This is a genomic window from Pantoea sp. MQR6, assembly GCF_022761075.1.
Taxonomy (GTDB): Bacteria; Pseudomonadota; Gammaproteobacteria; order Enterobacterales; family Enterobacteriaceae; genus Pantoea; species Pantoea phytostimulans.
Map to the genome: position 1 here is coordinate 461,370 of NZ_JAKYXB010000002.1, position 57,671 is coordinate 519,040.

General features: G+C 53.1%; 42 protein-coding genes (2 of these 42 cut by a window edge). 17 read left to right on the forward strand and 25 right to left on the reverse strand.

Annotated elements, in window-relative coordinates:
• The 4 genes from MUG06_RS12235 to MUG06_RS12250 all read right to left on the reverse strand — a co-directional run.
• A protein-coding gene (locus MUG06_RS12235; RefSeq protein ID WP_243078755.1) for a glycoside hydrolase family 28 protein crosses the window boundary here: on the reverse strand, positions 1–1,069 show its 5' portion. Its footprint begins 263 nt before the window's first position; only the first 1,069 of its 1,332 coding nucleotides appear in the window; its start codon is at positions 1,067–1,069; its stop codon lies beyond the left edge, outside the window.
• 124 nt (positions 1,070–1,193) lie between these two features.
• Positions 1,194–2,009 carry a carbohydrate ABC transporter permease gene (locus MUG06_RS12240; protein WP_215847847.1) on the reverse strand — a complete coding sequence of 272 codons (816 nt, stop codon included), beginning with the start codon at positions 2,007–2,009 and terminating at the stop codon, positions 1,194–1,196.
• The gene (locus MUG06_RS12245; RefSeq protein ID WP_243078756.1) at positions 2,009–2,881 is read right to left on the reverse strand and encodes a sugar ABC transporter permease; all 873 of its coding nucleotides are present in this window, start codon (positions 2,879–2,881) and stop codon (positions 2,009–2,011) included. The genes MUG06_RS12240 and MUG06_RS12245 overlap by 1 nt, the downstream gene beginning before the upstream one ends.
• A gap of 57 nt (positions 2,882–2,938) precedes the next feature.
• Positions 2,939–4,276, reverse strand: a complete 1,338-nt coding sequence (locus MUG06_RS12250; protein ID WP_243078757.1) for an extracellular solute-binding protein — start codon at positions 4,274–4,276, stop codon at positions 2,939–2,941.
• 529 nt (positions 4,277–4,805) lie between these two features.
• On the opposite strand from MUG06_RS12250, the gene MUG06_RS12255 reads away from it, so the two are divergent.
• Complete coding sequence (locus MUG06_RS12255; protein WP_243078825.1) at positions 4,806–5,405, forward strand: GNAT family N-acetyltransferase; 600 nt, start codon at positions 4,806–4,808, stop codon at positions 5,403–5,405.
• 12 nt (positions 5,406–5,417) lie between these two features.
• Positions 5,418–6,509, forward strand: coding sequence for a sn-glycerol-3-phosphate ABC transporter ATP-binding protein UgpC (gene ugpC, locus MUG06_RS12260; RefSeq protein ID WP_243078758.1), 1,092 nt, complete (start codon positions 5,418–5,420; stop codon positions 6,507–6,509).
• A gap of 61 nt (positions 6,510–6,570) precedes the next feature.
• Here ugpC and MUG06_RS12265 read toward each other — a convergent pair whose 3' ends face one another.
• Entirely contained in the window at positions 6,571–7,689 is a 1,119-nt protein-coding gene (locus MUG06_RS12265) for an ROK family transcriptional regulator (RefSeq protein ID WP_215847851.1), read from the reverse strand.
• 12 nt (positions 7,690–7,701) lie between these two features.
• A complete protein-coding gene (locus tag MUG06_RS12270) occupies positions 7,702–8,568 on the reverse strand; it encodes a BadF/BadG/BcrA/BcrD ATPase family protein (RefSeq protein WP_243078759.1) in 867 nt (288 codons plus the stop codon).
• Positions 8,569–8,855: 287 nt separating this feature from the next.
• Between MUG06_RS12270 and MUG06_RS12275 the strand changes: the two genes are divergently transcribed.
• Positions 8,856–10,004 (forward strand): Gfo/Idh/MocA family oxidoreductase, encoded by a 1,149-nt coding sequence (locus tag MUG06_RS12275; protein ID WP_243078760.1) that lies wholly within the window; start codon positions 8,856–8,858, stop codon positions 10,002–10,004.
• Positions 10,005–10,099: 95 nt separating this feature from the next.
• Here MUG06_RS12275 and MUG06_RS12280 read toward each other — a convergent pair whose 3' ends face one another.
• Positions 10,100–11,338, reverse strand: coding sequence for an MFS transporter (locus MUG06_RS12280; protein WP_243078761.1), 1,239 nt, complete (start codon positions 11,336–11,338; stop codon positions 10,100–10,102).
• A 414-nt stretch (positions 11,339–11,752) separates the two neighbouring features.
• Between MUG06_RS12280 and MUG06_RS12285 the strand changes: the two genes are divergently transcribed.
• Together MUG06_RS12285 and MUG06_RS12290 are read left to right on the forward strand one after the other, a co-directional pair.
• Positions 11,753–12,361, forward strand: a complete 609-nt coding sequence (locus MUG06_RS12285; RefSeq protein WP_243078762.1) for a hypothetical protein — start codon at positions 11,753–11,755, stop codon at positions 12,359–12,361.
• 272 nt (positions 12,362–12,633) lie between these two features.
• Positions 12,634–15,024, forward strand: coding sequence for a glucose/quinate/shikimate family membrane-bound PQQ-dependent dehydrogenase (locus MUG06_RS12290; protein WP_215847856.1), 2,391 nt, complete (start codon positions 12,634–12,636; stop codon positions 15,022–15,024).
• A 195-nt stretch (positions 15,025–15,219) separates the two neighbouring features.
• Here MUG06_RS12290 and MUG06_RS12295 read toward each other — a convergent pair whose 3' ends face one another.
• The 3 genes from MUG06_RS12295 to MUG06_RS12305 all read right to left on the reverse strand — a co-directional run bounded on the left by MUG06_RS12295 (position 15,220) and on the right by MUG06_RS12305 (position 18,527).
• Positions 15,220–16,422 (reverse strand): MFS transporter, encoded by a 1,203-nt coding sequence (locus MUG06_RS12295; protein ID WP_243078763.1) that lies wholly within the window; start codon positions 16,420–16,422, stop codon positions 15,220–15,222.
• 110 nt (positions 16,423–16,532) lie between these two features.
• A complete protein-coding gene (locus MUG06_RS12300) occupies positions 16,533–17,429 on the reverse strand; it encodes a LysR family transcriptional regulator (protein ID WP_215847858.1) in 897 nt (298 codons plus the stop codon).
• A 729-nt stretch (positions 17,430–18,158) separates the two neighbouring features.
• A complete protein-coding gene (locus MUG06_RS12305; RefSeq protein ID WP_215847859.1) occupies positions 18,159–18,527 on the reverse strand; it encodes a helix-turn-helix domain-containing protein in 369 nt (122 codons plus the stop codon).
• Positions 18,528–18,772: 245 nt separating this feature from the next.
• On the opposite strand from MUG06_RS12305, the gene MUG06_RS12310 reads away from it, so the two are divergent.
• From MUG06_RS12310 to MUG06_RS12320, 3 genes are all read left to right on the forward strand, one after another.
• Complete coding sequence (locus MUG06_RS12310) at positions 18,773–19,432, forward strand: response regulator (RefSeq protein ID WP_215847860.1); 660 nt, start codon at positions 18,773–18,775, stop codon at positions 19,430–19,432.
• Positions 19,429–20,784, forward strand: a complete 1,356-nt coding sequence (locus MUG06_RS12315; RefSeq protein ID WP_243078764.1) for an ATP-binding protein — start codon at positions 19,429–19,431, stop codon at positions 20,782–20,784. The genes MUG06_RS12310 and MUG06_RS12315 overlap by 4 nt, the downstream gene beginning before the upstream one ends.
• Before the next feature lie 278 nt (positions 20,785–21,062).
• Positions 21,063–21,929 carry a nucleoside-specific channel-forming protein Tsx gene (locus MUG06_RS12320; protein ID WP_243078765.1) on the forward strand — a complete coding sequence of 289 codons (867 nt, stop codon included), beginning with the start codon at positions 21,063–21,065 and terminating at the stop codon, positions 21,927–21,929.
• A gap of 62 nt (positions 21,930–21,991) precedes the next feature.
• On the opposite strand, the gene yjdN is transcribed toward MUG06_RS12320, so the two are convergent.
• Both yjdN and MUG06_RS12330 read right to left on the reverse strand, forming a co-directional pair.
• Positions 21,992–22,429 (reverse strand): VOC family metalloprotein YjdN, encoded by a 438-nt coding sequence (yjdN, locus tag MUG06_RS12325; protein ID WP_243078766.1) that lies wholly within the window; start codon positions 22,427–22,429, stop codon positions 21,992–21,994.
• 75 nt (positions 22,430–22,504) lie between these two features.
• On the reverse strand, positions 22,505–23,404 hold the full coding sequence (locus tag MUG06_RS12330; protein ID WP_243078767.1) for a LysR family transcriptional regulator: 900 nt from the start codon (positions 23,402–23,404) through the stop codon (positions 22,505–22,507).
• A gap of 114 nt (positions 23,405–23,518) precedes the next feature.
• Between MUG06_RS12330 and MUG06_RS12335 the strand changes: the two genes are divergently transcribed.
• The 4 genes from MUG06_RS12335 (at position 23,519) to MUG06_RS12350 (ending at position 29,461) form a co-directional block, all read left to right on the forward strand.
• Entirely contained in the window at positions 23,519–24,832 is a 1,314-nt protein-coding gene (locus MUG06_RS12335) for an amidohydrolase (protein ID WP_243078768.1), read from the forward strand.
• Entirely contained in the window at positions 24,829–26,271 is a 1,443-nt protein-coding gene (locus tag MUG06_RS12340) for a M20 family metallopeptidase (protein ID WP_243078769.1), read from the forward strand. The genes MUG06_RS12335 and MUG06_RS12340 overlap by 4 nt, the downstream gene beginning before the upstream one ends.
• Positions 26,272–26,338: 67 nt before the next feature.
• Positions 26,339–27,859, forward strand: coding sequence for a p-aminobenzoyl-glutamate transporter (gene abgT, locus MUG06_RS12345; protein ID WP_215847863.1), 1,521 nt, complete (start codon positions 26,339–26,341; stop codon positions 27,857–27,859).
• Between the two features lie 189 nt (positions 27,860–28,048).
• On the forward strand, positions 28,049–29,461 hold the full coding sequence (locus MUG06_RS12350; protein ID WP_243078770.1) for an MFS transporter: 1,413 nt from the start codon (positions 28,049–28,051) through the stop codon (positions 29,459–29,461).
• Positions 29,462–29,694: 233 nt separating this feature from the next.
• Here MUG06_RS12350 and MUG06_RS12355 read toward each other — a convergent pair whose 3' ends face one another.
• The 3 genes from MUG06_RS12355 to MUG06_RS12365 are packed head-to-tail and all read right to left on the reverse strand — an operon-like array spanning position 29,695 to position 33,541.
• Entirely contained in the window at positions 29,695–31,005 is a 1,311-nt protein-coding gene (locus MUG06_RS12355; protein ID WP_243078771.1) for a cytochrome c, read from the reverse strand.
• An 11-nt stretch (positions 31,006–31,016) separates the two neighbouring features.
• Positions 31,017–32,801 carry a GMC family oxidoreductase gene (locus tag MUG06_RS12360; protein WP_215847865.1) on the reverse strand — a complete coding sequence of 595 codons (1,785 nt, stop codon included), beginning with the start codon at positions 32,799–32,801 and terminating at the stop codon, positions 31,017–31,019.
• 2 nt (positions 32,802–32,803) lie between these two features.
• Complete coding sequence (locus MUG06_RS12365; RefSeq protein WP_243078772.1) at positions 32,804–33,541, reverse strand: gluconate 2-dehydrogenase subunit 3 family protein; 738 nt, start codon at positions 33,539–33,541, stop codon at positions 32,804–32,806.
• 275 nt (positions 33,542–33,816) lie between these two features.
• Here MUG06_RS12365 and sbmA point away from each other — a divergent pair, with 275 nt between their 5' ends.
• Entirely contained in the window at positions 33,817–35,058 is a 1,242-nt protein-coding gene (sbmA, locus tag MUG06_RS12370) for a peptide antibiotic transporter SbmA (protein ID WP_243078773.1), read from the forward strand.
• Between the two features lie 441 nt (positions 35,059–35,499).
• On the opposite strand, the gene MUG06_RS12375 is transcribed toward sbmA, so the two are convergent.
• From MUG06_RS12375 to MUG06_RS12385, 3 genes are all read right to left on the reverse strand, one after another.
• Positions 35,500–36,552: a YncE family protein gene (locus MUG06_RS12375; protein ID WP_243078774.1), complete on the reverse strand. Its 1,053-nt coding sequence runs from the start codon at positions 36,550–36,552 to the stop codon at positions 35,500–35,502.
• 333 nt (positions 36,553–36,885) lie between these two features.
• Positions 36,886–37,095: a DUF1471 domain-containing protein gene (locus MUG06_RS12380; protein WP_215847867.1), complete on the reverse strand. Its 210-nt coding sequence runs from the start codon at positions 37,093–37,095 to the stop codon at positions 36,886–36,888.
• Positions 37,096–37,310: 215 nt separating this feature from the next.
• Complete coding sequence (locus MUG06_RS12385; RefSeq protein WP_215847868.1) at positions 37,311–38,498, reverse strand: MFS transporter; 1,188 nt, start codon at positions 38,496–38,498, stop codon at positions 37,311–37,313.
• Between the two features lie 105 nt (positions 38,499–38,603).
• Between MUG06_RS12385 and MUG06_RS12390 the strand changes: the two genes are divergently transcribed.
• Positions 38,604–39,569 carry an AraC family transcriptional regulator gene (locus tag MUG06_RS12390; RefSeq protein WP_215847869.1) on the forward strand — a complete coding sequence of 322 codons (966 nt, stop codon included), beginning with the start codon at positions 38,604–38,606 and terminating at the stop codon, positions 39,567–39,569.
• On the opposite strand, the gene MUG06_RS12395 is transcribed toward MUG06_RS12390, so the two are convergent.
• The 5 genes from MUG06_RS12395 to gltP all read right to left on the reverse strand — a co-directional run bounded on the left by MUG06_RS12395 (position 39,566) and on the right by gltP (position 52,053).
• Complete coding sequence (locus tag MUG06_RS12395; RefSeq protein ID WP_215847870.1) at positions 39,566–41,110, reverse strand: PAS domain-containing methyl-accepting chemotaxis protein; 1,545 nt, start codon at positions 41,108–41,110, stop codon at positions 39,566–39,568. The genes MUG06_RS12390 and MUG06_RS12395 overlap by 4 nt on opposite strands.
• A 343-nt stretch (positions 41,111–41,453) precedes the next feature.
• The gene (locus MUG06_RS12400; protein WP_243078775.1) at positions 41,454–47,534 is read right to left on the reverse strand and encodes an autotransporter outer membrane beta-barrel domain-containing protein; all 6,081 of its coding nucleotides are present in this window, start codon (positions 47,532–47,534) and stop codon (positions 41,454–41,456) included.
• Positions 47,535–48,017: 483 nt separating this feature from the next.
• Positions 48,018–49,451 carry a PTS N-acetylmuramic acid transporter subunit IIBC gene (murP, locus tag MUG06_RS12405; RefSeq protein WP_243078776.1) on the reverse strand — a complete coding sequence of 478 codons (1,434 nt, stop codon included), beginning with the start codon at positions 49,449–49,451 and terminating at the stop codon, positions 48,018–48,020.
• Positions 49,451–50,362 carry an N-acetylmuramic acid 6-phosphate etherase gene (gene murQ / locus MUG06_RS12410; RefSeq protein ID WP_243078777.1) on the reverse strand — a complete coding sequence of 304 codons (912 nt, stop codon included), beginning with the start codon at positions 50,360–50,362 and terminating at the stop codon, positions 49,451–49,453. Before murQ ends, murP begins: the two co-directional genes overlap by 1 nt.
• A 389-nt stretch (positions 50,363–50,751) precedes the next feature.
• Positions 50,752–52,053: a glutamate/aspartate:proton symporter GltP gene (gene gltP, locus MUG06_RS12415; protein WP_215847873.1), complete on the reverse strand. Its 1,302-nt coding sequence runs from the start codon at positions 52,051–52,053 to the stop codon at positions 50,752–50,754.
• Positions 52,054–52,639: 586 nt separating this feature from the next.
• Here gltP and acs point away from each other — a divergent pair.
• The 3 genes from acs (at position 52,640) to actP (ending at position 56,710) form a co-directional block, all read left to right on the forward strand.
• Positions 52,640–54,595, forward strand: coding sequence for an acetate--CoA ligase (acs, locus tag MUG06_RS12420; protein WP_243078778.1), 1,956 nt, complete (start codon positions 52,640–52,642; stop codon positions 54,593–54,595).
• 133 nt (positions 54,596–54,728) lie between these two features.
• Complete coding sequence (locus MUG06_RS12425; RefSeq protein WP_215848356.1) at positions 54,729–55,058, forward strand: DUF485 domain-containing protein; 330 nt, start codon at positions 54,729–54,731, stop codon at positions 55,056–55,058.
• A complete protein-coding gene (gene actP, locus MUG06_RS12430) occupies positions 55,055–56,710 on the forward strand; it encodes a cation/acetate symporter ActP (RefSeq protein ID WP_215847875.1) in 1,656 nt (551 codons plus the stop codon). Before MUG06_RS12425 ends, actP begins: the two co-directional genes overlap by 4 nt.
• Before the next feature lie 45 nt (positions 56,711–56,755).
• On the opposite strand, the gene MUG06_RS12435 is transcribed toward actP, so the two are convergent.
• Positions 56,756–57,301 carry a YfaZ family outer membrane protein gene (locus MUG06_RS12435; protein WP_243078779.1) on the reverse strand — a complete coding sequence of 182 codons (546 nt, stop codon included), beginning with the start codon at positions 57,299–57,301 and terminating at the stop codon, positions 56,756–56,758.
• A gap of 141 nt (positions 57,302–57,442) precedes the next feature.
• Positions 57,443–57,671, reverse strand: partial view of a YfaZ family outer membrane protein gene (locus tag MUG06_RS12440; protein ID WP_243078780.1) — the 3' portion only. It continues 44 nt past the right edge of the window; the window shows 229 of its 273 coding nt (coding positions 45–273); its start codon lies off the right edge, out of view; the stop codon is at positions 57,443–57,445.

A 57,671-nucleotide genomic window follows, 5' to 3' on the forward strand; every position in this document is an offset into this window, starting at 1 on the left:
TTTGCCTTAACTGAACCTGGGTAATCAACACATCACGGATCCAACCCGGCTGCGCGGCGTGCAGATTGATCGCGCCTTCAGCGACGCCGCTGACGTTAGCAAATTGCAGTTGCTCAACGATCCCGGGTTGAATCAGGGGATCGCGCGAGCGCACCGAAACAAACAGCGGATCTGCTTTGCCCCAGTGACACGGCGGTGCGTAATGGCAAGCAAAAGTGAGATTGCTGAACAGCAGACGTCGCATCGCGCCGCCGTCACGCGACAAAATACCAATGCCGCGATTCGAGTCAAAAATAGTGCAGCCGGTCACGGTGACATCTTCAATATCATCCCAGGTTTCGGTGCCAATTTTGAAAGCGCAACTGTAGGAGCGCAGCAAACAGTTCGTGATCATGATTTGCCGCGCGGGACGACGCAGCGATGCCGGTTTGTGGGTAGTTTTAATGCAGATTGCGTCATCGGCTGCGCTTAAATAACTGTTGCTGACGAAGACGGCTTCACAGCTGTCGATATCCAGCGCATCAGTATTTGGCATGGTCATGCTGTTATCGATGGTTAAGTGATCGATATGTACGTGGCGGCAGCTGACTAAATGCACGGTCCACATCGGTGCCTGTACAATGCTGAACGCCTCGAGCGTGACCTGCTCACAGGCTTCAAACACGATAATGCGCGGACGATCGGCTAAGGGCAGACGATAGCCCTGATCGTCGCGTTCCGCAGCAAACCAGGCTTCACCATCACCATCAATGCAGCCTTTGCCACTGATAGTGATGTTGCGGCGGTTCAGCGCGTAGAGCAACACGTTATGTGACTTCTCAGCGCTGCTTTGTGCTTGAATGCCTTGATAATCTGCAACGTCGCGGCTGGCGATTAACACCGCGCCCGCCTCTAAATGCAGCTCGAAATTTGAGGGTAAGGTTAGCGTGCCGCTGCGATAGCGACCTGGTGGAATCGTCAGGCATCCACCGCCAGCGGCCATAACGTGATCGATAGCGCGTTGCAGCACTGCGGTGTCGAGGGTTTCACCATCAGCGGCGGGATGAAAATCTGCCAAAGAAAGGGGCATCGTGCGTCTCCCGAAAGGTTAAAGAAGAGGAATTGCAACACGCTTCGGCGCAGCGCACCTTTGTCTGGTCGCCACCGCACCGATTTGGGTGACTTAATGGCTGTTTTGTGCGATGTCTCGCAAATTACTTCACCGCGCCCTCGGTCACGCCACTGATAAATTTGCGCTGGAAGATCAGGAATACCGCCACCAACGGCAAAATCACAATCATCGCGCCCGCCATCAGCACGGGAATATCGATGGTGTTTTTGTTCTGAAAGAACATCATGCCGATCGGCAGCGTACGCAACTCATCTTTGTTGACCAGAATCAGCGGGATGAGGAACTCATTCCACGTCCAGATAAACAGCAGCAGCGCCAGCGTCGACAACGTCGGCCAAATGGCTGGCACCAGAATGCCCCACAGAATTTTCACTCGCGATGCACCATCCATAACCGCAGCTTCAACCAGCTCCTTCGGTACCTGCTGAAAGGCGCTGGCAATCATCAACGTGGTAAAGGGCAGCGACAGCGCGATTTGCGGCAGGATCAGCGCCAGATAGGTATTGGTTAGCCCCATCCAACGCAGCTCATGATAGAGCGGAATAATAAAGGCTTCACTCGGCAGCACCATGCCCAACGCCAGCATTGCAGCGATCAGTTTTTTGCCGGGGATTTTTAGCCAGGCAAAACCAAATCCAGCCAAAATGCCCAGCAGAATGCTGCACAGCACGACCGGGATCACCACCAGCACCGAGTTAAAAAAGTAGATGTTAAAATGGCCTTGCTGCCAGGCGGTGACATAATTTTTGAAGTTGATGGAAGCGGGCAGCGTGAACACGCCCTGAAACAGTTCCATCTGCGTTTTGAATGAGGTCATTAATGCCATGATAAAAGGCAGAATGGTCATCAGCGCCACAATCCAGATCAGCGTGCGGGAGATTACCGGTGTGCTGCGCATCAGTAACGCTCCTTTAAAGCCAGATGAATAAGGTAGTTAATGATCAACACAATCATCATGCTAAACACGGCCACCGATGAGGCGTAACCGAAATAGTGCAGATCGAAACCCTGCTTATACATAAAGATATTGGTGACCATGGTTGACGTTCCCGGCCCGCCTTGCGTCATCACATAAACCAGATCGAAGGCTTTTAGGCTGGCGATCACGGTCAACAGCAGTGCAATACGCAGCTCAGGACGTAGGCCTGGCAAGGTGATGCGCAAGAATTTTTGCCGACGGGATGATCCATCTAAATCGGCCGCTTCCAACAATGAGGGATCCATACGCTGCAAGCCCGCCATAAACAGCACCAGACAAAAACCAAAGAAATACCAGGTAGCGACCATGCCAACGGCGGGCAGTGCCCAGGTAAAATCACCCAACCACGAGAGGGCTAATTGTGGCAAGCCTATGGCGCGTAACACCTGATCGATGGGGCCAAAAGCCGGATTGTAGAGCCAGCGCCACACCACGCCCAACACCGCCATCGGCATGATATAAGGCAGGAAAAACAGGATACGCAGCACGCTGCGCTCTTTGTTATTGCGGGTGTCGTAGAGAAAGCTGCACAGCAACAAGCCAATGCTGATGGGCAGCAGCGTGTAAAACAGCATTAATACCGCATTGTTGCCCAACGCCACCCAAAATATCGGATCGCTGAACATGCGCATATAGTTGCTGATACCGGTAAAAATCGGCAGCGACGTGCCATCCCATTCGGTAAAACTCACACCCAACGACGCCAGCAGCGGTAATAACAAAAACACCGCATAAACCAGCACCGCCGGCAGAAAATAGAGAAAATTACGCCAACCGCTTTGATTCAACATAACCGTACTCGTGGTCAGAACAACGATCTGGCCCGACGCAGAGCCGGGCCGCTCAGCTTACTTTTTCAGAGTTTGCAGGTAACGCTGATAGTTGTTATCGAAATTGTTCACCATCTGATCGGCAGTTTGACGCCCGCCCAGCAGCAGTTGCACATTCTGATTCAACTCGGCGTTCATGGTTGGCGTAGCCCAGTCCACGTAATGCCCTAAACCATCATGGGCGTTAAGCGTTAACCAAACCTGATAAGCTTCAGCCAACAGCGCATTATCCGCTGGCATTTTGGCCTCTTTGTTGGTGCTGGCGGGCAGGAAGCCCACGCTTAACCAGCGGTTTGCCATGGTGTCTGAAACCATGTAATCGATGAATTTCGCGGCCGCATCTTGCTGCTCTTTGCTTTTAGCCGTGCTGGTAACAGAGAAAGCTAAATCGGTGCCGCCCACCATTAAGGCATGCTGCACGCCCTCGCCCGCTGGCATGGCAGCAAAATGAATATCTTTGTTGTCTTTAAACTGGCCGAGATACCAGGTCCCGCTGATCAGAAAAGCTGACTGTCCATTTTGGAACAGCGTAGCGGCATCATCATGACCAATGCCTTGAAAACCCGGGAAAAGATAGCCTTTCTCATTCCAGCTTTTCATCATATTGGCGGCTTTGACCAGCTTGTCATCTTTAAAGGTGCCGCCCACGTCGTAGATCAGATCATCCAGTTTTTTACGATCGCTGCTTTCAATTTGCGCCTGCCAAATCGTGCTGAGCAGCTGCTGACCCATGTTGCCATCCAGCAAGCCCAGCATCATCGGTGGAACGCCCTGCTCTTTAAGCTTCGCCATCGCGCTTTCCAGCTCAGGCAACGTTTTTGGCACTGCAATGCCCGCTTTATCCAGCAGCGCTTTGTTGTAATAGAGGCCGACCATTTCACCGAGGCTCGCCACGCCATACAGTTTGCCGCTGCCGAAGTCGCCGCTGTCGGACCAACGGTTACGTTTGAGAATGGAATCGGGGAAGCGCGTGGTCCAGCCGTCGCTGCTGGCATAGCTGTCGAGTGGCACCAGCAGTTTATCTTTCACCAGCGAACCCATATCGCCACCGCCTTGATTGACCTGCGCGATCTGCGGGCCGTCACCGGCCGTTAATGCCAGCTTGAGCGGGATGCGCGTATCTTCAAACGAGTGAACCGAGCGATTGATCACAATGCCAGGATTCTGCTGCGAAAACGCTTTAATGCCCTGATCCACCGCTTCGGTCTGCTGCGGATAGTTGTAGATATCCCATTCATTCAGGGTGACGGCGGGTGCAGCATATGAAACGCTGCTCACCAGCAGGCCCGCCGCTATCAGGCGCGACAGCGCACGCACATTACGGATTCGGAACGAACGAACTGAGGAACTAGACATAATGCTCGGTTTCTCCATCACAGAACGGGCATCCCTTCATTTCACCGTCTGCCAATCCCGCAGACTGAAGCCGCACAGAAATTGCACTCCCACATACTTACTTTAATAAAAAAATAAAGTAAAACAGACGATACGGAGATACGTTGAGTTGTGAACTTGCGCAAATAAACACCATCACGTCGCCCTTACACGTCGTGTGTACTGGTTAACGGCAACACAACCGATGAAAAAGCAACCATCCGCGTCAATTATCAGCATCTTATCTCGTACTTATCACATCAAAATAACCCCATGATAAAACATATGAAAATCCTATCACGCTCACATTTCCGACGTTTAATCACGCCTTAAATGCGCCACAGACGGCGCAGCATGGGCGTGTCAGCGATCACAGATGTACTCGCCGTTGCGCTATAAACATTGCTTCCGGTCCCACTCCTGTGCGACAAGGTAATTATTCCATCTTGAAAACTAAGTCAGCTTTCATTAACGTAAAAACTGTTCATCTCCTGACCAACGAGAAACGATGATGGCGAATCAACCTGTTATTCGTCCGGCAACCCCAGCGGACTTCCCGGCGCTTTACCGCATCTGCCTGCAAACAGCGAATGCGGGAACCGATGCCAGCGCGCTTTATGCCGATCCTGAATACCCTGGCCAGCGCTTTGCAGTGCCTTATGCACGCTTCGCGCCTGACTTTGCTTTTGTATTAGAGAGTGAAAATGAAGTGATGGGCTATGTGGTGGCTGCGCCAGACACACGCGCTTTTGAAGCGCAGTTAGCGGCTGAATGGTGGCCGGTCTTGCAGCAAAAATACCAGCATCGCCAGCCGGTTGCGGCATTCGATAGCAAAATACTCGACAGCATTAACCATCCCGACGCAGCTGCCGAACAACTGGTAAAACACTGGCCCGCGCATCTGCATATCAACCTGTTACCGCCGGTGCAAAAAGGCGGCTGGGGACGCAAATTAATCGAGCATGAACTGGCGGCGCTGCGCGCTGCGGGCGTCAACGGCGTGCATCTTGGCGTGAGCCTGCAAAATGAGCAGGTTTGCGCTTTCTATCAGCGCCTGGGGTTCAGTCACATCGTGCGCAACAACGCCATTTATATGGGCCAGTTACTCTGAGTGAGGTAGTTCATGACCAGCCTGCGCTTGCAGAATGTTAAAAAGTCGTATGAGCACGTTAACGTCATTCATGGCATCGATCTCACGATCAACAGCGGCGAATTTGTGGTCTTTGTCGGCCCTTCAGGCTGTGGTAAATCTACCTTGCTCCGTATGATCGCCGGGTTAGAAGAGATCAGCAGCGGGCAGTTATTGATTGAAGAAAAAGAGATGACGCACCAGCCTGCAACCGAACGCGGAATTGCGATGGTGTTCCAGTCTTACGCGCTCTACCCGAATATGACAGTGCGCGGTAACCTGGCCTATCCGCTTGAGGTGATGAAAAAGCCGAAAGCGGAGATCGCCAAAGCGATTGAACAGACGGCGGCGCGTCTGCATCTGACCGAATTACTTGATCGTCTGCCGCGCGCCTTATCGGGCGGGCAGCGGCAGCGTGTGGCTATTGGGCGCGCCATCATTCGTCATCCACGCATCTTCCTGTTTGATGAGCCGCTCTCCAATCTGGATGCTGAGCTACGTTTGCAAATGCGTATTGAAATTGCGCGTCTGCATACCTCGCTGGGCAACACCATGATTTACGTGACGCACGATCAGCTGGAAGCGATGACGCTGGCGGATCGCATCGTAGTGCTGCGTCAGGGACGCATTGAGCAAGTCGGCGCACCGCTGACGCTGTACAAAGATCCCGACAACCTGTTTGTCGCCGGGTTTATTGGCTCGCCAAGAATGAACTTTCTGGCGGCTGAAATCAGTGCGGTAGGTGATGGTGAATTGCAGTTACGCGTGCCGGAGCTGAATATCAGCGATTTGGTGCTAAAGATTACGGCGCCGTGTCGTGAAGGGCAGCAGCTCAAGCTGGGTATTCGTCCCGAACACTTTCAGCCCGTTGAACAAACCGCACCAGCATTGCAGTTTGAAAGCGAGTTGTCCTTTAGCGAGCTGCTCGGCCACACCAACTATCTCTACCTCGATATTGGTCGCGAGCAGATGTTAGTGGTGGAAGAGCGAGAAACGCATCAGCGTGAACTGGGTGCACGGGTGCGGCTGGGCATTTCAGCAGTGCATTGCCTGCTGTTTGATGAACAAGGCCAGCGTCTGCGTTAAACCGCAGCCTGAAAACATGACGTAAAAAAGGGCGCCGGGGCGCCCTTTTACCTTCTGAGATTCAGGTGACGGGCTCTTCATCGGCCTCGGCAGCCAGCAGATCAAGCAGCTTATTGATGGCGAAGCCTGCCGCACCCAACGCCCACATGCGATTTGATTCGGTCAGGAACTGCAATGGCGTCATTTGCGGCGTCAACTTTAAGCGATAGGCCTGAAAACTTTGGGTAATGTGATCAAGCAGAATACGTGATGCCATGTGCGGCTCCATCGCCAGATAAACCACGTCGGGATCGTAAGCCACAGAGAGGTTTGCCAGCGAAATGCCCAGTTCACGCCCTGCTTCTTCGAGCGCCGCTAAAACATCAGGCGTAGGCCGTAGATCTAATGCCTGTAACGTCAGCGCCTCGTCCTGCTCGTCGCGGGCCACACGCTGCAAAATGGCTTTAGAAGAGGCAACCTCCTCCAGCAGACGCATCGAGCCATCCCCGAGCAGCGCGTTACCAATCTCACCCGCTTTGCCGTGGCGTCCGCGATAAAGCTGACGATTCAAGACAATCCCCGCACCAATCCCTTTGCCATAAGTCGCGATAATCGCGGATTGTGCCGTGCCCAGCTGACCAAACACCAGCGCCGCCATCGCCATCGCGTTAGCGTCGTTTTCAATGAAAACCGGCAGAGAAAAACGCTCTTCTAAAAGCCGTGCGATGGGAACGTTATCCCAGTCCAACACTTTGGAGCGAATACAGTAGCCGTTTTCGGCATCCACCAGCCCCGATAACGCCAGGCCAATGGCACCAACGCGTTTCCCTTCTACACTGCGCAGGAATTTTGCCAGCGCATCACCGAGTTGGCGTGGCGTCATAGCACCCGACGGCATTTGCTGTTCACCCAGCAGATTGCCGTTGAGGTCGGTCGTCACGATCAGGTTGCGTTCGGCGTTGAGCTGAATTCCAATTACGCTGGCGCGATCGGGATTAAGACCCAGCAGAGTTTTAGGACGGCCCATGGAGACGCGGCGTAAACCCAGCTCCTGCACCACTTCCTGAGCCAGTAAGCGATTAGTGGCTTGTGATACCGTTGACATGCTGAGTCCGCTGCGCACTTTCAGATCGGATTGACTAATAGGAGCATTTTCAACAATCAGACGCAGGATGCGTGCGGTAACGTTCGGCGCGGTCATAAATCCCTTATGTTATCGATTAACGCGTTGAGCCAGGCTTATAGCACCTGCTAGCGCATCGCATTGCGGGGCCACCAACAGCGCCTGAATGTCTTCAGCAAGCCAGGTTTGAATCGGCTCGGCGAGTCCGCCCATCAGCGCTAAGCGCCCGGCGCTCAAGGTGGTTAGGCGGCGCACCATCAAGCCGATATCGTCAGCGGTCTGTTGCAATAACGAACGCGCATGCGCATCACCCGCGTCAGCCGCTGCGAAGACAGGCGGCACAACGCGAGCCCAGTCAGCGGGAACAGCATTACGCGTCCACAGCAGCATGGTTTCCGGGCTGCGATCAAACTGCGCCATCAGGCTGTCGGTAAAATCGGTTTTTGGAATAATGTCTTCGTGGGCCAGCAGCGCCAGTCGCAACGCACGGCGTCCTAACTCGGCACCAGAACCTTGATCGGAAAGCGCAAAACCCCAGCCGCCAAGCAGTGTGAAGTGTTCACCATCCCAGGCGGCACCCTGGCTGCCGGTGCCGATGATAAATACCGCACCCGGCTCTCCCGCGTGTGCACCCGCACAGGCAATTTCTACATCACTTACTACCTGCAACGCGGCACACGGCGGTTGCCAACTCGCTAGCCGTGCTTTAACCGACGCGACATTCGCACCCGCCAAGCCTGCGACAACGGTGGTTTGTGTCAGCGCCTGCGAAGGTAATCCAGCTTGAGCAATAACCTGGGCAATAAGCTGTTCGGCGCTTTTCAACGCCGCATCATAATCTGACCAAACGTTGGCGGGGCCGCCAATGGCTTCTGCTAACACCGTGCCGTTCGAGGTGAGTCGTGCACGGCATCGTGTACCGCCGCCATCAATGCCAAGGAGATAGTGTGATTGCACGCGCTTCCTCCCGCCTCCACCGTTTTTAGGGTTGTTTCATTAATGACCGAACGATAGGGGAAAAAAACTTAAATCGCAATAACAAATAAATATGGCAAAGAAAAAATACAGATTAATCATTATAAAACAGTATATTATCAAAAATCACTCTTGTAACGCTCGCAGCAAGTTATTGACATTAGTTTTTCTATCGTAATAAGTTGATGGTCAGATTATCAGCAGCTGCGATGATTCAGCGGCGAGCTTCCACTCTTCAATGTTCAAGAATTTTCCGTCAGGGGTTTAACATGAAAGTAGGCATTATCGGTCTTGGCTTTCGCTTGTCCCATGTAGTGAAAGAGTTCAATAAAGCCGATTCATCATTTTCGGTTGTCGGCTACTGCGATCCAGCCCCCGCCGGGCTACCCAATCTGCACAGTTTTGGCATCGATCCTGGTAAAGCATTTGATTCTATTGAAGCGCTATTGCAGCACGGCGGTTTTGATCTGCTGTTGGTGGGTTCGCCCAATTTCCTCCACCTTGAGCATGTCGGCAAAGCGCTGGCTGCCGGTTTTACCGTGTTTACCGAAAAGCCTGTGGTAATCAATGAAGAACAGACCATGGCGATGGCGAAGCTGGTTAATCAGTATGGCGAGAATAAAATTTTGGTCGGTTTGGTGCTGCGCTATTCGCCGCTGTATCACGATTTGCTGGCGGCGCGCGATGACCGTCGATTAGGTGAAATTACCTCCATTGAAGCGACCGAGCATATCAAGCCTTATCACGGTGCGTTCTTCCAGCGCGACTGGCGTCGTCTGGAGAAATACGCCGGCCCGTATATCCTGGAAAAGTGCTGTCACGATATCGATCTCTACCAAGGCCTCATGGGTGAACGCCCGGTACGCGTAGCCAGCTTTGGTGGACGCAAATCGTTTACGCCGCAACACGCCCCACAAGGTGCGGTGACTGCAGATTCAGAGGTTTATCACGTGAAACCCAGCGGTTGGTCCAGCACCGATGCCGTGTTTGATAGCGATGCCGATATCGTCGATTACCAAACGGCGATCATTGAGTATGCCAGCGGCGCAACGCTGGCTTTTCACGCCAACCTCAACGTACCGGACGAGTTTCGTCGGTTCTGTGTAATGGGAACGGATGGCATGGCGGAAGGCGACTTTGTACGTAACTATTTCCGCGTACACAATGCCCGAACCGGCGAAAAGGAAGTGGAAACCGCTTACAGCGGCAATGCCTACGACGGACACTACGGTGCCGACGCCTTAATGGCTGAAGAGATTGTGAAACACATTAAACAGGGAACGCCACTGAAAGTTTCGGTGGTGGACGCGCTGGAAGCGGGACTCACCGCCATTAAAATCGATGAGGCTCGCAAAACCCGCAGCGTAGTGGATATGACAACAAGCTGGAATACTTTTGACGCCAACCTGGGAAAATAGGCGGCATGTTTTGCCTCCCCTGACGCACGCTTTTCTCCGCGCACGTCAGGCTGCAGTTACTGGACTCTCACTCAACCGGCCTTAAGGCCGGTTTTTCATGGCACCGTTTCATTTTCCAGCTTTTGTCGTTTACGCAAATGTGGGAATAACTTCATCCACAATGCCACCACAATCAGCGTACCGATGCCGCCAATCGCAGCGGCGGGCGCAGCACCCAACCAGGCGGCCAATAAGCCCGACTCAAACTCACCCAGCTGGTTAGAGGTGTTAATAAAGATAGCGTTGACGGCGTTGACTCGGCCGCGCATATCGTCTGGTGTATCAAGTTGCACCAGCGATCCGCGAATCACCATGCTGACCATATCGAAGCCGCCGAGCGCCGCTAATGCAATCAACGACAACCAGAGCTGGCTCGAGAGCGCAAATACCAACGTCGCCACGCCGAAACCCGCCACCGATCCAAACATAATCATGCCGACGTTCTTTTCCAGCTTGTTACGGCTCAGCCATAAACCGACTAATAGTGCACCGATGGAAGGCGCACCGCGCAACATGCCTAATCCCCAAGGTCCGGTATGCAGGATATCTTTGGCAAAAATCGGCAGTAGCGCAGTGGCACCGCCCAACAGCACGGCAAACAGATCGAGCGAAATCACACCCAATACATCTTTGCGCTCACGGATAAAGTGAATACCAGCAAACAGGTTTTTCATGTTCATCGGCAGCCGAACTTGCGGTGGACGCTCGTAGCGCAAACGGCTCACCAGAATCAATGAGATCAGATAAAACAAGCCTGAGACGCCATACACCACATCGGGACCCGCAACGTAAAGCAAGCCGCCCAAAGTCGGCCCGACGATGACCGCTGCCTGGCCGCCAACCGCATTAGAAGCCATGGCACGCGCTAACATCGACGGTGGCACCAGCGCTGGCAGCATGGATGACATAGCCGGCCACTCCAGAGCTTTCGCTACCGAAATCATAAAGACCAATCCCCACAATGCGGTTTTATCCGCCCAGTGGAACAGCGTTAGCATCACCAGCGCCGCTAATGCCGCGAACTCAATCAGCTGACCACAGAGCACAATTCGGCGGCGATCAAACTGATCGGCTAAATGTCCGGCAGGCAAGGCCAATAATACCGAGGGCAAAAACTGCATGAGTCCAATCATACCCAACGCTAACGCGCTGTTGGTGAGCGCGTAAATCTGCCAGCTGATCGCCACCGAAAACATCTGAAAACCAAACGACGAGCAGGTTCGAGCCAGCCAGAAAGCCACAAACGCGCGATGTCGCAGCAGCGAATCTTCCGCTGCCGATGCCATAAATCCCATTTTTCCATCCCATTTTTAAGTGGCCTAAAACGGCCTGTCCCGCGTCGTTGCACGGTGTTCTGTGTGGCGCAGCCGCACCTTGTCATGCTTTTACTCAGCTTTAGGGTGCGTGAAAATAGCCTGCCAGGCAACGGCATCCCGTGCGAACGATCGTTGACGTTCATTCACTTACGCGATGTTATTTTGATAATTCAATTAACGTTCTACTTGTTCCGCTTGTTGAATATATTTGTCGTAATTATTGGAAGCCAAGCGGTAATTTCCCGGTTTAATACCAGATATAAATTAAATAACACAATAAAAAGGGTGATTTGACTTACAAAATTGTTTTATATTTAGCCGCGTTTTTAACGTAAAAATGTTTATATCAATAATTAATATCCAATTAATTTTTATAATTTTTTAATAGAGATAATGGAAAACAGTTTATACAATCCTTATGTTACTGAACAAATTCATCACGTGAATAGTAATGTCGCTGGCATTTGCTATAGCGTGCCTTATCTCCATTCAACCCGTTCAACCCAGGACAATCCAAACATACTTAATACGCGCAACATAATTTCATTACATAACCAACTCGCTAATGAAGCAACATTAATGATTATCCCGTTTGAAGAAATTAGATTACAGGGAATGATTAAGGTGCCTCAGGCTTATTCTCATTTGAAAAACAGCCGCGTTAGGCTTGGTATCAATTATTCCAGTTTAAAAGCGCATTACGCGGCACTGCTTGAATTATCAAACGATTTTAGTTTCTGGCTCTATGACTTTGCACCGCCTGGCGCAGACTGGCGCGTGATGGATTCTTTTCCCCTCTCTGGCATTGTGCTGAATGAAAGTTTCTTTAATGAAAATTATCAAAAATTCACCTTTCCTTTTTTTATGGCGTCATTTCGTGAAAGAGACGCTGAGGTGATTGTCCGCAGTCATGAACCGCGATTATCGACTGAACAATTGGCGGCGTTGAATATTACTGGTTGGCAGCAACAGCGCTCTGAAGGTGAACTGCTGGAGATATAACGCTAAATATGGCTTCGTTGTCTTAAGGGCGCATACTCGCGCCCTTACCTCGCATATAACCCCATAAAATGTCGCATTATTCATTACGTTAAGAGCATTAAGCTAAAAAAATCAAACCTCTTAACGATTTTGCTATAACATTTACTTCACAGGGATCTAAAGACTTATTGGAAGAGTCAGATAAGAACACCTTTTCCATCAGTATCTTATAACTGAAAACAGCTTATACGGTTGTTTTCTCATGTTTATGGCAACGAAACGAGGTCGATATTATGGGGAAAAACTCCTCATCTTTTGGCGTAATTCGTCTCCTGACAGTGCTGTTCGCAGTGCTGACGGGTGCGTTTATGTTGATTGGCGGTATTTGGTTAGCCGCCATTGGTGGTTCCTGGTATTACATCATCGGCGGTGCAGCGATGCTGCTTACCGCTTTCCTGATTTGGCGTCGCAACAGTGCCGCGCTGATCGTTTACGCTTTGCTGCTGCTCGCCACATTGGTGTGGGGTGTCTGGGAAGTCGGCACTGACTTCTGGGCGCTGGCACCGCGTACCGACGTACTGGTGATCTTCGGCATTTGGCTGATTCTGCCGTTTGTTTATCGCGGCTTTAACAGCGTCGGCAAAGGTGCGTTAGGCGCAATGGGCGTGGCGTTGGTTGCCAGCGTTCTGGTTCTCGCCTATGCCGTCTTCAACGATCCGCAGGTTATTGAGGGTTCAGTGCCGGCGACTGCCGACAATGCTCCTCAAGCCCAGCCGCTAAGCAACATCGCTGACGCTGACTGGCCAGCTTATGCCCGCGACCAGCAGGGTACGCGTTTTTCTCCGCTGAAGCAGATCAACAATCAGAACGTCAAAGAGCTGCAGGTTGCCTGGCAGTTCCAGACCGGCGATTTGAAAACCGCGAACGATCCGGGTGAAATCACCGATGAAGTCACGCCGATTAAAATCCGCGACACGCTTTATCTCTGTTCCCCGCATCAGATTCTGTTTGCGCTGGATGCAACAACCGGTAAGCAAAAATGGAAATTTGATCCCGGCTTGAAGCCGAACCCAACATTCCAGCATATTACCTGTCGTGGCGTCTCTTACCATGAAGTTCCGGCCGCAGCGGATGCAGCAAACAGCCAGCCTGCGCTGTGCTCGCGTCGTGTCTATCTGCCAGTGAACGATGGTCGTCTGTTTGCGTTGGATGCAGAAACCGGTGAGCGTTGCCCAGCATTCGGCAATAACGGCGAGCTGGATCTGCAGCACAAGCAGCCGGTTACTACGCCGGGCCAGTATGAGCCTACTTCTCCGCCAATCATCACCGATACCACTATCGTGATGGCAGGTGCCGTAACAGATAACTACTCTACCCGTGAACCTTCAGGTGCTATTCGTGGCTTTGATGTGAACACCGGTAAACTGTTGTGGGTGTTTGATCCAGGCGCGAAAGATCCTAACGCGATTCCGGCTGATGAACACACCTTCACCATGAACTCGCCGAACTCGTGGGCCCCTGCGGTTTACGATCCAAAACTGGATACCGTTTACCTGCCGATGGGCGTTACCACGCCAGATATCTGGGGCGGTAATCGCACGCCAGAGCAGGAGCGTTACGCGAGCAGCGTGCTGGCTCTGAACGCCACTACCGGTAAACTGGTATGGTCGTATCAGACTGTTCACCACGATTTGTGGGATATGGACTTGCCTTCACAGCCAACGCTGGCTGATATCACCGACAAAGATGGCAACACCGTTCCGGTGATTTATGCTCCGGCTAAAACCGGTAACATCTTCGTGTTGGATCGTCGTACGGGTAAGCCAGTGGTTCCTGCGCCAGAAACGCCGGTTCCACAGGGTGCCGCCAAAGGCGATCATGTCTCTGCCACGCAACCGTACTCTGAACTGACCTTCCGTCCTAAACAGAATCTGACAGACAAGGACATGTGGGGCGCGACGATGTATGACCAGCTGGTGTGCCGCGTGATCTTCAAGCGTCTGCGCTATGAAGGTCCGTTCACGCCGCCGTCAGAGCAAGGTACGTTGGTGTTCCCAGGTAACCTCGGCATGTTCGAATGGGGCGGTATTGCGGTCGATCCACATCGTCAGATCGCGATTGCTAACCCAATGGCGCTGCCGTTTGTGTCGAAGCTGATCCCGCGTGGTCCCGGCAACCCAATTGAGCCACCGAAAGGTGCTGAAGGCGGTTCCGGTACAGAAACCGGTATTCAGCCACAGTACGGCGTGCCTTACGGCGTTGAGCTGAATCCGTTCCTTTCTCCGTTCGGTCTGCCGTGTAAGCAACCAGCATGGGGTTACGTTTCTGCTGTTGACCTGAAAACCAACGACGTAGTGTGGAAAAAACGTATCGGTACCGTCCGCGACAGCGCACCGGTTCCAGTACCGTTCAAAATGGGCATGCCAATGTTGGGCGGCCCAATCACTACCGCCGGTAAAGTCTTCTTCATTGGTGCAACCGCAGATAACTATCTGCGCGCTTTCAGCACCGATACCGGTGAAATGTTGTGGCAGGCACGTCTGCCAGCAGGCGGCCAGGCAACGCCGATGACCTATGAAGTAAATGGCAAGCAGTATGTTGTCATTGCTGCTGGCGGCCACGGTTCGTTTGGTACCAAGCTGGGTGATTATGTGATTGCCTATGCATTGCCAGACAGCAAGTAATACGCGTTAAGCGAATGACACAAGGCGGACTTCGGTCCGCCTTTTTTTATGGCTAATGCTTTCCGCATGCGGCAGCGTCTCCTTCTTCAAATACGGCAGCGTCTCCTTCCCCAAATATGGCAGCGCCTCCTCCCCCCGCTTCGCGGGGGAAGGCCGGGATGGGGGACAGCGAGCTCTGAGCGAACGCCAACCCCATTAACCTCGGCTACGCCGCCAGTTCAGCCAGCTACACATTGCCATCACTACGCAGGTGGCTAAAAATACCGGCCTCATTCCAAAAGCGCCGCCGACAAATCCACCAAACAGTGGCCCGCTGACCTGACCGATATACTGCGCCGAAGTCGAATAGCCCAGCATCCGTCCGACCTGCGTTTCCGGCGCGTTGTGGCGGATAATCGCGGTGATGCAGGGCATTAATCCGCCCAGCGCCATTCCCATCAGGAATCGCAAAACCACTAATTGCCATGCCGCCGTGATAAATGCCTGCGGGATTAATAACAGCGCACACACCAGCAAACCTGCGGTTAACACACGCCAGTGGCCAATACGATCCGCCAGCTTACCCAGCCTCGGTGCAGAGAGAATGCTGCCCAACGCGGCGGCAGACATTACCAAGCCCGCCATGAATGTCACTGCCTGATCACCCTGCACAAACTGACCGATATAAAGAGTAATAATCGGTTCAATCGACATATTGGCGAAAATCAGCAGCATGCCCGAAAGCCACATTAACCGCACCAGTGAACGATTCACAGGCTGTTCCGCTTCGTGCTCTGTCGTGCTGGTTTTTTCTCTCGTTTTTGGTTTAGGGACTTCTTTTAATAAAAAGGTCGTCGCCAGGAAAGCGAGGAAAATCACCGCACCGGTCAGCCAGAAAGTTTGTCGAATGCCAATCAACGGCGGCAACGCACCGCCCAGCAACGGACCCACGACGTTACCGGCCATAATCCCTGAGGCCAATATTCCCAGTGCCCAGCCGGTCTGCGATTTGGGTGTTTGCGAGGCCACTAAGATGGTCGAGCCAGAGGCATAACCGCCTAATAATCCCGCCAGTAAACGTAGCGCAACCAGTTGCCACGGCGCGGTTGCCATACCAATCAGCGACATCGCCACCGCCATGCCGAGGCTGGCGCGGATCAGCATCAGTTTTCGTCCGTAGCGATCGGCCAGTTTTCCCCAGAGCGGCGCGGTCAGGGCAGCTGTAAAAAACGTGGCGCCATAAGCGATGCCTGACCAACGAGCAATTGCAGCCGGTTCACTTACGCCTAATTGCTGAACATAAAGCGGCAAGAACGGCAACAGCAGTGTCATCGCTACAATGGTGCTGAACGATCCCAATACGCAAACCCATAAGTTGCGCCGCCAGTGTTGAAACTCCACAACTGCACTCTGTTCCATAGCAAATTCCCGATAATGATCAGGGAGTCAGGCTACCAATGGTGCATATCAAACAACAGTCGCGGCGTGATATTTACTCTGTAGCCCTTTCTGTTGCTACTTAACAACAATCACGCCGATGCTAATGCGTTAATTAGCGTGTCGCAGAGTAAGCTGATGGGCGAAGTCGGCTGTTCTGCATCGTGTAATAGCAGATAGCTTTGCAGGCGATCCATTTGCCATTCCGGCAATAGCTGCTGAATTTCTCCCCGCGCCACTGCTTCCTGCGCCATATAGGAAGGCAGATAAGCAATACCGCTACCGGCGAGTGCGGCGTTTAATAGCGCCATGCTGTTGTTAGCACGAAAACGGCTGCGAACTTCCACCACCAGTCGCTGCTTATCTCGGCGAAACGGCAGTGCCGCCGTGTGCGCAGGGCCATGAAACATCAGCAAATCATGGCGTGGCAACATATCAGGATGGCTAATAGCAGGATGCTGCATCAGATAACCTGGCGCGGCGTACAATCCCCAATCGATATCGCTGAGGACGCGAAAATTGCCCTGCTGAGGTGCACGGGCGCGGATAACAATCGCCACATCAACCTGATCGCTGATTTCATCACTGTTGCGATCGGTTAAATCAAGATCAATATTGATATGCAGGTGGCGGCGAAGAAAGCGATTAAGCAGCGGCACAATACATTGGCAGCCATACGTTACCGGTGCTTGCAACCGCACATTGCCTGTAAGTTCCTGATGCATCTGCTGCACGAAGGCATCCGCACGATGCATCTCAGCTAGCATCCGCATGCAGAAAGGATAATAGGCCTGCCCCAGTTCAGTGAGCGCCATTTTGCGGGTGGTGCGTTGTAAAAGTTTGATACCAAGCCGCACTTCCAGCCGGGCAATTTCGCGACTGACGTGAGATTTAGATAATCCCAGTGCGCGTGCCGCCTCGGTGAAACTTTTTAACTCTACGACACGCGCAAACAACAGCATGGCGGTCAGGTTATCACTGTTATCCATTACTCATCCCTGGCTGATCTCTTTCGCATCATTTGAAATAAAAATATCATACGTTACGCTCAGGGCGTTAATTCGCGTTTATCGTGAGTTTATATTTAAATCAATGTCGTTTCACACGCTGAACTAACCAAGAAGGAAAATAAGAGAGTGGAGTTTTAAAGCGGTATTTTTTTGATCTGCTATCGGTAATTATGTCGATAAACCTGCCCAGAAACTAATAACGGACATTAGCGTATAAGGTTTAATTGAAGGCGATAAAAATGGCATTATCAATGCGGCAACAGGCGACGAAACCAGCAGAACCTCACCCGGTTAAAAATGCCAAAAAGTAGGCACAGCGGTGCTTAGGATGGTGCTATCTTCAGTGAAGCCTTCAACAGTGACTTCAACAGCAATGCCAATGCAGGAGGTCATTCAGAGGGAAACTGCAACCGAGCGAAAATATCCTCATCGCGGAAAAAAACAATAAAACTAACCAATGAGAAACAGCCTTTACTTTATTTTTTCATGCTCGCCGTTCTGTTATTTTCTCTTGCTCTGTCTAATACAAACGAATTTCATCTTGGCTGATATGTCTTACTCTCGTCAGTATCCCGCCTGTTTATTATTATTCGGGTACATGCCGAATTCGTACACCTGCCAATACCATCATTTGGCCAAAGGCGATCATTCCGACGTTCTCGATCAACAGCGTTTGCAACGCATGCCATGGCAAGAACGTCGGAATTTTCAGCTTGCCATAGCCAGCGGGAATAAAAGACGATCGGGTTCGACGCGTCTTTGACGACGCAGTTGCCCTGGCGTCACCATAAAATAGTTTTTAAAGGTACGCGTATACGCCTGCTGCGTATCGAAACCATAACTCATCGCCACCTGTAAAATGGCTTCATTGCTACTGAGCAAGGTCAACGCAGACTCGGTTAAACGCCGCTGACGAATATATTCAGCCAGTGAGAAACCGGTGTGCTGCCGGAATAATCGTTGCAGGTGCCAACGGGAATAGCCGGAGCGACGTGCTACCTCGTCCAGATGCAAATCGTGTCCTAAATTGCCTTCAATCCACTCCAGCAAACTACGAATAAACTCGCGCTGATTCATGGGTTCCTCCTGATATCGCCTGATGTGCAGTGAACCCACTTTAACGCGTTAAATTTATCCCTTAATTAGCAGAAAATTAGCGCAGAATTAGCATCTGCGCTTTTCGGGTCTTAAACCTGACCTAAAACGTGCTGCGGCCACCTGTCTACCGCGTGAAGGTTAACGGATATAATTCTGCGCTAACTATCCAGCGCTAAACTGCTGCCAGCGCTACACTGCCAGCAACTTTTTAGAGGACATCATCCATGCGTGTGTTGTTAGTCGAAGATGATGAAATGATTGGCGCAAATTTACAGCAGGCGCTGGAAGCAGCGGGCTGGTCAGTTGACTGGGTTCGTGACGGTGTTTTTGCCCATAATGCCTGGGCTGAGGGCGGCTACAGCTGCGTATTGCTCGATCTCGGTTTACCGCGTGATGACGGTTTGCAGGTGTTACGCCGGGCGCGCAGCCGTGGCGATGCGACGCCAGTGCTGATTCTCACCGCACGCGATACCGTGGCACAGCGCGTACAAGGGCTGGACACCGGCGCAGATGATTACCTGCTTAAACCTTTTGATCTGCAAGAAGTGCTGGCAAGAATGCGTGCCATTACCCGACGTCGTCACGGCGCGGCAGATTCGGTGTTAGGCAGCGGCGATGTGCAGCTAGACATGTTGACGCGTGAAGTGATGTACAAAGGCCAGCGCGAGCAGCTTACCGCGCGTGAATATGCGCTTTTGTATGCCTTGCTGGAGCGTCCGGGCGCCATTTTGTCTCGTGAGCAGTTGGAAAATCGCATTTACGGTTGGGGCGAAGAGGTCACCAGCAACGCGGTGGATGTGTTGATTCACGGTATGCGCCGCAAATTAGACAACGATGCAATCCGCAATGTGCGCGGGTTAGGCTGGCGAGTACCGGCAATATGAAACCTTTCACTTTTATGCGATCCCTGCGTAATAAATTATTGAGCACGCTACTGATTATCCATTTATTGATGATTGGCGGCGTGAGCTGGTATTTCTTCAGCTGCTATGGCGACATGATTGGCACTATGAAGGATGATCAGCTCTCTAAAATCGCCGATGCCTGGGCAACCAACAAACAAATTCCTGCGTTAATGCCCCTTATGGTGCCAGCCGACAAGCTGAAAAGCGCGTTTGTGGTTCAGCTCTGGGATGCCGATGGTCAACTGCGCGCCAGCTCCTGGCCAGAACTGCACGCCCCGCTGCAAGCGAAAAAAGGCTATCACGATGCCGATGTCGGCGGTTGCCATGATTGCGAATGGCGTATTTATACGCGACCCGGCCAACCCGGCAGCGATATCAAAACCATTCAGGTGATGCATAACCTGAGCTATATGAAAGAGTTGATGGTGAAGCGGGCACTCTCAGCGATCGTACCATTGATCCTAATGATGCCGCTTTCGCTGCTGGTGATCTGGTTGGTAGTGCGTAAGATCACCCGCGATCTCCGCGTCGCATCGCGCCAGATCGCCGCCCAGGAAACTCATCATCCCCACAATGTTTCGCCCGATGGCTTACCGGATGAGATCCTGCCGCTGGTTGCGGCTTACAACTCGCTGCTCGATAAACTGCGCGCAGCCTGGTCGGCCCAGCGTCAATTTTTGGAAGATGCTGCTCATGAACTGCGAACGCCTGTCACCGCTGTTACCTTACAGCTAGAAAATTTACGCCAACATATTCAACAAGGTGAAGCCAGCCGCCAGTTTGATCAGCTTGAAGCGGGCGTGACGCGCACACGTCATTTGGTCACACAGTTACTGAATATTTCACGTCAGGAAGATCAAACCGTGGTCGCCAGCATCGAGAATATTGAACTGGACGATCTGCTGAAAGAGAGCATTGAGCAGCTCATGGTTGTGGCAGATAAGCGTGGTATCGACATCGGTTTCAACGGCTCTACCCATTATCGTTTGCAAGCGAGCCGCTCCGAACTACGTAGCCTGTTCGACAACCTGATTGGTAACGCCATGTTACATACGCCAGAAGGCAGTTTGGTGGATGTTTTACTGCATCGCGTTGCGGGACAAACAGTGGTTGATATTGTTGATAACGGGCCGGGTATACCGGAATCGTTTATTGAGCGTGCTTTTGATCGCTTTGCCCGTTCGCCAGATGTGAAAGCCCAAGGCAGCGGTCTGGGTTTATCGATTGTGCGTAGCGTGGCGGAGAAGAACAGCATTCACGTCGCACTTTCCAACTGTTTCAATCCACAAGGCGCCATTTGCGGCTTGCAGGTTCGCGTTACCCTTCCCTGATCTCACCTGTTCAAAACGGAACCCGACAACGTAAACGGTTGCCTGGTTCCGTTCGCTACCCGCTATTAATGTGATCATCATCACATTTCAGCTGAATTATCATGCAACACATTTTGACAAACGTGAGCAAAATCTATTTTCTATCCCCTTGTTGCAGGCACGCTACGCGAGCTTAAAAACGCCTTTGGCTGATTAAAACAATTCACTGCCCATCAAGGGATCGATTTCACTCTGATCGCGCCAGTCGTGCAGCGGTCAAAAGCATGTGGTTAATGATAATGAAATTTAAAACGTTGGTAGCAGGTGCCTTGCTGGCATGTTCCATGAGCGGCGCTGCGCAAGCGGCTGAAAGCGATCCGCAGTATGTTTCTGACTGGTGGCACCAGAGCGTCAACGTGGTGGGCAGCTACCACACGCGTTTCGGACCCCAGTTCAACAACGATGTTTATCTGGAATATGAAGCTTTCGCCAAGAAAGATTGGTTCGATTTTTATGGCTACCTCGACCTGACAAACTTCTTCGGCGTGGGCAACAGCAATGCCAACGGCATTTTTGACCACGGCTCACCCATGTTCATGGAGATCGAACCGCGCTTCTCTATCGACAAACTGACCGGCACCAGCCTGGCGTTCGGTCCATTCAAAGAGTGGTATTTCGCCAATAACTACATCTACGACATGGGTCGTAACAGCGATAATCGCCAAAATACCTGGTACATGGGTTTAGGAACCGACATCGATACGCACAGCGACGTTGGCCTTTCATTGAACGTTTATGCGAAATACCAGTGGGAAAACTACGGCGCGGCGAACGAAAATAGCTGGGATGGCTATCGCTTCAAAGTGAAATACTTTGTACCGATCACCACGCTGTGGGGGGGGAATCTGGGTTACGTGGGCTTCACTAACTTCGATTGGGGTTCAGACCTGGCCGAAAAAGGCGGCTCTTCACGTACCAGCAACTCTATCGCCTCTAGCCACATCCTCTCTTTGGGTTACGATCACTGGCATTTCTCTGCCGTGGCGCGTTATTTCCACAATGGCGGACAGTGGGCTGATGGCCGTGAGCTGAACTTTGGTAACGGTGATTTTGAAGTGAAATCTACCGGTTGGGGTTATTACCTGGTTGCAGGTTATAACTTCTAATGCCACAGGCGGCATTCGCCGCCTGCCTCGCTCTTCCCCACTTGGGGAAGAGCGCTTTGCCTTTATTCATGCGGCTTCAAGACATTGATGCGCCATGGAATTCCGAACTTATCGATGAACATACCAAACCCTTTGGCCCAGAATGTTTCCTGCCAAGGCGTTGTGATTTTCCCCCCGGCTGATAACTTTTCAAACCAGGCTTCACCTTGCGCCGTATCGGTTGTCGCCAGGCTGACCGCGTAACCTGCGTGCTCAGAAGCGGGCGGCTGATTAGGGTTGCCGTCACTTAACATCAGCTCCCCTTGCCCGATACGCAAATGCGCATGCATGATTTTTTCAGGGGGTAGTGGCGGCGCTGATTTATCGCCGACCTGCTCGCCCTGCTCCGGCATATCGCCAAAAGTCACCTTATAGAGCAGCTCGCCACCCGTCGCATTCAAGTAAAACTCGATCGCCTCTTCACAACGGCCGTAGAGAAACAGGTAAGGACTCACTTGCATCGTAACCTCCATTGGTGGGTTGGATGGATTAATTCACCACACTCCAAAGTGTAGACGATGAGAGCCGGTCACTTGTCACTGCTGGCAATTTCTACGGAATAACTGCGCCATGTAGCTGCTCATCGGCGTTAGCGCAGCGTCTTTTCGTTGAATCAAATAAAAGGTCGCTTTCGGCAGCGGTTCATCCAGCTCTAACGCCACCAACTGTCGGCCTAAAATAGGATCATCAATCACATCCACCGACAAGATAGAGACGAAATCGCTCTGCGCCACCAGGCTGGTGCAGGCCATAAAGGTTTCGCAGGTAACGACAATTTTCGGTGCCATGCCGCGATCGCCAAACAGATCATGCAGCAAGCGATAATAGCTGCCTTTGGGCGTTGGCATGGTCCAGTCACATTGCTGCAACTCTGCCAGTGAGCGCGCTTTCTCTAGCGGATGCCCTTTCCGCACGACCACTTTGTATTCGCGCTCCATCATGCGCTCGTACATCAACTCCTGATCGAGATGGCTTTGATCATAGGTATTGATGGTGAAATCCAGCGCGCCCTGGCGCAATTCATGCACCATCGACACCAACTGGCCTTCAACAATGCGTACTTTGACCAGCGGATATTCACGGTGAAACTGATTAATTACCTGCGGCATGATGGTGCGCGCAACGCTGCCGCCTACACCAATATTCACTTGCCCACCGCCCAACCCCAGGCGCTGCTGAATATCTTCTTGCGCTACCCGCAACTCCTCTAACACCAGACTGGCGTGACGAAAAAAGTTATCACCGATGTCGGTCAACACCACACCTTGCTGGCGGCGAACAAACAGCCGTGCGCCAAGAACCGACTCCAGTTCCTGAATCGCTTTCGTCAACGCGGGCTGTGAAAGGCCCGATAAACGGCTAGCCGCGCGAATACTGCCCTGACGCGCTACGTCAACAAACGCGCGTAATTGATGAAGTTTGAGATTAGCAGGCATGATTTTTGTGATAACCGCTGTTTATCAGACACAAGATATTCGCATCTTATGTGGGTGTTTACCATTGTGTAGATTCAGAACAATGCATAAAAAACCAACACCAGGAGATTGCCGATGAACACCCTTTCCGACCACGTCAGCGCATTGATTCCGCAGATGAAAAGCTGGCGCCGCGACTTCCATCAATTTGCAGAGTCAGGCTGGCTAGAGTTCCGCACCGCTACATTGGTCGCCGAAGCGCTACACAATCTCGGTTATCAACTGCAACTGGGTCGTGAAGTGATTAATGCGGATGCACGCATGGGCTTGCCCTCTGCTGAAGTGCTACAGCTTCAGGAAGCCCGTGCGTTGCAACAAGGTGCGCTCCCGCAGTGGTTATCTTACTTCTCGGGCGGATTTTGCGGCATCGTTGCCACGTTGGAGACCGGTCGTCCCGGCCCGGTAATGGGTTTTCGCGTTGACATGGATGCGCTGGATTTGAACGAAAGTCAGGCCGCGGATCACCTGCCGCAGCGCGAAGGCTTTGCATCCTGCAATCCAGGCATGATGCACGCCTGCGGACATGATGGTCACACCACCATCGGCCTTGGCGTTGCCTCACTGTTAATGGCGATGAAAGCGCAGTTGAGCGGCACCATCAAACTTATCTTTCAGCCTGCTGAAGAAGGCGTGCGGGGTGCCAAAGCGATGGTTGAAGCGGGCGTGGTCGATGATGTTGATCTGTTCACTGCCATTCACCTCGGCACTGGCGTACCGGCAGGCGAACTGGTGTGTGGCAGCGACAGTTTCCTCGCCACCACCAAGCTGGACGTGAGCTTTACCGGAGTGGGCGCGCATGCAGGTGGCCGCCCCGAGGAAGGCCGCAATGCGCTGTTAGCGGCGGCGCAGGCCACCTTAGCGCTGCACGGTTTAACCCAGCACAGTGGCGGCGTGGCGCGCGTCAATGTTGGCGTGTTGCAGGCGGGAACGGGGCGTAATGTAGTCGCCGATTGTGCGCTGATGAAGGTGGAAACACGCGGCGTCAGCAATGAGGTTAACGACGACATTTATCAGCAGGCGCTGCGCGTCATCGCCGGTGCAGCCGCTATGTATGGCGTTGAATATGAGGTGAAGCTGATGGGCGCTGCACGCAGCTCTACGCCAACGCAACCTTGGGTAGATTTCATCCACCAGCAGGCTGAAGCGCTCGGTGTGTTCAACTCGGTTGTCGATCGCAAACAGCAAGCCGCTGGTTCGGAAGATGCCACCTACATGATGGAGCGCGTTAAGCAGCGCGGCGGACAAGCCTCCTACGCCATTTTTGGCTGCGAGCTGGCCGCGGGCCATCACAACGCGAAATTCGATTTCGACGAGAAGGTGATGGCAACCGCCGTCACATTGCTCTCTACGCTGGCGCTGAATCAGGCGCAGTTTGGCGGTGCACGATGATTGAATCGTTTATTGCGGATTATATCGAGCAGCATCAGGCCCGCTTTAGCGCACTTAGCGATGCTATATGGGACGTGCCGGAAACCCGCTTCGCCGAAACCCGCTCCTCCGCGCTGCTGGCTGATGCGCTGGCAGAAGAGGGTTTTGACGTTGAGCGCGGTGTCGGCGGCATGGATACCGCGTTTATCGCCAGTTTTGGCAGTGGCAAACCCGTTATCGGCATCCTGGGGGAATTCGATGCGCTGGCGGGCCTGAGCCAGCAGGCTGGCTGTGCACAACCGAAACCGCTGGTGGAAAACGGTAATGGTCACGGCTGCGGCCACAACCTGCTGGGTACCGCCGGGCTGGCTGCGGCGTTTGCGGTGAAAGCCTGGATGCAGCAACACAACACCGGCGGCACGCTGCGCTTTTATGGTTGCCCAGGCGAAGAAGGCGGCTCCGGCAAAACGTTTATGGTGCGTGAAGGTCTCTTCAACAATGTGGATGCCGCAGTGACCTGGCATCCTGAAGGTTTCAGCGGCATGTTCAACCTCAGCACGTTAGCCAATATTCAGGCGGCGTTTCACTTCAAAGGCGTCGCGGCACATGCCGCTAACTCACCGCATTTGGGGCGTAGCGCACTGGATGCGGTGACGCTGATGAATACCGGCGCCAATTTCTTGCGTGAACACATTGTGCAGGAAGCGCGTCTGCATTATGCGGTGACCAACAGCGGTGGCGTCTCGCCTAATGTCGTGCAGGCCGATGCCGAAGTGCTGTTCCTGATTCGCGCCCCTGAATTGCAACAGGCGCAGGATATCTATCAACGGGTGATCAATATCGCCAAAGGCGCGGCGCTGATGACAGATACCCAGATGTCAGTGCGTTTTGACAAAGCCTGTTCCAATTATGTGCCAAATCGCGCACTGGAAGCTGTGATGGAGCGTTATTTGCATCAGTTTGGCTTACCCGATTACAGCGATGAGGAGAGCGCGTTCGCGGCAGAGATCCGCGCCACGTTAACGAAAGATGACTTACGCAATGCGCAGCTGAATGCGGCACGCACGGGTGGCGAAGCGGGTCAGGCGTGGGTTGAGACGCTGGGTGACAAGCTTTTCATGGATGAGGTCGCCCCGTATGCGATCACGCGTGAAATGCTGTATGGCTCAACCGATGTCGGCGATGTGAGCTGGGTTACGCCCACTGCGCAGTGCTTTGCGCCCTGCTTTACCTTCGGTACACCGCTGCATACGTGGCAACTGGTGGCGCAAGGCCGCACCAGCATCGCGCATAAAGGCATGTTTTTGGCGGGAAAGGTGATGGCGGCAACGGCATTAACCCTGCTCAACGATGACGATGCGCTGGCGCGCTGTCGCGACGAATTCAGCAAGGCACGTCAGGCGCAGCCTTACGCATGCCCAATACCGGACGGCATCACGCCGTCAAAATTGGCCGATTGAGCCACCGGCCGCGCCTCATGGCGCGGACCGAGATAAAAACAAGCAAACACAAGACGAGGAAGGACGGATGGAAGTCGCATCGGAGAACCGCAGCCCGGGTAAGGTATTCAGCTGGATTGAACGCGTTGGCAACAAAGTACCCAATCCCTTTTTACTGTTTGTTTATTTGATTGTGGCGTTGATGGTGGCAACCGCCGTGATCAGCGCACTGGATTTAGCCGTTAAAAACCCCAGTAACGGCGAGATGGTACGGGTCAATAATTTGCTTAGCGTGGCGGGCTTACAGTGGATCCTGCCGAATATCATCAAGAACTTCAGTAGTTTTACGCCGTTGGGATCGATTCTGGCGCTGGTGATTGGCGCTGGTCTGGCGGAAAAAGTCGGGTTGCTGCAATCCCTGATGGTGAAAATGGCCTCACGCGTTAGCCGCCGTTACGCCAGCTATATGGTGCTGTTCATCGCTTTCTTTAGCCACATCTCTTCTGATGCAGCTTTAGTGGTGATGCCGCCGCTCGGCGCGCTGATTTTCCTTGCGGTCGGGCGTCATCCGGTTGCCGGGTTATTGGCCGCGATCGCGGGCGTTGCATCCGGTTTTACCGCCAACTTACTGATTGTGACCACCGACGTGTTGTTGTCGGGCATTAGTACCGAAGCGGCAAAAGCAGTGAGCGATACCGTGCACGTCAGCGTGATCGATAACTGGTTTTTCATGGCGTCGTCGGTGATTGTGCTGACCATTGCCGGCGCGCTGCTGACCGATAAATTCGTCGAGCCGCGCTTGCCGCAGTGGAAAGATGGCAGCGGCGAAAAACTTGCTGCATTGACACCGCTGGAGAATCGGGGCCTGCGTACAGCGGGCATTGCCGCGCTGCTGTTTATTGGCTTAATGGCGCTGCTGGTGGTGCCCGAACATGCGCCGCTGCGCGATCCCAAAACCGGTTCGATCATTCCCTCGCCTTTCATTCAAGGCATCGTACCGATCATCATCCTGTTCTTTTTCGTGGTGGCGATTGCTTACGGCGTGGTCACGAAGCAGATCCGTCGCCCGGATGATATTCCGCAGCTGCTGGTCGATCCGATGAAGAATATGGCGGGCTTTATCGTGATGGTGTTTCCGCTGTCGCAGTTCGTGGCGTTCTTTAACTGGAGCAACATGGGCAAATTCATGGCACTCGGTCTGACCGACGTGCTGGAAAGCGCAGGAATCAGCGGTGCACCTGCGTTTCTGGGCCTGATGTTCCTTTCAGCATTTCTTTGTATGTTTATCGCCAGCGGTTCGGCCATCTGGTCGATTCTCGCGCCGGTCTTTGTGCCGATGTTTATGCTGCTCGGCTTCCATCCCGCGTTTGCCCAGATGATTTTCCGTATTGCCGATTCCTCCGTGCTACCGCTGGCACCCATGTCGCCGTTCCTGCCGCTGTTTCTGGCCTTTCTACAGCGCTACCAAAAAGATGCACAGCTTGGCACTTACTACATGCTGATTTTCCCCTATCCGCTGGTGTTCTTTATCAGCTGGATTGCACTGCTTCTGGTCTGGTACGCGTTAGGTTTACCGATTGGTCCAGGCGTCTATCCACAACTGCATTAATCCCGATTCGCCATGGACGGCGAAAACTGCAACGTACGTTGCTAAATACTCACCAACTTGCCTCTCGGCAACGATCCTCGAATTTATTATCCTGCTATCTCTTCGCTTGCTAACGGTTAATTATTTTTAAATCTAATCAAGACCGCTAGCGAGATTTGCAAACACTGCCACACCGAGGTTTACGTAAAAATGACAACAGCCTGCCCAACAGGGATGGCGCCGACGCACGCTTCGTCGGCACCCAACAACAGCTTAGCGGGACGCATTGATGCGCTGCCTTCCTCCGCCGGTTTGTGGCGTTTCATTTCTTTGCTGGCGCTAGGCGGCTTCTTCGAACTCTACGACCTGTTTGAAACCGGCTACATCAGTTCTGGCTTGCTGGCCACCGGCGTTTTTCATACGGGCAGCGCAGGCGTGTTTGGCTTTTCCGATCAGGCCGCTTTTGCTTCTGCAACGTTTCTGGGTCTGTTTTTTGGCGCAAGCCTGCTGGCGCCCTACGCCGATCGCTTTGGTCGCCGCCTGACGTTTATGTGCGCACTCATGTGGTATGGCCTGTTTTCGCTGCTGATGGCTTTTCAGCAAAGCGCCGAAATGATCATCCTGTTCCGCTTTTTAGTCGGTATTGGCTTGGGCATTGAGCTTGTCACCATCGATACCTACTTGTCGGAATGGGTGCCTACGCATCTGCGTAGCCGCGCCTTCGCGTTTTCATTTTTCATTCAGTTTCTCTCAGTGCCTGCGGTGGCTTTGATGTCGTGGTGGCTGGTGCCGCAAACCATCCTCAGCCTGGAAGGCTGGCGCTGGGTGGTGATTGCAGGCGCGCTCTGTTCACTGGTGATTTGGTTTATTCGCAAAAACCTGCCGGAATCGGCACGCTGGCTGGCGCAACAAGGCCGTCATCAAGAGGCGCATCAGGTGCTCTCGGCAATGGAAAAGCGTTGTGGCATGACGCCGGGCGCAGATTTTCCACCCGATGATGCCGCGGCACAACTGCCGAAAAAAGGGCGTTTCAGCGAGATTTGGGCACCCGCTTATCGCAAGCGCACCCTGATGCTGGTGGTGATGAATTTCTTCCAGGCAATTGGTTTCTTCGGCTTCGGTAACTGGCTGCCCGCGCTGCTGTCGGGCAAAGGCACCACGGTCACACACAGTTTGCTTTATGCCTTTTTTATCACGCTGGCCTACCCGCTCGGTTCATTGATTTGCAGCCGTTACGCCGATAAGTTTGAAAATAAATGGCAGATTGTGATGTCGTCGCTGATGACGGTGATATTCGGCACGCTGTTCGCCTTCCAGACCAATCCGGTGCTGCTGATTATTTGCGGCTTTTTGATCACCTATTCCAACGCCTGGCTGACATTTAGCTATCACGCTTATCAAACTGAGATCTTCCCGACGCATATTCGCGCCCGTGCGGTTGGCTTTTGCTACTCGTTCAGCCGCTTATCGACAGTGTTCAGCAGCATTTTGATTGGCTTGATTTTGCAGTACGCCGGCACGCAAGGCGTGATCGCCTTTATTGTGCTGAGTATGCTGATGGTGATGTTGTCGGTGGGAATTTATGGCCCGAAAACGCGCGGCATTGATTTAGAGAATATTTAACATCTGCGCTTGTTTTTCTTAAGTGCGAGGTCGTTTGGCCCCCACCTCGGTCCTCTTGAGTGCGAGGTCGTTTGGCCCCCACCTCGGTCCTCCCCCATACATGGGGGAGGAAGATGCTGCAATATGCGAGTAGTAAAGCTGCATGTGGCAGCGTCTCCTTCCCCCGCTTCGCGGGGGAAGGCCGGGATGAGGGACAGCGTACTCCGTATAAAAAACGCGTACGCCGCCAAAAATCACTTGCCTTCCAGCACCTTGATATCTGCGCTACCAGTGCGATCCTTCACATCTTTACGCTGTTCGGCAACGTCTTTGGCGCTGACCTGTTTGTCGGACTTATTTCCCCAGCTGGTGCGGATAAAGTTCACCACATCCGCGACCTGCTGATCATTCATGCGCCAGCCAAATGCAGGCATGGTGATGGTTGATGGCGCACCTTTCACACCCGGCAATTCGCCGCCCACCAGCACGATATGAATCAGCGAGGTTGGATCGTCAGCCAACACCACCGGATTGCCGCGCATCGCAGGATAAAAACGTTGATAGCCGCTGCCATCGGTTTTATGACACGCTGCACAACTGTCGACATACAGCGAGGCACCCGCCTGATGATCATCCCCTTTCCACAGCGCTTTCGCCGTTGCCTCATCAACGCTGAACACCGTTTGATGCGGATCTTTCGCACCCAATGATTTCAGATAACGCGCAATCGCCGTGATGTCGTTGTCGCTCAAGTGCTGCAAGCTATGCTCAACCACTTCGGTCATGCCGCCAAAGGCTGCGGTGTGATCGTTACGACCGTAACGCAGGAACTGGCTCAAATCGTCTTCACTCCAGCGGCCTAAACCATCACGGTTGTCGCCGCGCAGGTTGCTGGCGGTCCAGCCGTCAACCGGTGCGCTGCTGCCAGACAAATAATCATTCCCTTCGTTATTGGTCAGGGCTTTCTCTTGCATAGTGATGCTACGTGGCGTGTGGCATGCGCCGCAGTGGCCTAAGCCTTCAACCAGATAACGTCCTCGTGCCAGCGTGGGATCTTCCTGCTCAGCCGGCTTGAAAGCCTTCACTTCCGGTGCAAACACAGTACGCCAAATCGCCAGCGGCCAACGCATCGAAAGCGGCCAGGGAATATCGCTGTCTTGATTAGCTTGATTAACTGGCGCAACGCCATGCATGAAGTAGGCATACAACGCCTTCATGTCGTCATCATTGACCACTGCATAAGAGGGAAATGGCATCGCCGGATAGAGCGTATCGCCATTTTTCGCCACGCCGTGACGCACCGCTTTTTGGAAGTCGTCGTAGCTGTAATCACCGATCCCAGTCGATTTATCCGGCGTGATATTGGTCGAATAAATAGTGCCGATCGGAGTGACCATCGGTAAGCCACCCGCAAAGGGTTTTCCGTCTTTGCTGGTGTGACACGCCACGCAGTCACCGGCACGCGCCAGATACTCGCCGCGCTTTACCAAATCGCTGTTGCTGTCGTCCGCCAGTGCAGAGAACGTCAACGTGCCCAGAATCAGGGCCAAAATGCCTTTTTTCATCGCCATGTTCCTTATGCCTGCACCAGTGGACCTGGATTTTTCAGGTACTGCTCGCGGATGGCTTTCGCGGACCAATACGTTAGCGCCGCCACCATGCCTGTTGGGTTGTAACCCAGCCCTTGCGGGAAGGCTGACGCGCCAGGTACAAACACATTCGGCACATCCCAGCTTTGCAGATAGCGGTTAACCGCGCTGGTGTTGGGATCTTCACCCATGATCGCCCCGCCATTCATGTGCGTGGTTTGATAAACGGTGGAATCGAAATGGCTGTCAGCGGTTTTCGCGGCGCCCATGATCAGTTTAGGGTTCATCGCTTCCGCAATTTTGTGCATTTTGCTGACCATGAACTGCGCCATCTTGATGTCGTTTTCCTGCCAGTCAAAGGTCATGCGCAGCAGCGGCTGGCCGTGGGCATCTTTGTAGTTAGGATCGAGATCAAGGTAATTGGCACGATAAGATTGGTGCGCGCCGTGGGCATCCATCGATACGTGATGGGTGTAAGTGTCCGCGACGGCGGCTTTCCACTTACTGCCCCAGTTTGGCGTGCCGGTCGGCGTCGGCAGACCCGAAATCGGTTTGGTACCCGCCTGGTTAACCCAGAACGGCGAACCACCGACAAAGCCGTGCGGGCCGTGATCAAAGTTGTCGGCATTAAAGTCATCCACACCTACGCCTGCGCCACCCGCACCAATAAACGGATTGGTGGTGGTGTTTTTGTCGAACAGCGCTTTAAGCGTGGAGATGTTTTGGTACGCGAAGTTGCGACCAACGGTGCCTTCATTGGTAATCGGGTTATAGGGCTTGCCAATGCCCGACAGCAGCATCAGATGCACGTTGTGGAACTGGAACGCAGAAAGAATCACCAAATCCGCCAGCTGCTCAACTTCACGGCCTTGACCATCAACGTACGTCACGCCGGTGGCGCGCTTTTTGTCATCGGTCAGATTAACGCGCAGCACGTAAGCGTTGTTGCGTAATTCAAACTTCGGCTCCTGACGCAGCGCGGGCAGGATGTTGACGTTTGGCGATGCCTTGGAATACATGTAGCACGCATAACCACTGCAGTAGCCGCAGAAATTACACGGGCCCATTTGCGCGCCGTAGGTGTTGGTATAGGGGCCAGAGGTGTTCGCTGAAGGCAAGTCATAAGGATGATAGCCAACCGATTCTGCCGCCTGGGAAAAGAGCTGCGCCGAGTAGGTGCGCTTTTGCGCTGGCAGTGGAAACTTATCTGAGCGATCGGGTGCAAACGGGTTGCCACCGATCTCTTTGCCCACCACTTTACCGTTGATGCTCCACGGCGTACCGGAGGTGCCAAACACTTTCTCAGCCTTGTCAAAAAAGGGTTCCAGCTCGTCGTAGTTCACGCCGAAATCTTGAATCGTCATGCCTTCAGGAATGAAGTTTTTGCCGTAACGCTCTTCGTAATGACTGCGCATACGCAATTCAGTCGGATCAACACGGAAGTGCACGCCAGACCAGTGCAGGCCCGCGCCGCCGGTGCCGGTGCCGGGTAAAAAGGCAGCCAGCTGACGATAAGGCACGGCGGTTTGCGACGCGTTATGGCGAATCGTTACGGTGCTTTTTGACAGATCCTGGAACAGCTTTTTGCGGATGTTGTAGGTCAGTTCATCAATGGATTGCGGATACGATCCATCAGGATACGTATCGCGATGCGGACCGCGCTCCAGCGCCAGCACGGTTAACCCGGCTTCGGTCAGCTCTTTCGCCATGATTGCGCCAGCCCAGCCGAACCCAACAATCACCGCGTCTACTTTTTTATTTTCGTTAGCCATGCTTACGTTCTCTCTCCGCGAATCGACACTGACGGGAACGGATATTGTTCGCCGCGCTCTACCCAATCCATAAAGTCGGCGCGGGCGCCTGGGAAGCCAATCAGCTTCCAGCCCACCATGCCTTGATTGCCGCCGTGGATCGGATCGCTGAAGAAGCCTTCACGGGTGTTTTGAATCAGGAACGCAAAGAAGGTTTTACTTGGCAGTTGTTTGAACTCGGCTTTGCCGCTTTCCATTGCCTGTAACAAGGCGTCTTGCTGGTCGCCAGTCAGCTCAGCGAACACTTTTCCATGCTGCTGTTTGCTATAGTCATCCGCATCGGCGAGGCCCAGCCGATAGATTTGCTGTGGCACCAGCGGCAGCTGATAACCCAGCTCTTTCGGCAAGTCAGGATTGAACGGTCCCTGCATGTACCAGGTTGCACCGGTCGCATAAGGGGTGTTCATCTGACGATCGATAAATTCTGGTACGCCCGCTTCCAGTGCGCCGGGACCCCGATCATCGTTGGGGATCAGGCGCGCGACCGCCGCCTTAATAAAAGCGAACTCTTCGGCAGTAAACCAGTTGGGTTGATAATCACGCGCCTGTTGCGGGCCGGTTGAATTTACTTCTGCAGCCTGCGCTGCCATTGGTGTTGTGAATGCACCCATAGTAGCGCCACCCACCGCCATTGCTGGCGCCAGGGTGATGGTCTTCAGCAAAAAATCCCTGCGTGAATGACCCTTTTTTTGTTCTGACATGACATTGCCTCAGTACCGCATACAATGCGGCATGAAAGAGTAATTGATTGCGTTGTAATGGTTTTTATAAGCGGTTTTAGGGTTACAGCTTCATTGTTACCGGTAACAATTGCCGTTAGTGTAACACCGTTAGCCACAAAGATTGAGGGGATGGAAACAAAATCGCACAAATTCATTAACATCCATCGCCACGCATTCATTGTCTGATACATCACATCACTTACAGAGAGCAGCCAAAAACGTTATAACAGTCTGCACACAACAGCGGAGAACCTATGTTTAAGTCCTTTTTCCCCCGGCCAGCGCTGTTTTTTAGCTCAGCAGCGATTTGGAGCTTGCTGGCTATTTTTGCGTGGTTCGGTTTTGCCGATCGTATACCTGCGTTATGGCCAGCTTTTGATGCCGCAATGAAACAGCCTTTACCGACCACGGCAGCACGCTTTATCGCTGCCAGTCAGCTATGGTTTTATGCCTATTACTGGATCATGGTGACCGTTTTCGCGCTGGCCTGGCGGGTGATTGATAATCATCCCTGGCAGCGTTGGTCAGTGTGGGGTTCAGCCCTGATTATCTTTGTGACCTGGTTTGGCGTGCAGGTTGGCGTGGCGATTAACGCCTGGTATGGGCCTTTCTATGACCTGATCCAGAAAGCGCTGACTAAAGCCGGTTCGGTACAAATCAGTGAATTTTATGGTGAAGTCAGAGCATTTTTAGGCATCGCACTGATTGCCGTAGTGATTGGCGTGATGAACTCATTCTTCATTAGTCATTGGGTGTTCCGCTGGCGTACCGCGATGAACAATTACTACATGCACAACTGGCAACGCCTGCGTCATGTCGAAGGCGCCGCTCAGCGTGTACAAGAAGACACCATGCGCTTTGCCACCACGCTGGAAGATTGGGGCGTGAGCTTTATTCAGGCAATTATGACGCTGGTGGCCTTTTTACCGGTGCTGGTCACGCTGTCACATCACGTTAAAGATGTGCCGTTTCTGGGTAACATTCCCTATGCGCTGGTGATCGCCGCGGTGCTGTGGTCAGTGTTTGGTACCGGGCTGTTAGCATTGGTGGGAATTAAACTGCCGGGGCTGGAGTTCCGCAATCAGCGAGTAGAAGCAGCATATCGTAAAGAGCTGGTTTACGGCGAAGATGATGCTTCACGCGCCTCGCCACCCACCGTGCAGGAGCTGTTCAGCCGGGTACGGACTAACTATTTCCGCCTTTACTTTCACTATCTCTATTTCAACATCACCCGCATTCTTTATTTGCAGGTGGATAACGTCTTTGGCTTGTTCCTGCTGTTTCCGTCGATTGTGGCAGGCACCATTACGCTGGGATTGTTAAACCAGATTACCAACGTATTTGATCAGGTGCGTAGCTCGTTCCAGTATCTGATTACGTCGTGGTCAACGCTGGTGGAGTTGATGTCGATCTACAAACGTCTGCGCAGTTTCGAGCAGATTTTGCAGGACATTCCGCATGAAGAGATGATGCGTGAGGCATCCGAAGAGGTGTAGTTTTGGCTTGGACTGTGCTGGCTGTCGTTTAGTGCGAGGTCGTTTGACCCCCACCTCAGTCCTCTTGAGTGCGAGGTCGTTTGTCCCCCACCTCAGTCCTCCCCCATACATGGGGGAGGAAGATGCTGCAATATGCGAGTAGTAAAGCTGCATGTGGCAGCATCTCCTTCCCCCGCTTCGCGGGGGAAGGCCGGGATGGGGGACAGCGTACTCCGTCTCAATCTTCTTAAGTGCGAGGTCGTTTGCCCCCCACCTCAGTCCTCTTGAGTGCCAGGTCGTTTGTCCCCCACCTCAGTCCTCCCCCATACATGGGGGAGGAAGATGCTGCAATATGCGAGTAGTAAAACTGCATGTGGCAGCGTCTCCTTCCCCCGCTTCGCGGGGGAAGGCCGGGATGGGGGACAGCGCGCAGAGGACAGAGGACGCGCGCAGAGATCAGACTTAAAGCGCTATACGCATCACGCTGTCTGGATTTTTCGGTGGCTCTTTACGCGAACCCGGCTGCTTGACGCTAACAAACAGCGCTTTGCCATCGGCTGACAGCGCCAGGCTGTTCGGCAGACCCGGCGTTTTCACCGTACGCTTCACCTTGTAGCTGCTGGCATCAATGATGCTCACTTCGCCCGCTTTACGGTGTGTTACATACAGCTCATCGCGATCGGCATTGAACAGCACCGCCAGCGATTCCGGCACGTCAATCTTATGAATGACTTTTTGATCGCGTAAATCAACGACCAGCACCTGCGACTGCTTTGAATCGCTGAGGAACGCACGCTGACCCTTTGTATCCAGAGCAATATTCAGGAAGAAATGCTCTTTTTCCGCCTCAATCTTCTGCTTTTTCTCAATGGCATTGGTACGCGTATTGATAGTGACCAACTCGCCGTCGCTATTGGTGACATAGATTTTTTGCGCGTCAGAATCGACGGCTAAACCGGTGCCCATCTTGCCGGTGTTCGTTACGGTGCTGATCAGTTGCAGCGTTTTACCGTCAACGACCCACACCACGCTTTCAGGGCCTAACCCCGTGACGTAGACGCGATCGGTTTTCGCATCAACGGCCACCTGACGCGGCTGCAGTGGACGCACGTTTTCACCACGCTTGCGGCTGTCCAGCACCAGCGTGTTCAGCACTTTACCGCTGCTGGCGTCAACAGAGGTTAACGAGCCATTCACGGTATTGCCGAAGTAAAGAATATTGGTTTGCGGATTAATCGCAGCGCCAAAGGTTTTCAGCTCAGTGTTGATTGATTGCTTCACCGCTAAATCCTGCGGATCAAGACGGAAAACGGTGCCGCCTTTGCCGTCAGCGTTTTGCGCAGTCGCCAGGAATAGTGCGTTATCTTTCTGGCTTACTGCCAGCTCGTAAGCACCTTTACCAATCGGTTGATTCAGATCTTCAGCTTGTGCAGCCAGTAGACCCGAAACAGAAAACAGTGCTGTTGCCAGCAGCAGAGGACGCAGCGCCCACTGCTTAGTCGTTAAAGCTTTCATAACTTCTCCATAGTAAATCCACCGCGAAAAGCAGCGGAAAGAAAGCCCATCATTGCAACCTGATAAATAAAGCAAAAATTCCCGTCATACTTCTCATAGCAGGCACGTTGGCTGCTCTCATTCACGCGAATCACTGACTTCAATATGCTCATCAGGATTTACGGATTTGCCGCCTTCCTACAACGCGAATTATTTAGGGTATAAAAAATGAGAATGGATATTATTTGAGAATAATAATTATTTCGGTGGGAAAGTGACAGGATTATTATTGCCAGGTACTGGCAGAAACGCCGACAGGACGCCCAAAGGCGTCCTGTCGGCGCAAGAGATAACTTATTTAGTCAATTCAGCGGTCATGTGTACGCCGTTATTGAAGTAAGCTTCAGTCACTTTATAGGAAGCACCAGTTTCCTGAGCCTGTGCAGCGATTTTCGCTTCTGCACCATCCAGCGTAGTGCCGGTAGCGGTCACGGTTTGTGCAAAACCAGCAAAAGGCAGGAGTGAAAGAGTCATTACAGCAGCAAAAGTTTTGATGGTATTCATGGTCAATTCCTTGGTCGATTTTTAAGAAGTTAGGCGTTGTTGCCTTGTTGATAGATATATTAGGTGAGAAGTTGATCAAGAAAAAGCGGAGAGATTTGCTGAACTCATTCAAAATAACTGATTATAAAAAGCACAATTAGCGCAGTAAAGACGCAAAAGGTTAATTCACTATGCCAAATAAAAAAGGCAGCATATATCGCTGCCATAGAAGAAAGTTATCCGTGGTGTCTCACGCGAGTAAAGATGGTGATGGCTGCCAGTAACATCAGCGCGCCGCTGGCGAGGAACACACCGCCTGCGCCTTGTAAATCGAACATCCAGCCGCCAGCCGCAGCACCAAAGGTAATTGCCAGCTGAATGGTTGCCACCAGCAAACCGCCGCCCGATTCTGCATCATCCGGTACTGCACGAGAAATCCAGGTTGACCAGCCGGTCGGCATCGATCCAAACGCCATGCCCCACAACGCTACGCCTGCGCCGACCATCCAGCTTACATCGCCAAACGTCACTAACAGAAACGCCGTTGCGCTCATCAACAACGCCATGCCGCTTAAGGTTAACGACACGCTGCGCGTCACCAGATAACCCGCCAGCGAAGTACCGAAAAAGTTCGCGACGCCAAAGGCCAACAGCACCAGCGACAGCTGATTCAGATTCAGTAACGCCACACCTTCAAGGAACGGGCGCAGATAGGTAAAGAAGGCAAAGTGACCGGTGAACATCATGATCACTGCCAGCATTCCCCAGCGCATCACTTTGATTCGCAGCAGATCTAACACGCCGCCGTTGCGCGCTTTGTTCTCTGCAGGCATCGCAGGCAGGGTAAAGAATTGCCACAACAGCGCCACCGCGCCCAACATCGCTGTCAGCAGGAAGATGTTACGCCAGCCAATTAGGCCACCAAGATAGCTGCCTGCCGGCGTGGCGATAATCGTTGCCAGCGAAATCCCGCTGAACACAATCGACAACGCGCGCGGCACCTGATCGCTGGGCACTAGCCGCATAGTAATGGCGGTCGAGAGCGTCCAGAATCCCCCGATCGCCATGCCCAGCAGCACGCGGGCCAGCAGGATCACAGTCAGGTTTTCCGCAAACGCCACCAGCAACGCTGAGGCGATCATTAACAGTGAAAATGTCAGCATCACGACGCGGCGATCAAGGCGGCGCGTGACGCTGGCCGTGATCAAACTGGTAAACAGCGCGACCAGCGCGGTAACTGTCACCGTTTGCCCCGCCTGTCCTTCTGAGACGTTCAAACTCGCTGCCATCGGCGTCAACAAGCTGACCGGTAAAAATTCGGCGGTAATTAAGCTAAAAACGCCAAACGCCATAGCAAATACCGCGCCCCACGCGGGACGGGCGGGTGAGGAAACCTCATCAGCCACTTCTGTGCTCAGACTCATGCTGCTTCTCCAGAGGATAAAAAAAGTAAGTGTGAGCATAGAGGGCAGACAAAAGACGATCTATGATGCGTACACCGTGTTTATTGATAATTCGTCTGGAATCGCATGAGCCACTATGAAGATCTGACCAGTGAACTGCTGATGGGAATGCGCCTGTATGGTGTGAATTACCAGCGTATCGAAGTCTCTGCGCCGTTTGGACTGCGCTTTGATAACGCGCCAGGCCGCGCGCAGTTTCACTTTGTCGGGCGCGGTTCGCTGCTGGTGCGCAGCGCTTCCGGCAACATTTTTCAGCTCAACAGCGGCGATGCTCTCCTGGTGCCGCACGGCAAGCCGCACAGTTTGATCTCCAGCGAAGAAGCGTTATGCGAGTCGATTAACAAGCTGGAAAGCAAGCCGATCTGCGACAGCGTTTGTGCGATTGCCGCGCCCGCCGATGCGTGTAAAGACGAACACAGCGTGATTCTGTTTAGCGCCTGTATGGCGTTTGAATTGGGCGGCATGCAGCCGCTGATCAACACCATGCCAGACGTAATGCTGGTCAGCACCCTATTGTCACAGTACCCTGAAATCAGCCCAATTTTGGCGGCGATGGAGCGAGAATCACGTACTCGACAGGCGGGTTTCGCCGGTATTTTGTCGCGCCTTGCCGATGTGGTCGCCGCCCTGATTGTGCGTGGCTGGGTAGAGAACGGCTGCGGTCAAAGCAGCGGGTTAGTGCAGGCGATGCGCGATCCGCGGTTGAGTCAGGCGATTGCCGCGATGCACCGTGAACCCGGCGAAAACTGGACAGTAGAACGTTTAGCCCGCGAAGCGGGTTGTTCACGTTCGGTGTTTGCGGAGCGCTTTTTGAATGCAACTAACATGACGCCGCTGCGTTATCTGACTGAACTGCGCATGCGGCTGGCGGTACAGCGTATCGTGAATAATGGCGAAGCCGTGGAAGCCGTCGCCTATCATCTTGGCTACGGCTCGCTGGCGGCGTTTAGCCGCGCATTTAAACGCATTGTGGGACAATCGCCCGGCGCACTGCGTGCGGGTCGAGACAGCACGCAGGCGGTGGCTTCTTAGCGGAACACGCTGATCGCTTCGACCAAACGGTTGGCCTGATGCGTCATGCGGCCCGATGCTTCAGCGCTTTCCTGTACGCGAGCAGCGTTCTGATGCGTAATATCATCAAGATCTTCAACCGCCGTGCTGACTTCGCTGAGGGCGATGGATTGTTCGGCGGTTGCCGCACTGATCTGTGCAATCAGCGACGTCACGTTTTGCACCTGCGAGACGATATCCTGCATGGTTCGACCCGCAGCATCCGCATGATCACTCCCCGACTTCACACGGCTGGCGCTGGTTTCCACCAGCGTTTTGATCTCGCTGGCGGCTTTGGCGCTGCGCTGCGCCAGACTGCGGACTTCACCCGCCACCACAGCAAAACCTTTGCCCTGTTCGCCGGCACGCGCCGCTTCTACAGCTGCGTTCAGTGCCAGGATATTGGTCTGGAAGGCGATGCCATCGATCACGCTGGTAATGTTGGCGATACGCTTAGAACTGTCGGCGATCTCCCCCATCATCCCCATCATCTCTTTCATCACTTCACCGCCTTTGATCGCGGCGCCGCTGGTGTTAGCGGAGAGCGAATTCACTTCGCTGGCGGTTTCGGTGTTGCTCTTCACCGTGGCGGTCATTTCGTTCATGGTGGCGGCGGTTTGCTGCACATTGGCCGCAGCCTGTTCAGTACGTCGACTCAGTTCGTTGTTGCTGCGCGCAATCGCATCGCTGGCGCTCAAGACGTTTATCGCCTGGCCGCTAACGTCATCTACCAGCCAGCGGAACATGAGGCCGAGCTGCCCAATAGCGCGCAGCGTCATGCCCACTTCATCAACGCGATCCATCTGTTCAACTTTATGGCTGGATCCGGTTGCCACGCTTAACGCTTGTTTGCACATGCGTTCGATTGGGCGCGAAATTTGTTGTTCCAGCCATGCACTGGCCAGCAATAGCAGCATCGCCATGCCGCCCGCAAAGCAGCTGAGCTGCAGAGATGTCACGCCGAGTAGCCAGACACTGGCGACGGAAAGCGGCAGCAATGCAAATAAGGTGCTGCGGATGCGCCAGCGCAGCGGCAAAGTTTTCAGGATGGAGCTAAAACCACGCCAGCCACTCCGCACGATCAATCCCTTATGAAAACGGCGTCCTTTGGCCTGACCTTCACGAAATTCGCGGTAGAGCTTTTCGGTCTGGCGCACTTCTTCTGTGCTGGGTTTGGTTCGCACAGACATATAGCCTTGCACTTTGCCTTCGCGTACCACAGGAATGGCGTTGGCGCGCACCCAATAGTGGTCACCGTTTTTACGACGGTTTTTTACCAGCGCGGTCCAGGGTTCCCCCTGTTTCAGCGTTGCCCACATATCCGCAAACGCCTCAGACGGCATATCCGGGTGGCGCACCATGTTGTGCGGCTGACCGTCCACTTCTTCTGGCGAGAATCCACTGGCCTCGATAAACGCGTCGTTGGCGTATGTGATGTGGCTATTGAGATCGGTGGTCGACATCAATGTCGCATGATCATCAAACACATACTCACGCTGAGATACGGGTTGGTTATTACGCATGGGAAATTCCTTGAGGCAAGCCAGCCAGGTAAAAAGAAAACGATTACGAATTGTTATCTTTTCGGCAAGTCGCCGCAGACTCTTTAGCGTTTCTGATTAATTTTCCCCATGAAAAAAGCCGCTTTGAGGCGGCTTTCACATTTTTTAGGCGTTTGAATCGATTAGAAGGGTTTGAGAGTAAATGAAATCCTTCTTTAAAACGCAGCAACCGCGAGAATGACAAAACTGCACGGCTCTACCCGAATAATTCGCGTTGCAGGAAGGCTCGCCGGCTTACTAAAGTAAGCGACGGGTGTGAAACTGCGTAGCCAACGCATCTGCAACGCGAAGAATGAAGGGTAGATTAGAATTGCCAGCGCACGCCAACGTTATACCGCCACCCTTTGGCGCCGTTGCTATCAATCTCTTTGCGGTAATCCGCTTCTGCATACAACGACAGATCTTTTTTCACTGTTGCGGTTCCGCCTGCGCCTAACTCCCACATTTGCCCGACGTGGCCGCTATCGAAACTCCCGCTGAATGAGGGATTATCGACGGCTGAAACCGTGCTTTTTACCGTGCCGCCCCAGCCTTTGTAGTAGTTCGCGCGTAGATAAGGTGTGTATTGGCGATGACTCTCGTCCGTCCAGGTGCGATCCAGGCGTGCACCGAGACGACCCAGAATCTGGTTATCATTGTCGTAACGCACCTTGTTGCCATCTGCATCAACAAAATCACTCATGTTGAGCTTCATGTACATCAGCTGTGCCTGCGGCTCTAACTTGATATCGTGTGCCAGCTCAAAGGGATAACCGCTCTCTAATGACGCGGTCCAGCCATTCGCTTTTAACGTCGCCACATCTTTCTTACTTGCGACATCGGTTTCACCGCGATGGCGATCAAACGACAACACGCCATCAAGATAGAACCCATTTTGGCGCTGCCAGGTGCCGTAAAAGGCCAGGCTGTCGCTGTCAAAACTGGTGCTGCTGTAACCGTCTGCAGCGTCAGGCCGAATACGCGTGTTACCGCGCGTGTAGGCTAAGCCGCCGCGCAGGCTATCTTTTTCACCATCAAGGCGCAGCAGATTACCGCCCACCTGAACCGCGCTGTAGTCAAGGTCAAAATCGTAGCCGTAATCGCGGAAACGCTGGTCACTTTTGTATTTCAGGTTAGAACCGATGTAGCGCAAAAACATCTCGCCGCCATCTCCTTCTGAGCGCGTTTGCTCGTGGCGTAGTTCACCCAAACGCTTATGCAGATCGTCAATAATCGCGGCGGTGTAATAAGCCAATCCAACGGGTGCGGAGATATAGGATGGCACCTGCGGCACGACCGCTGGGCGTGATTCCGCTCGGCTACTGCTGATATTTTGGTTAGTTGTGGTATCAAACGGCGTGGTCACTAATGTTGAACAGCTGCTTTCTCCCTCGCAGACGTAGTAATTTGCCAGACGATAATCCCAGTAATTATTGCCCGTTCCACTGACCAGGCGCTGATTCGGATCGCTGCTGCCTGGTGCAAAGCTGTAGAGACGATATTGCCACGGCCCTGCCGCAATGTACCCGCCCGCCAGCGCCAGGCTGTTGCCGCTGGCATTGCCTGCGACCTGCGCCAATGAAATCCCTTCACCGGCATCAATGCCGCCGTTACGGTTGAGATCGGTCAGCATACCGGTGCTTGCCGCATCGAGCTGTACATTCATTAGCGTGGTGCCGCTGGCGTTCCCCTCAACATTGAGATGGTCAGTGAACTGATTGCTCAGCGCCCCGCCTTGGTTGAGACGGGTGAGCAAATTGAGCTGTCCGCCGTTGGAGGCCAGAGAACCCTCGATATCCAACGTATTTCCCGGTGAACCGCCGCCGTTGGTTAAATCGATAACGCCTGCGTTATTCACCACCAGCGAGTTATCACTGCCGCCCGCCAGCGTCGGATGCACATTGTTGCCTGCATACAGTATGGAATCGCTACCGATGTTGATGGTGCTGTGCGCCAGTTGCAGGTTATCGGTCAGAGTCCATTGCGAGCCATAGAAGTTTAGGGTGCTCCAGCCGCTGCCAAGGTTTACCCCTTTGCTGAGATCGTCGGCGCTGAATGAGCCGCCTCGTGCAGCGATATCATTAAAGGTCAGCGTATTACCGGTGCCGTTTCCGCTGGTGAGATGGTAAGTCGTGCTGAGATCAACACCGCTGACTTCAGCCAGATTGTTGTTATCGCCGCCCATCGTCAGGCTGCCGTTGAGCGTACCGCCGGTCCAGCGGAACGTATCGCTGCCGCCGCCAGGATTGATGTCGCCGATTACGCCGCCTTCGGTCAACAGGATCTCATCGTTGGCGTTGCTGCCCGCCACCGCGACGGTAGAAGGGTTGGCGGTGATGATCGTGCCAAGGTTTTCAAACAGAGTTTGTCCACCGCGCAAATCAACCACCGGTGAAGTCAGGCTATTTGATGTAAAAGTGCCGGTGTTCAGGATACTGCCTGCGGTGCTGGAAACCAGAGCTGAGCCGCCGGCGGTATCATTGATATTAACGTTGGCTGCGGTCATCACTCTGCCCGTGGTATTGGCGCGAATCCCAGTGCCGCCCGCGCCGTTGACGTTAAAGACGTAACCCGAACCCAACGTGAGATCGCCCTGCGTGGTTGAGCCGTCGGCATTGACGATATTTAAACCGGTCCCGCTGCCGTTGACGTTGGTGGTCACGGTTGAAGCGGGATCGAACGGCACGGCGGTTCGTATGCCGTTGCCATCACCCACGTTCACGGTGAGATTACTCAGACTCACGTTACCCAGCTCCGCACGGTTTTCGATGCCGTTGCCGGAGCCGTTAACATTGATGGTGGCGTCGCTGGCGCTGAGTGAAGACGCGCCGCTGTCCAGCAAAATGCCGTGCGCATTGCCATTCGTGGTAATCGCCGTGTCGCTGCCGGTTAAAGCCAGCTGTGCGCCATCACTAATGCGTACCCCCGCCACACCGTTGGCGACAGTGATCACTCCCCCTTTCGCCAGCGTCGATCCCGATCCGCTGACATCCAGCCCGGTTCCGTTTGTCACATTGACCACACCGTTATTGCTGATGGTGCTGCCGCTGCGCGAACGGATGCCGATATTGCTGCTGCCGGTAAGATCAACGTTGCCGTTGTTAACCAGCTCTGCGCCGTTGGTGACGTCGATACCTACCGCATTGCTGCCTGTGCCGTTAACTGAACCGTTGGTCGTGATGAGCGTCGGTGCGGAATCGCCGTTTAACGTGTTGCTGAGATCGGTACGCAGATTGTTAACCAGTACGCCGACGCTGCTGTCGCCGCTTAGCGTGATGGCGCTGCCCGCGTCGAGCGTGGCCTGTGCACCGCCTTCCGCGCGTATTGCGGTGCTGCCATTACCGCTGGCGTTTAACTGGCTGCTGCCGCTGTTCAGTGTGCTGTCGCTGCCAGAAACGATCACGCCGGTGCTGTTGGCGGCGCTGCTGGTTAATGCGCTGCCGTTGCTCAGTGCCAGCGTCGCACCATCATCAATACGATAACCGGTTGAGCCGCTGCTATTGACGTCAAGCACGGTTGCGGCGCTGTTGATGAGAGAACCTGAGCCGGCTGCGTGATAGGCAATTTGCTCGCTGTTGTTAAACACCGGCGTGGAGGCTGATGAGACGTTAACCCGCGCGCCACTTACTGCTTCTGCGCCTATCGCGCCAACGCCGTTGAGGTTTACCGCGCCGCTATTGAGATTAGCCACTGCACCGCTGCCGCTGGCACTCACGCCTCGAGTACGGCTGCGGGTGCTGCCACCGTTGACGTTAATCACGCCGCTGTTATTGGCGGTGGTGGTGGTGCCGCTGCTGTTCACCGCGATGCCCGTGCCGCCATCATTGATAGCGATATTGCCGCTGTTGGTGCCGGTTGCGCCGCTTTCAACGCGGATGCCGGTCGAGTTTGCCCCGCTGAAGTTGATATCCCCCGTGTTGGTTAACTGTGCACGGTTACGGGCCAGATAGCCGGTTAGGCCATTTTGTGAGGCGTTCAGGGTTGCCGCTGAATTCAGGCTGGTGCTGGCGACTGGCGATCCACTGTTGCTGCCCGCGAGTGTGTGTTTTTGCCCATCAACAATCGCGCCAATCGCATTGCTGCCTGTCAGATTCATTCGGGTAGCGGCATCTATTGTGCCCAGTGCACCGCCTTCAATGGTGACGCCGTTCGCGCCGGTGCCGCTGACGTTGATCACCGCATTTTGGGTATTCACGCGGGTGCCGCCGGTTCCACTGCCCATCACGGCGGTTGAACCTGCGCCTGATGCGGTAAGCAACAGATTGCTGCCGTCGAAATCGGCGCCCTGCTCAACGCGGAACAGCGTGGAGTTTTGCGTGGTGACATCAAACGGATTATTGCCCGCCACGTTGATGCGTGCGTTGGGTCCGTAAGCAAAAAAGGCAATTTGATTGCTGCCGTTGGAGAAAGTCGGTACCGCTTGCTGCGCAACTTGTACCGTGGCGTTGCCGCGGGCATGCACCCCAATTGCGCCAATGCCGCTGAGGTTGATCGGGCCATCAACGGTAGACTGCGCCGTGCCAGTGCCTTGCCCTTCTACCCATACGCCGTAATTGCGTGTTCCGCTGGCAGGATCGGCGCCGCCCGCCACGTTAATGGTTCCGGTAGAGCTGGCGCTGGCGGTGTTGCCGTTGGTTGCCAACACTTTCAGGCCGGTGCCGTTAACACCATTCAGGTTGATGGTGCCATCGTTAACAATATTGCCACTGCTGTTGATAGCCGCTATGCCGATGTTTTCACGCGGAACCGTTGCTGCTGCGCCGTTCACGTTAATCGTGCCGGTATTCATCAAGGTGGCGTTGTTGGCATTGGTTGCAGACATGCCCGCGCCGTTCTGTACCCGTGAACCGAGAGTGATATTGCCTGCGTTAATCGCGGTGCCGTTCGCCACCAGCGCGATACCGCTGGTCAGGCCGCTCTGGTTCATTGCGGTGTCGGCCACCGCTTCACCGGTGCTGTTTTGTGGCCCACGACCAATATAGATATTACCGCTAGCGGAATTGGTAAACGTGGCGCTGGGATCGGTCAGTAACACGCCAGACGTGGTACCGCGCGCGCTGGAACCGTTAACGCCAACATTAATATTGCCGCTGTTATTGGCCGTGGCGTTATCTGCCAGCGTGATGCCCGCTACGCCATATTGAGAATTGCTGCCGGTGGTCGCCAGATTAAGTATTCCATTGTTATCAAAAGTGCTGCCGCTCTGCACCGCTACCCCGTTTGCGCCATAACCGGTCGAGCCAATACCGGTGCCATCTTGCCGATTGAGAAAACCGCCGTTAATAACACCATTATTGGTGCCTTTGCTGTTATCGGTTAACACCAGCGCCGTACCGTTGTTAGTCACGGCTCCCCGGCTGGCGAGCTTGCCATCGATCACCGCTTCTGCGCCGTTGGCCGCTCTTATTGCTCCACCTGTTGCGCCCACCACTTCCAGCGTTTTTCCTGCCGCCAGATTTACTCGCGCGTTAGCCCCATCAGCATTGATCACAATGCGTTGCCCAATACTCTGCGTAACTTCATCCGGTGGCGTGGCGCTGACGTTGTAAACGATATTGGCGTTAGTGAATGTCACCGCCTTGTTGAATTCAGCCTGATAGCGTGTTTTATCAAGGTTGCCCGCTTTGAGTTGGTCAATCAGCCAGTTGTTGTAGGCTCGCAATTGGCTGGCATTGGTGACGGTGAAGTTGGTGCTGCTGCCATTCAGGGTGGTAACACTGAATGCGCCGTTGTATGTGGCTAAATTCTGTACCTGATAGCTGCTGGTTGCACTCGCGCCATTCGGCGTGGCGGCGCTACCAAAAAAGCTGATGCGGTTATTACTGTTCCAGTTCACCGTGCTGTTGGCACCCACATCAAACAGTTGCGTCTGTTTAGCTGCCATTGACCAGCTATTCGTGCCGGCGCTGCTGGCAGCGTTTGCCTGGCCGATATTCACATTTAGCGTACCGCCAGTAACATCCGCGATGCGTGCATTGATATATTGCTCGCCCAAGACATTTTGTACATCGGGAACAGGGGTGGTGCCAGTAACCGGCGCTAAAGCCGTTAGGCTGGCAGGGTTATAGACCTGGAAAGTCGTATTTGAACCGGTGGCTGCATCGGGGATCGTAATCGCGAAATTTTGCGGGCCGGGATCAAGACGATCTTGATTGAGATATTGCGATCCCTGCGTGATGACAACCTGCCCTAGCGCGGTAGTAACAGCACCGTCTGTTCCCGCCGTGAAAGCTTGATTGCCGCTCAACGTTTCTGTGCCGCTGTTCACCACCAGCTTGCCAACCTGATTATCATTTACCTGCGGCGTATAAGTGCCCAGCGTAGCCGCCTGAACAGACATAACTGGCGTAAACAGCAGTTGTGCTGTCATCATCCCTAAAGCAATCGGGTTTAATTTCAACCTCATTTTTATCTCCAAAAAAGGCGTGCAGGAATCACCTTACCAGGCAAGGTTTAAAAAGGATGGATATGATAAAATTGCAGGAATTAACGCTTCCCAGATTGCTGAAAAAAAGTCGGGATCAGTGACTGATTATTATTTTATACAGCCGAGCATTACTGAATAAAATTAATCACTCAAGGCTGAAAATATTATGAATTGATATATAGACGTAATTGCTACGTATTACAAAAGCGTAGCGGCAGGATATTCAGTGATTAGTTGTGAAGTAACCAGAAAAAAAGTGCTGAATCAAAACAGCCTATAACCCTTCTCTTTATATTGACATGAGACTTTAGTGCTTATAATACCTTAATGTTTTTTTTACAGCTTACTTACGATTGGCTCTGATTTACCACTGCGCTTCCCGGTAAATTTATTTTAACCAGACGGCGTAAGTGGAACTTAGATCACTTTACGCCGTCTGGGTTACAGTATGATTTGGCCCGGTTAGCTGAGATCAACATCACGTGTGCCAAACCACCAGGTCAGTAAAAATCCGCCGATCCAGGCCACGATTAAACCCACCAAATACACCGCCATGCCCGCAAAAATACCCTGACTGGAGGTCATTAACGGCAAAGTGACTAAACCTGAAGGCCCAAATACCGTGTTCATCCCCACCGGTAAGCCCAGCCATGCCACCAAACCAATGAAAAAACCGCCCAATGCTCCACCTCCACATGCGGTGATAAAGGGTTTCAAACGTGGCAGAGTTACCCCATAAATTAGCGGTTCACCAACGCCCAACAGGCCCGGCACAATTGCCCCTTTGATTTGAGCTCGCAGCAGTGCACCCTTTTCCGCTTTACACCAGAGTGCCAACGAAGCACCAACCTGTCCTGCACCCGCCATCGCTAATATAGGGAACAGCGAATTGAAGCCTTGCGTTTCCATCAGGGCAAAATAGACCGGAATAAAGCCCTGATGAATACCGAACATTACCGCAATCAAAAATAGCCCAGCGAGCAGCGCACAACCGAACGGATTGTTATTTAAATGGATGAATAACCACGACATGCCTTTAAATAATTCACCCCCGATCGGCATAATTAACAGATAGGTGATGGCGCCGGTAATGATCAAGGTGAAAAGTGACGTGAGAATCATATCCAGATTATCGGGAATGATTTTTCGCAACTGTTTTTCAACCCACGCACCGAATATTGTCGCCAGTAAAACGCCAATAATATTGCCGCGGGGATCAATGCTCAGCCCATAGAATGTTTCCATTCCACTGAAATAACCCACCTTGGCGTCAGGGTGATAACCCAGAATAAACAGCGAGGCGATAATCGCACCATTGACGCCCGTGCCGCCGAAAGCCTTCTGCGCGTTGTACCCAATCAGGATGCTAAGAAAAGTAAACAGCCCTTTGCCGAACACTTTCATGTACGCCACGGTATGCAGCAACCCAGGGGCGTGATCGCCAGGCGCGGTAAGATGAAAGCTTTGCTCAATCAGCGTGGCGAAACCCAATAATAAGCCTGCACCGATAAACCCTGGAATCAACGGCGTAAAGATAGTGGCGAAACGTGATAAAAACTGGTGCAACCCGCTGGTTTGTTTCGTCTTGTATTGCTGTTTATGCTGCGCTGCCACGGCTTTTAGATCGGATCCAGCGTCACTGTTTATCAACAGTGCTTGCATCATTTCAGCCGCGGTCTGCGCTTTTCCCGGACCCAGGACAATCTGCAACTGCGCATCGCTGTCAATCACACCCAGCACGCCCGGCAGCGTTTTTAATTTACCGATGTCGGCCAGTTCGGCGTGGTTGAGTGTCAAACGCAGACGCGTCATGCAGTTGCCGCACACCGCGACGTTTTCTGCACCGCCCACGGCCTGCAAGATGTCACGTAACAGCGCGTCGGTGATTTTCGCCATCAGCGTGCTCCTGCGTCATACAGCGCCTGGCGAATAAAGCCCTGATGTTTAGCGAGCAAGGACTTTGCCTCATCAGCGTTTAATCCACCCAACACCATCACAATGGCGGTTTTACAATGGCCCGCACACGCCTTCAGCGCTGCGCTGGCGGTGGCTTCATCGCAATCGGTCGCCTGCATCACGATATTGACCTGACGCTGTACCAGCTTCTGGTTAGTCGCTTCAACATCGACCATCAAGTTGCCATACACTTTGCCACTGCGGATCATCGCGCCCGTGGTGAGCATATTCAGCACTAACTTTTGCGCTGTACCTGCTTTCATTCTTGACGATCCCGTGACCACTTCCGGCCCCACCACCGGCGTTAAGGCGATGCGGGCAATCTGCGCCATTGCGCTGTTGGGATTACAGGTGAGCGCAGCGGTGGTCGCGCCCAAACCGTTGGCATAGTCAAGCGCGCCGATCACGTAAGGCGTGCGCCCGCTGGCGGCGATGCCGACTAAGACATCATCACGGCTAAAGTTGATATCGACTAAATCCTGTGCGCCCTGCTCACGATTATCTTCTGCGTTTTCGACCGCCTGTAAAATTGCAGTGTGCCCACCCGCAATTAACCCCATAACCTGGCTGCGCGGCGTGCCGAAGGTAGGTGGACATTCGCTGGCATCCAATATGCCTAAACGTCCAGAGGTGCCCGCGCCACAATAGATCAAGCGTCCACCCGCCTTAAACGCCGCGCAAATTGCATCAACCACCTCAGCAATTTGCGGCACAATCGCTTCAACCGCCAGCGCGACTTTTTTGTCTTCGTCATTAATGACACGCAGCATCGCTTCAGTAGAGAGTTCATCAATATTGTGACTGGCTGGATTACGGCCTTCGGTAATCATCTGGCTAAGATCGAGGTTCATGACAGGCTCCGTTTAGGAATAATTTATTCGATTAATGTTTTATCATAACGAATGATTAATTCATCGAGTGAGATCAATTTTTTATTGATGCTGTGGCAAGGGTAAAAAAAGGAGGTGAAGTCTGGGGTTCGGCAACCTTTAGATCGGCCCGCCGTAACGGGGAAGGTTTTTACTGTGCAGTTTCGAAGTGAACGTGCGGCGACTTAGCGCTGAAGGCGACACACCTAAATTTCTGGCCAGCGAGCGAAGACTCACCTTAACGTCTTCGGGGTATTTCGTAATCAGGCTTCCCGGTAAAAAACAGCTTACCCGCGTGTTTCTTACCGGGAAACATCCAAATAAAAAGGGGCTCAATTTCCGTTGAGCCCCTTTCATAGAGAAAGCAGTGATTAGCTTGCGGTCTGTGTCCGCAGCTTTAATTCATATTCTGCTGCCTGTTTCGCATCGAACTGGTCTTCCCAGCGCGCGATAACCAGCACCGCCAGCGCATTACCGATCACGTTCAAGGCGGTACGTGCCATGTCCATGATGCGGTCAACACCCGCAATAAAGGCCAAGCCTTCCAGCGGGATACCGACGCTGCCCAGCGTAGCCAGCAGCACCACAAACGACACGCCCGGTACGCCCGCAATGCCTTTTGAGGTCACCATCAGCGTCAGCACCAGGATAATCTCGTCGGTCAGCGACAGATCGATACCGTAAAGCTGGGCGATAAAGATGGCAGCAATACTCTGATAAAGCGTTGAACCATCCAGGTTAAACGAGTAACCGGTAGGCACAACAAAGCTGGTGATAGCTTTCGGCGCGCCGTAGGCTTCCATCTTTTGCATGATACGCGGCAGCACGGTTTCAGAGCTTGACGTCGAATAAGCAAGAATCAGCTCATCCTTCAGAATGCGCATCAGCGTGGTAATACGCAGCTTGCAGAAACGCGCAACCGACCCCAGCACCACAAAGGCAAAGAACAGAATCGCGGCGTAAACCAGCAACACCAGTTTTGCCAGCGGCCAGAGTGAAGCAAAGCCGAAGTTAGCAATAGTGACCGCGATCAACGCAAACACGCCAACCGGCGCATAACGCATGATCATGTGCGTCACTTTGAACATGGTTTCAGAGATACCACGGAACACATTCACCAACGGATCGCGTTGTTCTGACGGCAGCGCAGATAAGCCCATGCCGAATAACACTGAGAAGAAGATGATAGGCAGCATGTCGCCTTTCACCAACGAGGCAAAAATGTTCTGAGGGATCAGCGACAGAATAGTGGCAACCAGGCTGTGTGGGCCGTTCTGCACCGCTTCGGTGGTGGCTTCGTATTTGGAAATATCTACTGTGACCAACGTTGACATATCAATGCCGCTGCCGGGCTGGAATACGTTAGCCAGCGTGATACCGACCACAATCGCAAGGGTGGTAATCACTTCAAAATAGAGGATAGTTTTGACGCCAATGCGTCCCAATTTTTTCGCATCACCGACGCCAGCAATGCCGACCACCAGCGATGAAATCACAATGGGCACCACAATCATCTTGATCAGATGAATGAAGATATCGCCCGCCGGGCTGAGAATATTGGTGATTAACCATTCACGATCTTCTGGCTGATTATGCAACACGGTGCCAACCACGATGCCAAGCACAAGCGCAATCAGAATCTGCCAGGCAAGGGTGATTTTAAAACCTTTCATAACGCGTAATTTCCTCAGTCAAAACCCGTTTTTTTCTAACTGCGAAGGTGCAGAAGACAATACACACAGGGAAGTGAGCAAAAAGCCCGGTAAATTAGAGGGTGTTTGTAGACAGCGCCTCGCACAGAAATGCGATGATTCCCATACCCATTTTCAGACGCGGTCTGAGTTGATACCTGTAGAACAGGGGCGAGATAAGTACCATTTTCACTGAGGTAAATGCAACCCTTGGCGACTTCGTTTAAATCTTCACCACCAAAGCAGCATAATGTGCTGATTGCACACTAAAACCCTAACCTGCTGTTATGAAAAGTATTAGTTAGATGAATTTACGCATAGCTATGCAGGAATGGCTAAAAAGGCGTCGGGTTCGTTTGCTGTATTTTTAAACAGAGAAAGACACAAACATTTGCAACTTTATTCCCTATTTTGCGCAAGGACTTAGGCTTAACAGAAAGGGGAAATGCGTTAGCAGTCGCTTAAAGATTAACGCGTGATCTATGGCGCAAAAAAGAAACAAAGCTTCAGGCTGGGCTTCACTTAACCTTTGATTGACATATCATTAACATCTTCAAGGAGATCCGCCATGAGCCAAATACATAAACATCCTGTTCCTGAAAATATTGCAGCAAACGCGCTGATCACAGCCGAACAGTATCAAACGATGTATCAGCAATCTGTTGACGATCCTGACGCTTTTTGGGGCGAGCAAGGCAAAATCCTCGATTGGATCAAGCCCTACAGCCAGGTGAAAAATACCTCCTTTGCGCCAGGCAATATTTCTATTCGCTGGTACGAAGATGGCACGCTCAATCTGGCGGCAAATTGCCTTGATCGACATTTAGAAACGCGCGGCGATCATCCCGCGATTATTTGGGAAGGCGACGACGCCAGCGAGAGTAAAACCATCACCTTTCGTCAGCTTCATGCCGACGTTTGTCGCTTTGCCAATGTACTGGAATTGCTTGGCGTACAAAAAGGCGATGTGGTGGCAATTTACATGCCGATGGTGCCGGAAGCCGCAGTTGCGATGCTCGCCTGCGCGCGTATTGGCGCGGTGCATTCGGTTATTTTTGGCGGCTTCTCTCCCGAGGCTGTAGCGGGTCGCGTGGTGGATTCAAACGCCAAACTGGTCATCACTGCCGATGAAGGTATTCGTGCCGGACGCAGCATTCCACTGAAAAAGAACGTTGATGATGCGCTGAAAAATCCCAATGTGACCAGCATCAACAATGTGGTGGTGTTTCAACGCACCGGTAAAGTGATTGATTGGCAAGAAGGCCGCGATGTGTGGTGGCACGACCTGATGAAGGATGCCAGTCACAACCATTCCGCCGCCGAGATGCAGGCCGAAGATCCGCTGTTTATCCTTTATACCTCCGGTTCAACCGGGAAACCCAAAGGCGTGCTGCACACCACCGGCGGTTATCTGGTGTATGCCGCTACCACCTTTAAATTTGTCTTCGATTACCATCTGGACGACGTCTACTGGTGTACTGCTGACGTCGGCTGGATCACCGGTCACAGCTATTTGCTCTACGGCCCGCTGGCATGTGGTGCCACCACGCTGATGTTTGAAGGCGTACCGAACTGGCCAACGCCAAGCCGTATGGCGGAAGTGGTCGATAAGCACAAAGTCACGCTGCTTTATACCGCGCCGACGGCGATCCGTGCGCTGATGGCAGAAGGCGATAAAGCGATTGAAGGCACCGATCGCAGCAGCCTGCGTATCATGGGATCGGTCGGTGAACCGATCAATCCCGAAGCCTGGGAATGGTATTACAAGAAAATTGGCGACAGCCGCTGTCCGATTGTTGATACCTGGTGGCAGACCGAAACCGGCGGATTTATGATTACTCCGCTGCCGGGCGCCACCGAACTGAAAGCCGGTTCGGCGACCAAGCCGTTTTTCGGCGTTCAGCCTGCGCTGGTCGATAACGAGGGCAATCCACAGCAAGGTGCAAGTGAAGGCAATTTGGTGATTACGGATTCTTGGCCTGGCCAGGCGCGCACGCTGTTTGGCGATCACGAGCGCTTCGAACAAACTTACTTCTCGACCTTTAAAAACGTCTATTTCAGCGGTGACGGCGCACGACGTGATGAAGATGGCTATTACTGGATCACTGGCCGCGTGGACGACGTGCTCAACGTTTCGGGCCACCGTTTGGGGACAGCGGAGATTGAATCGGCGCTGGTTTCTCATCCTAAAATTGCCGAAGCCGCGGTGGTGGGCATTGCGCACAGCATCAAAGGCCAGGCGATTTATGCCTATATTACGCTGAACCACGGCGAAGAGCCCTCGCCAGAACTCTACACCGAAGTACGAAACTGGGTGCGGAAAGAGATTGGCCCTATCGCTACACCAGACGTGTTGCACTGGACTGACTCTCTACCAAAAACCCGCTCCGGCAAAATCATGCGTCGCATTCTGCGTAAGATCGCGGCGGGCGATACCAGCAATCTTGGGGATACCTCAACGCTGGCCGATCCGGGCGTAGTGGAAAAATTACTCGAGGAAAAACAGTCCATAAAAATGCCGTAAGTTATCCGGCGGGAAGCCTCATGCTTCCTGCCCTTCCATCCCTACGTAGTGTGTTTCTGTAGTCACATAACAATATGCCCTATTAGCACGATTGTGTGAGGTTCACGCCTGCAAATCCTCTGGAGAAACTGTGATGAATGACGCCCTTTCAAGTCAGGATGCAATCTATCAACAGATCGAACGTAATCCTCGCTTTCATGAGCTGGTTCGCAAGCGCCAGGCTTTCGCTACGCTGCTTTCGCTGATCATGCTGGTGCTTTACGTCGGCTTTATCTTGCTGATCGCTTTTGCCCCCGCCTGGCTCGGTACACCGCTTCATGAAGGCACCAATGTGACACGCGGTATTCCGATTGGCGTGGGTTTGATTGTGGTGTCGTTCGTGCTGACCGGCATTTATGTCTGGCGCGCCAATGGCGAATTTGATCGTCTAACTAAGCAGATCCTCAGTGAGGTAAAATCATGACGCGTTTCTCTCTGTGGATAGTGGCGCTGCTGTTGCCCTTCTCTGCGCTGGCTGCTGACGCGATTACCGGCGCGGTACAAAAGCAGTCGACGAATTATCAGGCGATTATCATGTTTGTGGTGTTCGTCGCCTTTACGCTCGGTATCACATATTGGGCGTCGAAACGTACCCGCTCTCGCAGCGATTATTACACGGCGGGCGGTAATATTACCGGCTTCCAAAACGGCCTGGCGATGGCGGGTGACTTTATGTCTGCAGCCTCGTTTTTGGGCATTTCTGCACTGGTTTATACCTCTGGTTATGACGGGTTGATTTATTCACTCGGTTTCCTGGTGGGATGGCCGATGATCCTGTTCCTGATTGCGGAGCGCTTGCGTAATTTAGGCCGCTATACCTTCGCGGATGTCGCCTCATATCGCTTGAAGCAGAAACCCATTCGTACCCTATCAGCCTGCGGATCGCTGGTGGTGGTCGCGCTCTATTTGATTGCGCAGATGGTGGGTGCTGGCAAACTGATTCAGCTGCTGTTTGGGTTGGATTACCACGTTGCCGTGGTGCTGGTAGGTATTTTGATGGTGATGTATGTGCTGTTTGGCGGCATGCTCGCCACCACATGGGTACAGATTATCAAAGCGGTGCTGCTGCTGTTTGGCGCCTCGTTCATGGCCATCATGGTGATGAAAACGGTGGGTTTCAGCTTCAATGCGCTGTTTACCGAAGCGATGGCGGTGCACCCGAAAGGCATTGCGATCATGCAGCCTGGCGGGTTGGTCAAAGATCCTATTTCTGCGCTGTCGCTGGGGCTTGGGCTGATGTTTGGTACGGCTGGATTACCGCATATCCTGATGCGTTTCTTCACCGTGGCAGACGCCAAAGAGGCGCGTAAAAGCGTGTTTTGGGCCACCGGTTTCATGGGCTATTTCTACTTCCTGACCTTTATTATCGGCTTCGGTGCCATTTTACTGGTCGGCGCAAACCCTGCCTTTAAAGATGCCAGCGGCGCGCTGATTGGCGGCACCAATATGGCGGCGGTTCATCTTGCGAATGCCGTTGGCGGCAGCACTTTCCTTGGTTTTATCTCTGCCGTGGCTTTCGCGACCATCTTAGCGGTGGTGGCGGGCCTGACACTGGCGGGCGCTTCTGCGGTATCGCACGATCTTTACGCCAGCGTGTACCGTAAAGGCCAGGCGAGCGAGCGGGATGAACTGCGGGTGTCAAAAATTACCGTGCTGGTGCTTGGCGTCGTGGCGATTGGGTTAGGGATTCTGTTTGAGAATCAGAACATCGCGTTCATGGTTGGCCTGGCATTCTCGATTGCCGCCAGCTGTAATTTCCCGATTATTTTGCTTTCAATGTACTGGTCTAAGCTAACCACACGGGGTGCGATGGTCGGTGGCTGGCTGGGTTTGATTACTGCAGTGGTGCTAATGATCCTTGGGCCAACAGTTTGGGTCACCGTTTTGGGCCACGCGAAACCGATTTATCCGTATGAATATCCGGCGCTGTTTTCGATGCTGATCGCCTTTGTCGGGACATGGTTGTTCTCAATTACCGATCACTCCGCACAGGGTGCAGAAGAACGCAGCCGCTTCCGGGCGCAGTTCATTCGTTCGCAAACGGGCGCAGGGATTGAGCAAGGTAAAGCGCACTAAAAAAAAGCGGCTACCCAAGGTAGCCGCTTTCTCATTTCAGCAGGATCAGAAACGCAGTGATGCGCCCACATAGGGGCCGTCGACCAGCACGTTATCTTTACGTCCGCCTTTGTTGTTCAGCTCAATGTACTGATAGCCGACACGCAGATTCAACAGTGAAATTGGCGTGAAGCTCAGGCCGCCCGCGGCTTCCTGATAGCTGTCGAGGTGATCGGTGAAGCCTTCTGGCGCGTAATAATATTCGCCATATAAGCCCCACATGGTGTTGAAGTTGTAAGCTGCACCCGCACCCAGCGCCAGCGCAAAACCGTCTTTTCCATCTTCAGGATGGGTGAAGATCGCCTTTGCGGTCGGCGCTAAACGCAGCGGGCCCACATCTACGTTGTAACCCAAGCCTGCACCGTAAGTGCTGCCATCGTGATCGCTACGTAGCCAGTTACCTTTTAAAAACAGGCCTGGCGACGTTGTGCCCAGACCCACGTTCAGGTTGGTGTTGTGTTCGCCGACATCAACGCTGCCTTCGATTGCCTGTGCCGCACCGCTCAGTAAAACGAGGCCCAGTGCGCTCCCAGTAACAAGTTGCTTAAACATGATTCCACTCCATGAAAGGACAATTAATTCGGCGCAAAGGTTAACAGCCTGAAATGTGGAGACAACTAAATTTGGAAAGCTTTACGTAAACAGACATGTCGTTAGGTTGACGGCAGCGGATTTCTCGCTGCCGCCCTTTGCTCAGAAACGCCACGCGGTGCCGATGAACGCGCCACCAATGAAACGACGATCTGGCTGCCCAACATTGGCGTCGGTCGAAAGAGAGCGATAACCCGCAGAGAGGCTTAATGAGGGTAGCGCATAATAATGGATACCGGCTTCAAACGGGTACGCAGTGTGATCGCTTTCAAGATTCACACCTATCCAGCTATTGCTACCGCTCACACTGAGTTCGGCTGCATCCACATCG

Excerpts from the sequence above, each read along its gene's own strand:
- MUG06_RS12275 (WP_243078760.1), top strand. The coding sequence starts at position 8,856 with ATGAAAGTAGGCATTATCGGTCTTGGCTTTCGCTTGTCCCATGTAGTG.
- MUG06_RS12435 (WP_243078779.1), bottom strand. The coding sequence starts at position 57,301 with ATGTTTAAGCAACTTGTTACTGGGAGCGCACTGGGCCTCGTTTTACTG.
- MUG06_RS12310 (WP_215847860.1), top strand. The coding sequence starts at position 18,773 with ATGCGTGTGTTGTTAGTCGAAGATGATGAAATGATTGGCGCAAATTTA.
- MUG06_RS12295 (WP_243078763.1), bottom strand. The coding sequence starts at position 16,422 with ATGGAACAGAGTGCAGTTGTGGAGTTTCAACACTGGCGGCGCAACTTA.
- murQ (WP_243078777.1), bottom strand. The coding sequence starts at position 50,362 with ATGAACCTCGATCTTAGCCAGATGATTACCGAAGGCCGTAATCCAGCC.
- MUG06_RS12350 (WP_243078770.1), top strand. The coding sequence starts at position 28,049 with ATGACAACAGCCTGCCCAACAGGGATGGCGCCGACGCACGCTTCGTCG.
- MUG06_RS12375 (WP_243078774.1), bottom strand. The coding sequence starts at position 36,552 with ATGAAAGCTTTAACGACTAAGCAGTGGGCGCTGCGTCCTCTGCTGCTG.
- MUG06_RS12340 (WP_243078769.1), top strand. The coding sequence starts at position 24,829 with ATGATTGAATCGTTTATTGCGGATTATATCGAGCAGCATCAGGCCCGC.
- MUG06_RS12290 (WP_215847856.1), top strand. The coding sequence starts at position 12,634 with ATGGGGAAAAACTCCTCATCTTTTGGCGTAATTCGTCTCCTGACAGTG.
- MUG06_RS12330 (WP_243078767.1), bottom strand. The coding sequence starts at position 23,404 with ATGCCTGCTAATCTCAAACTTCATCAATTACGCGCGTTTGTTGACGTA.
- MUG06_RS12390 (WP_215847869.1), top strand. The coding sequence starts at position 38,604 with ATGAGCCACTATGAAGATCTGACCAGTGAACTGCTGATGGGAATGCGC.
- MUG06_RS12285 (WP_243078762.1), top strand. The coding sequence starts at position 11,753 with ATGGAAAACAGTTTATACAATCCTTATGTTACTGAACAAATTCATCAC.
- MUG06_RS12320 (WP_243078765.1), top strand. The coding sequence starts at position 21,063 with ATGAAATTTAAAACGTTGGTAGCAGGTGCCTTGCTGGCATGTTCCATG.
- MUG06_RS12380 (WP_215847867.1), bottom strand. The coding sequence starts at position 37,095 with ATGAATACCATCAAAACTTTTGCTGCTGTAATGACTCTTTCACTCCTG.
- MUG06_RS12425 (WP_215848356.1), top strand. The coding sequence starts at position 54,729 with ATGAATGACGCCCTTTCAAGTCAGGATGCAATCTATCAACAGATCGAA.
- MUG06_RS12365 (WP_243078772.1), bottom strand. The coding sequence starts at position 33,541 with ATGTCAGAACAAAAAAAGGGTCATTCACGCAGGGATTTTTTGCTGAAG.
- MUG06_RS12280 (WP_243078761.1), bottom strand. The coding sequence starts at position 11,338 with ATGGGATTTATGGCATCGGCAGCGGAAGATTCGCTGCTGCGACATCGC.
- sbmA (WP_243078773.1), top strand. The coding sequence starts at position 33,817 with ATGTTTAAGTCCTTTTTCCCCCGGCCAGCGCTGTTTTTTAGCTCAGCA.
- MUG06_RS12240 (WP_215847847.1), bottom strand. The coding sequence starts at position 2,009 with ATGCGCAGCACACCGGTAATCTCCCGCACGCTGATCTGGATTGTGGCG.
- actP (WP_215847875.1), top strand. The coding sequence starts at position 55,055 with ATGACGCGTTTCTCTCTGTGGATAGTGGCGCTGCTGTTGCCCTTCTCT.
- ugpC (WP_243078758.1), top strand. The coding sequence starts at position 5,418 with ATGACCAGCCTGCGCTTGCAGAATGTTAAAAAGTCGTATGAGCACGTT.
- abgT (WP_215847863.1), top strand. The coding sequence starts at position 26,339 with ATGGAAGTCGCATCGGAGAACCGCAGCCCGGGTAAGGTATTCAGCTGG.
- MUG06_RS12255 (WP_243078825.1), top strand. The coding sequence starts at position 4,806 with ATGGCGAATCAACCTGTTATTCGTCCGGCAACCCCAGCGGACTTCCCG.
- acs (WP_243078778.1), top strand. The coding sequence starts at position 52,640 with ATGAGCCAAATACATAAACATCCTGTTCCTGAAAATATTGCAGCAAAC.
- MUG06_RS12385 (WP_215847868.1), bottom strand. The coding sequence starts at position 38,498 with ATGAGTCTGAGCACAGAAGTGGCTGATGAGGTTTCCTCACCCGCCCGT.
- MUG06_RS12335 (WP_243078768.1), top strand. The coding sequence starts at position 23,519 with ATGAACACCCTTTCCGACCACGTCAGCGCATTGATTCCGCAGATGAAA.
- MUG06_RS12250 (WP_243078757.1), bottom strand. The coding sequence starts at position 4,276 with ATGTCTAGTTCCTCAGTTCGTTCGTTCCGAATCCGTAATGTGCGTGCG.
- MUG06_RS12400 (WP_243078775.1), bottom strand. The coding sequence starts at position 47,534 with ATGAGGTTGAAATTAAACCCGATTGCTTTAGGGATGATGACAGCACAA.
- yjdN (WP_243078766.1), bottom strand. The coding sequence starts at position 22,429 with ATGCAAGTGAGTCCTTACCTGTTTCTCTACGGCCGTTGTGAAGAGGCG.
- MUG06_RS12265 (WP_215847851.1), bottom strand. The coding sequence starts at position 7,689 with ATGACCGCGCCGAACGTTACCGCACGCATCCTGCGTCTGATTGTTGAA.
- MUG06_RS12360 (WP_215847865.1), bottom strand. The coding sequence starts at position 32,801 with ATGGCTAACGAAAATAAAAAAGTAGACGCGGTGATTGTTGGGTTCGGC.
- MUG06_RS12245 (WP_243078756.1), bottom strand. The coding sequence starts at position 2,881 with ATGTTGAATCAAAGCGGTTGGCGTAATTTTCTCTATTTTCTGCCGGCG.
- murP (WP_243078776.1), bottom strand. The coding sequence starts at position 49,451 with ATGGCGAAAATCACCGACGCGCTGTTACGTGACATCTTGCAGGCCGTG.
- gltP (WP_215847873.1), bottom strand. The coding sequence starts at position 52,053 with ATGAAAGGTTTTAAAATCACCCTTGCCTGGCAGATTCTGATTGCGCTT.
- MUG06_RS12355 (WP_243078771.1), bottom strand. The coding sequence starts at position 31,005 with ATGAAAAAAGGCATTTTGGCCCTGATTCTGGGCACGTTGACGTTCTCT.
- MUG06_RS12395 (WP_215847870.1), bottom strand. The coding sequence starts at position 41,110 with ATGCGTAATAACCAACCCGTATCTCAGCGTGAGTATGTGTTTGATGAT.
- MUG06_RS12315 (WP_243078764.1), top strand. The coding sequence starts at position 19,429 with ATGAAACCTTTCACTTTTATGCGATCCCTGCGTAATAAATTATTGAGC.
- MUG06_RS12305 (WP_215847859.1), bottom strand. The coding sequence starts at position 18,527 with ATGAATCAGCGCGAGTTTATTCGTAGTTTGCTGGAGTGGATTGAAGGC.
- MUG06_RS12300 (WP_215847858.1), bottom strand. The coding sequence starts at position 17,429 with ATGGATAACAGTGATAACCTGACCGCCATGCTGTTGTTTGCGCGTGTC.